This is a genomic window from Afipia massiliensis (genome assembly GCF_014203115.1).
Taxonomy (GTDB): Bacteria; Pseudomonadota; Alphaproteobacteria; order Rhizobiales; family Xanthobacteraceae; genus Afipia; species Afipia massiliensis.
On sequence record NZ_JACHIJ010000007.1, the window covers coordinates 224466 to 280636 of the forward strand.

The window sequence follows — 56171 nt, forward strand, 5'->3', positions numbered from 1 at the left end:
TTGCCAGTCAGTGGTCCGATTCTAACATTCGCACCCCGTTTCAGCAGGCATTCCTGCGAATGTTAGAATCAAAGGACCACTGGCAAATGTAAGTTTCTAGTGGAGTTTTGGATTTGACATTCGCTTGAGGACTCGCTGCCGGCGGGGCGCGAATGTCAAATCCACTCCACTAGGAAGCGGGACGTTTCCCGGCCGATCCGCGCCGCGATGCGGTGAAAATGCCCGCCAGCACCAGCACGTAGCCGACCAGATGAAACAGCTCCGGCTTTTCGCCGAGCAGCATGATTGCCATCACCGAGCCGAACACCGGCACCAGATGAAAGAACGGCGCGGCGCGGTTGGGGCCGATCAGTTCAATGCCGCGATTGAAGAAGATGTAGGCCAGCGTCGAGGGAAACAGCACGACAAAGACGACCGTCGATACCGTGAGCGTGTCGAAGATCAGCATCTCGCCGGTCGAGACTTCCCATCCCACCAGCGGCAACAGCATCACGGCGCCTGTGCCGGTTGTGAAGGCGATCAGCGAAAGCGGACTGATCCTCGGACGTTTCGGCATCAGGGCGGAGTACAATCCGAACACGAACAGCGCGGCGGCGAAACTGATGTCGCCAGCGTTGACCTGGATCGCTGCCAGCGCAGCAAGATCCCCCCGCAGCACGATGACGAGCACGCCGAGCAGCGAGACGACGATCCCGGCGGCCTGCATCCATGACAGCCTCACGCCGAACAGCATCAGCGACCAGAGCGCCACGAATAGCGGTCCCGACGACTGGATGAGCAGCGCGTTCAATGCCTGGGTGTGCTGCAGGCCCCAGTAGGACAGCGCATTGTTGAAGGCGAAGCCGGTAAAGGCGAGCAGCAGCAACAGCGGCAGATTCCTCCGGATCACCGGCCAGTCGCGCACAAGATACGGCCAGGCGAAGGGAAGGATGACGAGAGCCGTTCCGGCCCAGCGGCAGAATGTGAGGGCGAAAGGCGGCACGTGGCCCGCGACGAAACGGCCGAGCACGATGTTCATCGCCCAGAACAGCGACATCAGGCTGAGCATCAAATAGGGCTGATTGAAAAGCCAGCTGGCCGGCGAGGGCTTGCGCAAGGGCGGATCGGCGACGGTCATGGGGCTTTGGGAAAGAGGATGCGCAAATTGTGCCGATATTTCGCACCTTCACAACCGCCAATCCCGGATTGCTCCGTTGCGCTATGCGGGCAGCGCAACGGCCCGGTTGTCATGCTTCCTGGTTTGTTATGCCACCATCGTGCTGTAGGGCAGGCCGGCGATGGCGGGCACCGCATTGCTGCCGATCTGGCGAAGCAGCGAAGCGAGATCGTAATGGAAGCGCTCGCTGGTCATCAGTCCGTCGCGAAAGCCGACCACCACCACGAAGCGTTGCTGGATGTCTCGCCCGCTCGCCGGAATCCCGAGAAAATCCCCGACATGACGGCCGTTCCACGTGGCTTCCGCGATGAATGTGTTCTCGTCCGGCCAGCCCGCCGATTGATCCGCCAGCCGCTCGACCGTGACGTCGAAGGTCGTCCACCATTGCCGGTAATGATCCGCCGCGCCGCTGTGCCCGCGCCACAACTGCCCGGTCGCGTGATCCTGGAACACGCAATCCGGATGCAGCGTCGCGAGCGTGCCTTCGAGGTCCTGGGCGTTCTCGGCTTCGAGATGCCGGTGCAGAAGCCTGATATTCGGGTTATTCATGTTGCGCTCCCCTATGATATTCGAGTACTGATATATTGTAAGAGGTCTGATATTATGCGCAAGAGCCCGGCATCGAATTCCGCGCAGGTTCCGCAAATCGGAGAGGCGATGCGCGGCGAGGAGGGGCATTTGCCCTACCTGCTGTCGCAGGCGCAGGCGGCCATGCGGCTGGCGCTGGAACGGGCGCTGGCCGATCTCGGCGTGACGCCGCCGCAGTTTTCGATCCTGACCATGATCGATTCTTATCCGGGCCTGTCCGGAGCCGATCTCGCCCGGCTAACCATGCTGACGCCGCAGACCATCAACCTGATCGTCAAGAATCTCGAGCGCGATGGCTTGATCGCGAAATCGCCCGACGATGTGCACGGCCGGATTCTGCGGCTGCAGACCACGGCTGCGGGTCACGGACTGCGGATGAAATGCCGCGAACGCGCGGCCCGTGTCGACAGGCGCGTGACCGCGGGTCTCACCCCATCCGAGGAAAAGGCCGTCAGGCGTTGGCTTGTTCAGCTTGCGAAGGACATGCGCCCGAACGCATGAGCGAATTGGCCGGACGGTTTACGCGCTCGCGCTCCAGGCGCTTTTCCGCGCGGCGATCGCAACGCCGGTCAGCACCAGTGCGTAACCTGTTACATGGAATAGGTGTGGACGTTCGCCGAGGAAGGCGATGGCAAGCACCGATCCGAACACCGGGATCAGATGAAAAAACGGCGCGGCGCGGTTGGCGCCGATCAGTTCAACGCCGCGGTTGAAGAACAGATAGGCGAGGATCGATGGAAATATCGCGACATAGGCCAGCGTGAGTGCGTTGTTCATGGTGAGCGACGGCCTCAGTCCGCTTGCGGCTTCCACGATCACGGCGGGAATGAGCAGCACCGTTGCGTAGCCGGAGGTGAAGCCCATGAAGGCGAGCGGGTGTATCGCCGGACGTTTCACGGCCAGCACGGAATAGAGCCCGAAGATGACCAGCGCGAACGTGAAGATCACGTCGCCCTTGTTCAGATGAATCGAAGTGAGGGCGGCCGGATCGCCGCGCGTCAGAATGGTGAGGACGCCAAGCAACGAAATTCCGATGCCGATGGTTTGCGGCCAGGTCAGGCGAATGCCGAGCAGGACGAGCGACCAGAGCGCAACGATCAGCGGCCCCGATGACTGGATCAGCAGCGCATTCAGCGCCTCGGTGTATCGCAGTCCGAGATAGGCGATGGCGTTGTAGCCGGCGAGGCCGGTGAGGGTCAGCAGCGTCAGAATCGGCAGGTGCTTGCGGATCACCGGCCATTCGGCCTTGAGATGGGGCCATGCGAAGGGCAGGACGATCAGACAGGCGAAGCCCCAACGCAGGAAGGAGAGCGCCATTGGCGGAAAATCCGCTGCGATGAAGCGCCCCAGCACGACATTGCCCGCCCAGAGCAGGGATGACAGCGACAGCAGCAGATATGGCCTGTTCATGAGCCATGATGTCGCGGATCGCGGGGCGGGATCGTTCATGTCGATGGCGGATTATAGGCTTTGCAAGGAAGGCCGGGGCTGGCCGGAATTATTTGGGGATATCAATGATTTGCGCCCCATTCCGCATAGGCGTCAATACCCGTTGGCGCTTGCGTCCCATGCGCGCATCCGTTATCCGGTGACATGCCTCGCAAGCGCTACCCTGGCTGCAAGGCGCTGGAATTCCGGCGAATTTGCAGGTTGCGGGAGATTGTCTGGAAATGGCCAATGTTGTCGTCGTCGGCGCCCAGTGGGGCGACGAAGGGAAAGGCAAGATCGTCGACTGGTTGTCGGAGCAGGCCGACATCGTCGTTCGTTTTCAGGGCGGCCACAATGCCGGCCATACCCTCGTCATCAACGGCAAGACCTACAAGCTCGCGCTGCTGCCCTCGGGCGTGTTGCGGCCGTCGAAGCTGTCGGTGATCGGCAACGGCGTGGTGTTCGATCCGCAGGCGTTTCTCGCCGAGCTCGACAAGCTGCGGTCCCAGGACGTTTCGATCACCCCGGACAATCTGCGCGTCGCCGAGAACGTCACGCTGATCCTGCCGCTGCATCGCGAACTGGATGCGATCCGCGAGAACGCCAGCAAGGCCAACGCCATCGGCACCACCCAGCGCGGCATCGGACCGGCCTATGAAGACAAGGTCGGCCGCCGCGCGATCCGGCTGATGGATCTTGCCGATCCGCAGACGCTGCCGCACAAGATCGACCGCCTGCTGACGCACCACAACGCGCTGCGCCGCGGCCTCAACCTGCCGGAGATCGACGGCGCGGAAGTTTTGAAAGAACTGTCGGCGATTGCGCCACGCGTGCTGCCGTTCGCGGATTCGGTATGGAATCTGCTCGACCACAAGCGCCGCGAAGGCAAGCGCATCCTGTTCGAGGGCGCGCAGGGCGCGCTGCTCGATGTCGATCACGGCACCTATCCCTACGTCACCTCGTCCAACACGGTGGCAGCGCAGGCCGCGACCGGCACCGGCATGGGGCCGAGCGCGGTGGGTTATGTGCTCGGCATCTGCAAGGCCTACACCACCCGCGTCGGACAAGGCCCGTTCCCGACCGAACTGACCGACGAGATCGGCGAACTGATCGGCCAGCGTGGCAAGGAATTCGGCGTCAACACCGGACGCAAGCGCCGCTGCGGCTGGTTCGATGCCGTATTGGTGCGGCAGACAGCCCGGACCTGCGGCATTCATGGCCTGGCGCTGACCAAGCTCGACATTCTCGACGGCTTCGATGAGATCCAGGTCTGCGTCGGCTACACGCTCGACGGTAAGGAGATCGATCATCTCCCGGCGGGCGAGGGCGCCCAGGCGCGCGTCGTGCCGATCTATGAAACCATCGAAGGCTGGAAAGAGCCGACGGCCAACGCCCGGTCGTGGGCGGACCTGCCCGCGCAGGCGATCAAGTACGTTCGCCGGGTCGAGGAGCTGGTGGGCTGCCCGATTGCCCTGCTTTCCACCAGCCCGGAACGTGAGGATACTATCCTCGTGCAAAATCCGTTTGAGGCCTGAGCACGATCTGTGTTCAGTTGATTGACGATTTTTAAGTACAGGGTTCGTCGAGAATCCTGCAGACTGGACGAGGATGGCTGATTACTACCCGCTCATAGCCCGTGCCATCGCCGGACTGGACCCCAGTGCTCCCGGCGAGCAACGTCGTGCGCTCTATGAACGCGCGCGGACGGCCCTGATTTCCCAGTTGCGTGGCGTGCAGCCCGCATTGAGCGAAGCCGAAATCACCCGCGAGCGCCTGGCGCTCGAAGACGCGGTGCGCCGGGTCGAAGCCGATGCCGCTCGCCGCGCTGCGGCGCTTCAGGCCAATGAACCGCCGCGTGAGCGTCCCGCCGCTCCTCCGCCGCCGGACTCGTCCGTACCGCCGCCGTCGGCGCAGCCGCGCGCGCCGCTTCCGGGCCGCCGCGAAGGTCCGCGGCCGGGCGATGCCCTGCGGGAAAGCGCGCGCAGCGCGCGTGGCGGAACCGCGCCGCCCCCGCCAGGCCGGCCGGCTCCGCGACCTGATGCGAATGGAGCACCGGAGCAGCGTCCGCCGCGAAACCTGCGCGGCGATCAGCCGCCGCCGACCCGCGCCCAGCCGCCCGGTCCCCAGCAAGGTCTGCCAACGTCCATGCGTGACGTCCGCGCGCGCGATCAGCGCAGCGCCGACACCCGGATGCTCGATGAATTCACGGAAGATGCGCGCGTGCCGCGCCGCGCACCGCAGGGTTCGGGGATGCGCGACGTGGTCGCGGACGCCAACGACCTCGGCAGCGCCACCCGTTCAGCGCGGCGCAGCCAGGCGCAGGACTTTCCCGATCAGCGCGGCGGCCCGGCACCGTACAGCTACGACGAATCCGCCGAAGAGGCCGGGCGCTATCAGCCGAACGACCGGCCGCGCGCCCGCATTCAATCGCGCGACGAACCGGAAACCGCCAAGCGCGGCTTTCCGGTCAAGACCGCGATCGCAGTCTGCGTCGCGATCATTGCCATCGGCGGCGCGGTCTGGGGCGGGCCGAAGGCCTATTCGCTGATCAAGTCGCTGACCACGAAGCCTGCGCAGCAACAGGCCGATACCGCGAAGGATGCGTCGGGGACGCGGCCGAAGATCACCGATCGGGTGGGGCAGCCCGGCTCGGCGCAGATTGCGCCGGTGGCGCAGCGCGTGGTGCTCTATGACGAGGACCCGTCGGCGCCGCAGGGCAAGCAGTATGTCGGCTCGGTGATCTGGCGCACCGAAGCGGTCAAGGTGCCCGCCGGTCAGCCGCCGGATATCGGCGTGCGCGCCGACATCGATATTCCCGAGCGCAAGATCAAGATGTCGCTCTCGATCCGCCGCAACACCGATGCGTCGCTCCCTGCGAGCCATACCGCCGAGCTGACCTTCGTGCTGCCGCCGGACTTCGGCACCACCATCGCCAACGTGCCGGGCGTGCTGATGAAGTCCAACGAGCAGGCGCGCGGCACGCCGCTGGCCGGACTCGCGGTCAAGGTTACCGACGGCTTCTTCCTGGTCGGGCTGTCGAATGTCGAGGCCGACAAGTCGCGCAACCTGCAGCTTCTGAAGGAGCGGTCGTGGTTCGATATTCCGCTGGTCTACGCCAACCAGCGCCGTTCGATCATCGCCATCGAGAAGGGCGCGCCGGGCGAGCGCGCGTTCAATGAAGCGTTCACGGCCTGGGGGCAGTAACTTCATGAAAATAACGCTTGCCGGCTCACGCCACTTTGGCGTGGAGACGCTGAACATGATGCGCGGTCATGGCATCGAGGTGATCCGCGTCGTGGTCGCGGACGGCGAGGACCGTCTCGCCGGGGCTGCGCGCGCCGCCGGCATCGAGGTCGTGGTGCAGGCGAAGCCGAAGTTGATCGTGGCGGCGGAAATCGCCCCCGGCACCGATCTGATCGTCACCGCGCACAGCCACGCGCTCGTCAGCGACGGCGCACTGAAAGCCTCCAAACATGGCGGCATCGGCTATCACCCCTCGCTGCTGCCGCGTCATCGCGGCATCGCCGCGGTGGAGTGGACCATCAAGGAAGGCGACGCGATCGCCGGCGGCACGATCTATCATCTGTCGGAGCGGCTCGACGCCGGTGCCATCGCCGCGCAGGACTGGGTGTTTGTGAAGAAGAACGAGACCGCGCGCGAACTGTGGGAGCGGGCGCTGGCGCCGCTCGGACTCAGGCTGCTGGCGCAGGTGATCGATCAGGCCAAGACCAGCGGCAATCTGCCGTCGATGCCGCAGGACGAGCAGTTCGCGACCCATGCGCCGCGGCTCGACAAGGAAACGCCGCACGCCGCGCGAAAAAGCGCGGCGTCGTAACACGCGTTAAATTTCAGCAAAGTCCTCACGCCGCGCGGGTCTCGCCGACGCGCACCGCGCTCGAGACAAGATCGCTGGCGTCGGTCACGCCGTCGGCAGCGCGGCGCACGATGGTCTGCGCCATCTTCGCCTTTGTCGCGGGAGTACGGTTCTCCTGCGCAATCTGTTCGACGGCGATGTCGAGAATTTTCCTCAGCGTAGCGACATAATCGGGGTCGAATTGTTCCGGCGGGCGATTGACCATGCGCTTCTCCTCTTCGGGCATTTCAAGACGGGTTTGCAGACTGGTTTTCAAGGCTGCGATCGCGCCTGCGGTGAGCGGGCGGACCATGCTTGCGCAATGGGGCAGATGTGAGTCAGGACCGCGAATTGCAATGCGCATACACCGATGTGAATTTGGAAAAGCTCCAGTCACATTTCCTTCAAACAAGTTACGATACCGCAACGCACTTTGACGGTTGATGCGGAGAATCGCACCACATCTTGTGGTGCTGAATAGACTTTCGATGCGATGCAATGCATGCTTTCACAGGAACTTCAAAATCGTGAACGCGGAACGACAGGTTACGTTCGCGGAACACAATTCAAATTGAACACATCCAAGGAGAGATGATGGCCGACACTCCCGCAATACCTTCCGATCCGAACTTCATTCCGATCGAAGGCATCATGGAGGCACCGGTGATCTTCTTCGAAGTGTGCCCCACGTTCGGCAACAATGGCGGCCTGCTCAATCTGATGCTGGCGACCGGCCTGATCGATTCCGCGCCTCATGGCAAGGTCGTGAGCCGCGTGAAGGCGGTGGCGCATCTGCGCATGACGGCCGCCGCTGCGGTGAACCTGCGCGACACGCTCAACAACGCGCTCGCGATGGGCGCGCCGGTCCAGAAGCCGGAGGGGCGGGCGAACTGATTGCGTATATGACTCGCATGTGACTCTGTTTGGGCAAGGATGAGCGATGATGCTTTCGACCATGATGTTTCCGACCACGCAACGCGCGTTCGCGCTGCTGGCCGCGCTCGCGGTTGCATTGCTGGCGTGGCCGCTGGCGGCGCAGCATGCGACGCCGAGCAAGCCGTTCCTGGAGAAGAACGCGTTCTATCTGCGCTCGGCCGGGTTCCGGATTCAGTTCGCCAATGACGCGGCGGGGCAGCGCGCGCTGAAGGCACTGCCGCCGCACCGCTTCGTGGTTCACAAGGCCGGCGGCGCCCCGCGGTATGTCTATGCCGATCCCGGCGTCTGCAATTGCATCTTCAGCGGCACGCAGGACAACTACAAATCCTATCTGGACATCCTGCGCCAGCCGCTGCCCGGCGTCGATGACGTGTCGCCGGATTACAAGACGCAGGCGAGCGCGCTGCTGCTGGACCAGCCGGTCGACTTCGGCATGACCAACAACGACGACAGCCTGTCGGATTACTTCCGGGATTATCTGTGATCCATCTGTAATCCGGTACTCTCTTGTGCGCTGCCATAAGCGCGCCGCGCGCATGGCGCGCCTTGTTTGCCCTCGTTTGTTTGTTACGCTCCGGTGTTGTCCATCAACACATGCTGACCGCGCGCCAAGTCGCGGCAGCCGGGGAGAAACAAAATGGCTTCACGACGCGCCGCGATCGGTCTGATCGCGATGGGCTTTACTGCACTCGTTACAATGGGCGGCGCTGCGGCGCAGGATTACCCGACGCGTCCGGTACGCTGGGTTGTCGGCTATCCGCCGGGCGGCGCCACCGACATTCTCGCGCGCCTGGTCGGCCAGCGGCTTTCGGAGCGGCTGAACCAGCAGTTCGTCATCGAGAACAAGCCGGGCGCCGGCAACAATGTCGGCACCGAGTCCGTGGTGAATGCCGAGCCCGATGGCTACACGGTGCTGCTGGTCAATCCCGCCAACGGCATCAACGCCTCGCTCTACGCGAAGCTGAGCTTCAACTTCATCCGCGATATCGCGCCGGTGGCGGGTCTTGCGCGCGTGCCGAATGTCATGGTGGTGCCGAAGGATTTCCCGACGAAGTCCGTCGAGGAATTCATCGCCTACGCGAAGGCCAATCCGGGCAAGGTCAACATGGCCTCATCCGGCAACGGCACCTCGATTCACCTCTCGGGTGAATTGTTCAAGGCGATGACCGGCGTCGAGATGCTGCACGTTCCGTATCGCGGCTCCGCGCCCGCGATCACCGATCTGCTCTCGGGGCGGGTGCAGGTGATGTTCGACAACATGCCTTCCGCGATCCAGCACATCAGGGCGGGAACGCTGCGCGCGCTGGCGGTGACGACAGCATCGCGTTCGGCCGAGTTGCCCGACGTTCCGACCGTCGGCGATACGGTGAAGGGCTATGAAGCCAGCGCGTGGTTCGGCATGGGCGCGCCGAAGAATACGCCGAAGGAGATCATCGCCAAGCTCAACAAGGAGATCAACGCGATCCTGGCCGAGCCCGAGATGAAAAAGAAGATCGCGGACATGGGCGGCATCACGCTCATCGGTTCGCCGGAGGATTTCGGCAAGATCATCGTCTCCGAAACCGACAAGTGGGAGAAGGTCGTCAAGTTTGCGGGCGCGAGGGTGGAGTAATGCTCGTCATTCCGGGGCGCGAGCCGCTGGCGAGCGAGCCCGGAATCCCGGTTGCTGAACTCATCGAGATTCCGGATCAGTCCGCTGCGCGGCCTGTCCGGGATGATGGCGTGTGATGGAGTGCGTGTGGGGCGAGCACAGGCGTTACTTCATTCTCCGGTCATCCCCGCGAAAGCGGGGATCCACTCTTTGCTCTGAGCAGTGAAGTCGAGAGTTTTAAGACTGGGTCCCCGCTATCGCGGGGACGACATGCGCTTTGTGGCACGCGTCTCTATCAAGACCGGCGCACAACAAAAAAGCCGGCCCGAAGGCCGGCTTCCGCAACTCGTGATACGCAAGAAGTTAGTACGCCGCTTCCAGCGCCGCCTGCTCGGCGCGCGCGACAGTGGTCTTCACCGCCGCCTGCACCTTCTCGAACGCGCGGACCTCGATCTGCCGCACGCGCTCGCGCGACACGCCGAATTCGGCGGCGAGGTCTTCCAGCGTCATCGGCTCTTCAGCCAGACGCCGCGCCTCGAAGATCCGGCGCTCGCGGTCGTTGAGCACGCCCATCGCGCCGTTCAGAGCGCTGCGGCGATGATCGAACTCCTCGTGCTCCGCCATGATGGCTTCCTGGTTGGGCGAGGTATCGACCAGCCAGTCCTGCCATTCGCCGGGTTCGCCGTCGTCACGGATCGGTGCGTTGAGCGACGCATCGCCGCCAAGGCGGCGGTTCATGTCGATCACGTCCTGCTCGGTGACGCCGAGGGAGGTTGCGATCTGCTTCACCTGATCGGGGCGAAGATCGCCCTCTTCAAGCGCGGAGATCTTGCTCTTCGCCTTGCGCAAGTTGAAGAACAGCTTCTTCTGGTTCGCGGTGGTGCCCATTTTCACGAGCGACCACGAACGCAGGATGTATTCCTGGATCGACGCCTTGATCCACCACATCGCGTAGGTGGCCAGGCGGAAGCCCTTCTCGGGCTCGAAACGTTTCACCGCCTGCATCAGGCCGACGTTGCCTTCCGAGACGACCTCGGAAATCGGCAGGCCGTAGCCGCGATAGCCCATGGCAATCTTGGCCACGAGCCGCAGATGGCTGGTGACGAGCTGATGCGCCGCATCGCGGTCGTCATGTTCCCGCCAACGCTTGGCCAGCATGTATTCCTGCTGCGGCTCGAGCATCGGGAACTTGCGGATTTCAGTCAGGTAGTGAGCAAGACCGGATTCTCCGTTGAGAACCGGAAGAGTAGCTGCACGGGCCATGTCGCGCCCTCCAGAGTTCACGCCCCCGATAGCGGCGGGCGAGGCAGGCCATCTGCTGTGTCAAAGCCAGAAGCGCTGCAATGTTCCGCGCCGGGACGATCCCAGCGCAGGTGCAACATACTCCAAAACCCGAGGGGGAGGGAAGAACAAAACGAGGTCACGAACCCGTGACCCGGGTTAAATGTCTGTAACCATGCGTCTTTTTAGCGCATCCCTTTTAGTCTATTCTACGAAGGGCTGCCTCAAGCAGAACCAAATCCTCCGGCAGCGCCGATTCCCAGTGCAAAATCTCTCCGGACACCGGGTGTTCGATTACCAGCAAATATGCATGGAGGGCCTGTCTGCCAAGAGCGGTCAATGCGGCCTGGCTTTGCGGCCCGAGTTGGCGGGCCTTGGTCTTGAAGCCGGAGCCGTAGACCTCGTCGCCCAGCAGGGGATGGCCGAGATGGGCGAGGTGGACGCGGATCTGGTGGGTGCGGCCGGTCTCGAGCTGGCAGGCGAGCAGGGAGGCGACCGGCTTGGTATCGCGGCCGTTGAACGTTTCGATCGCTTCCCAATGGGTCACGGCTTCGCGGCCGCCCTGGCGCACCGCCATCTTGTCCCGCGAATAGGGGTGGCGGTCGATCGGCTGGTCGATGGTGCCGCGTTGCCGGCCGGGCGATCCCCAGGCGAACGCCATGTAGCCGCGGCGCATCTCGCCGGTGCGGCCATGGTCGGCGAACTGCGCCGACAGCGACTGGTGGGCGCGGTCGTTCTTGGCCACCACCATCAGGCCGGTGGTGTCCTTGTCGAGCCGGTGGACGATGCCGGGACGGCGGACCCCGCCAATGCCGGAAAGGCTTGCACCGCAATGGGCAATCAGCGCGTTGACCAGTGTTCCGGTCTCGTGCCCGGCGGCGGGATGCACCACGAGATTTTTCGGCTTGTTGATGACGATGATGTCGTCGTCCTCGAACACGATATCGAGCGGGATGTCCTCACCCTCGGGCTCGGCGGGGGCGGCCGGCGGAACGTCGATTGTGATCGTATCCCCCGCATTGACATGATAAGCGGGGTCGCGAACCGGGGCGCCGCCGATATTCACCTGGCCTGCGAGGATCAGTGCTTTCAGGCGCGAGCGCGACAGGTCGGGACTGCGGACGGCGAGCACGCGGTCCAGCCGCCGCGATCCCTCATCGCCTTCGACCGTGACCTCGTGACGGCTGTTTTCGTTTTCGGAAGAGTTAGAAGAGCTTTGCATGTCTGAAACTGTTGCGCCCGATCCGACCCCCGAGCAAGCCGCGCTGATCGCGCGGGTGCGCCGGATGATGTTGATCGCAGGCCTGACCACCGCCGTCGGTGTCGGGGCCTTGCTGGTCGCCATCGGCTACCGCCTTTTCCGCACCGATGGAAGCGTTCAGGTGACGGATGTGACCGCGACCCTGCCGAAGGGCGCGCGGATCGTCTCCACCGCCACCGCCGGTGACCGGCTGGCAGTGACCGTCGATATCGGCGGCGCGACCGAAATCCGTACCTATGACGCGAAGACGTTGAAAGCTGTCGGACGTCTCAAATTCGCCGTTGAGCCCTGATACGCCTCGCATGCGAGGCGGCGAAGGAAGGCCCCCTGGGGAGGAGCGCTTCCTGATGCAAGAGCTGTTAGGGGACTTTACGCTCCGGCTCATATGACCCAACACCAGCCACCTGTCGCCAGCTTCCAGTCTTGCAGTCGCGCGTTTTCGAGGCTATCCCTTCCCCGCGCTTGCTCCCTTCGTCTAGCGGTTAGGACGCGGCCCTCTCAAGGCTGAAACAGGGGTTCGATTCCCCTAGGGAGCGCCATTCCCTCTCAAGGGACGCGCGTGCGCTGCAATCGCCGTGGCGAGCGACCGCACAACCTTCCATCATATTGCGAGCAGGATACTGCGATCAGGACTTCGCCTTGCACCGCGCATTGCCCGCGTCGCGGGCAGATGATTACATCGGCGCGCTGGGGCTCGGCTTGCCAGCCCATTCGAGAAGGATAACCGACACGCAGACATTGATTTGAAAATATTGGCCGATCAACGGCCAATACATCAGGGAGGCGACGACTATGACCGAGTTCACACCGGATCGACGATCTCTGCTCAAAGGAAGCGCCGCCACGCTGGCCGCGGCGGCGACTATGTCAGCCGACCAGATGCTCGGCTACGCGAAAGCCTGGGCGCAGACCGCCCCCTGGAAGCCGGAAGCCGGCGCCAATATCAACATGCTGCGATGGAAACGGTTTGTGGAGGCGGAAGACGTCGCCTTCATTCAGCCCAAGGCTTCGGTCGCAGCCAACACCGGGCAAGGTCTCGACATGGTGTGGGGCCTGTATTCGCTGCCGCATCTGTTTCCCGAAAAGTGCGTCGATGTCACCGACGTGGCCGACTATCTCGGCAAGAAGTACGGCGGCTGGGCGCCGTCCGGCGTTGCCTACGGCAAGCGGGGCAACAAGTGGCTTGGCATTCCGGTCGCGGCGAGCGGCGGTCTCGTGAACTACCGTATCGCGGCCATGCAGAAAGCCGGCTTCAAGGAGTTTCCGAAGGACCTCGCCGGATTCCGGGAGTTGATCAAGGGCCTCAAGCAAAACGGGACGCCTGCCGGCATGGCGCTCGGCCACGCGACGGGTGATGCCAACGGATGGCTCGCGTGGGCGATGTGGGCGCACAACGCTTACACGGTCGACAAGGACAACAAGGTGACCATCAATTCGCCCGAGACGGCGAAGGCACTGGAATACGTCAAGTCGCTCTACGAGAATTTCATTCCCGGAACGGTCTCCTGGAACGACAGTTCTAACAACAAGGCCTTTCTGGCCGGCCAGCTTCACCTCACCACCAACGGCATTTCGATCTATGTCGCAGCGAAGAAGGAAAATCCCGCGATCGCGCAGGACATGGATCACGCCCATCTGCCGGTCGGGGTCAGCGGCCAGGTGCGGGAGCAGCATCTCGGCTTCCCGATCCTGATCTTCAACTTCAGCAAGTACCCGCAGGCCTGCAAGGCATTCACGGCGTTCCTGATGGAAGGACCCCAGTTCAATCCCTGGATCGAGGCGGCGCAGGGGTATCTGTCGCACTTCCTGCTCGCTTACGATGCGAATCCGATCTGGACGGTCGATCCCAAGAACACGCCGTATCGCGATGTCGCCAAGCTGGCATCGACCCCGGCTGGGCGCGGCACCTTGAACGAGAGTGCGGCGGCCGCGATCGCGGATTTCGTCGTCGTCGATATGTTCGCGAACTACTGCACCGGGCGTGAAGATATCAAAGGTGCGATGGCGTCCGCGGAGCGGCAGTTCAAGCGGATCTATCGGACCTGATGTCACAGCGACGGTTCCGGCGCGTGGCGATCAAATTGCCGCGCGCCGGGATGCTGCACGATTGAGCAGAGCGGCGCTCTCAGCGCCCGGCCATGCAGTCATAAAAAACAGCACTGCATATTATCATTTCGACTCATTCATCCGGCACACTACACTGACCACCCCAAGGCCAGCCGGTTGACGCCGGTCCCTCCGCCCCTGTCCGTGCCCGCAGTTTTTGCCGGGGGCAGTTTGCGGAGCACTTTTGCAATCGATGAGGTCATAATGCTCACGTCGCAGCAGTTGAAGGAATTGTTCCCCGAGGAAAGCCGGCTGAAGGATTGCGATGTTCCTCCGCCGGTTCATCAGCGTGAGACGCTGGTCAACGGGGAACTGAGACCGTGGACCGGACCGGTGGAGACGGTGCATTCGGCGATCTGTGTGCGCAAGCCCGACGGGTCCTTGGCGCAGGTTGAACTCGGCAGCCATCCTATCGGGGGCGTGCCGGAAGCGCAGATCGCGCTCGATGCGGCCGTTGCGGCTTACGACAACGGGCGCGGCGAATGGCCGACCATGACGGTGGCGCAGCGCATCGCCTGCATGCAGGATTTCACCAGACAGATGGTCGCCCGCCGCGAGCAGATCGTCGCCCTCATCATGTGGGAAATCGGCAAGACGCTGGCAGACTCGCAGAAGGAGTTCGATCGCACCGTCGAATACATGAAGGCAACCATCGAGGCGCTGAAGCATCTCGACAACGACAACTCGCGGTTCACCATTGTCGAAGGCACCATCGGCCAGATCCGCCGCACGCCGCTCGGCGTCGTGCTCTGCATGGGCCCTTACAATTATCCGCTCAACGAAACCTTCGCGACGCTGATCCCCGCGCTGATCATGGGCAACACGATGGTGTTCAAGCCGCCGAAGTTCGGCGTGCTGCTGTTCCAGCCGTTGCTCGAAGCGTTCCGCAGCGCGTTTCCGAAGGGCGTCATCAATACGGTCTATGGCAAAGGCTCGGAGGTGGTGCCGATGCTGCTCGAATCCGGCAAGGTCAACGTGCTGACCTTGATTGGTTCCAGCCGCGTCGCCGACCATCTCAAGAAGATGCATCCGAAGGTCAACCGGCTGCGCGCCATTCTCGGGCTCGATGCCAAGAACGCGGCCATCGTGCTGCCGGATGCGAATGTCGAACTCGCAGTGAAGGAATGTCTGCTCGGTTCGCTGTCCTTCAACGGTCAGCGCTGCACGGCGCTGAAGATGCTGATTGTCCATCGTTCAATCGTCGATAAATTTCTCGCACGGTTCACTGAGGAGCTGGCCAAGCTGAAGGTCGGCATGCCGTGGGACAAGGGCGTCACGCTGACGCCGTTGCCGGAATTCGGCAAGGTCGAGCACATGACGCGGCTGGTCGCGGACGCGACGGAGAAGGGCGCCAAGGTCATCAACGAAGGCGGTGGCGCGAGCTCTGGCACCCTGTTCTATCCCGCCGTGGTTTATCCCGTGAAGGAAGGCATGCTGCTGTATCGGGAAGAACAGTTCGGCCCGATCGTTCCGGTGATGGCGTTCGACGACATCGATACCGCGCTCGAATACGTCATCACCTCCGAACATGGCCAGCAGGTCTCGATCTTCAGTGAGGATGCGGAAACGATCGGGCGGCTGGTTGATCCGCTGGTCAATCAGGTCTGCCGGGTGAACATCAATTGCCAGTGCCAGCGCGGGCCGGACGTTTTCCCGTTCACCGGCCGCAAGGATTCGGCGGAAGGCACGCTTTCGGTCACCGATGCGCTGCGCTCGTTCTCGATCCGCTCGATGATCGCGGCGAAGCAGACCGAGGATTCAAAGCGGCTGCTCGATGACATCGTGCGCGACCACAAGTCGAACTTCATAAATACTGGGTTCATTTTGTAATTGATACAAAACTCGCGGACGGCGCGCGTTGCCGCCGTGAGTTCTCGATGCGATCTCGCGGTCGAATGAGGCGCTGTCTTCGTCCTTGGGCATGATCCGGTCCGAAAACCGTTCCCCACTTTTCGGGATCATGCCTGGGTAACGAATTCTCAACCAATTCGTGGTTACCAAATAGTAAACCATTTCGGAGTTAGCGCTCATGACCGACCATACTGCCGACGGCGATATCAAGCAGGCGGGCACTCACAGCGAAGCATCGCTGGTTCCGGAAACCGGCGATATGGTCCAGCATGAAGCGAAGGCTGCAGATGCGGCGAAGGACAGCGCGTCTACGCATGTCGCAAGACAGCCCTCCAAGGAAATCACGCTGCAGCGTCTGACCGCGCACAGCTCCTGGGAAGATATCGTTTCCAATGAGAGCGCCGCGCGCGAGCAGCAGTTCAATGACGCCGCCGCGCCGGAAGCCACCGGCCGTCGGCTTTCCATGGCTGCCATCGTCGCCATTGCCGCTGCTGTCGGCGCCATTGGAGGCGCGTTCGCGACGGCGGGTGTTGGGCACTATCTAAAAAGCGACCAGACCGCCACAGTTGCGGCTGATGCCGCTGCCGCGCAGGCGCGTTCGATGGAAAGCGCGATCGGGAAGATCAACGCCGACATCGCCGCCCTCAAGAGCAGCAGCGCAGCGCAATCAGCGAAGATTGTTGAGCGGATCGACCGCGTCGAGAAGGCGCAGGCCGAACCCGCCGCAAAACTGGCGAAGCTGAGCGACGCCGTTGAGAAGCTGCGGACGCCGGCACCCGCGCAGATAGCGAACGCCGCTCCGGAAACCACTGGTTCGATCAAGCCTGCCGCAACGCAGCCCAACCGTTTGCCTGTTGTTGAGGGTTGGACACTTCGTGAAGTGTTCGAGGGCACGGCAACGGTAGTGGGTCGCGCTGGAATCTTCGATGTCATCCCCGGCGACCCATTGCCTGGCGTCGGGCGGGTCGATGCAATCCGCCGTCAGGATGGCCGCTGGGTGGTGGTCACCAGCCGCGGTCTGATTGTCTCGCGATGAGCGGTTTTGCGGGGTGTCTGCACCCCGCAACAAATGCGACAGACAGCTAAAATTTGAGTGTTCGCCTGAACGGACCGGCATGATCTCGCTGGCATGATGCAGCCTCTGATGAAGAGGAATGAGCATGCCCGCATTTCGAGTGATTCCGCGCCTTCGTGTGGTTAATTTTTTCGCCCACGAAGTGATCGATGCATCTGGCGGCGTGCCGCCGGCAGCAAACGATAACAATTGTCCGTATTGCGGCGGTGTGCTCGAGCCGGGCGACAAGGCATCCGACTGTTCCGGGTCTGGTTCCGATACCGGCCCATGGCCGATGATCCCGTTCCCCAAGGGATGGGGCGCGTCCTGCTAAAGAACTAGCGCGCGGGAACCGCGCGCTGGCCTGCGAGATACAAAATCAATCCAAGCATGGTTAGCGCCGCCTGTACGATGCCGATGGCAAGCGTCGCGCTTGGTATCGATGCGGTCAGCACGACGCCGACCGCCGCACCTGCCATCTGCAGGAACCCAAGTAGCGCCGATGCAAGGCCGGCCCTGTCGCCGAAGGGCTGCAACGCTGTGGCCGTCGCCAGCGGGCTGACCATGCCGAACCCGGCCAGGAAGATCAGCACCGGGATAAGGTAACTCCAGATCGTCGGGGTCACCCAGTGTGCCAGTAGCAGCAGTGTGCCGCCTGTGGTCGCAATGATAAGGCCAGCTAGCGTGGCGCGGGCGTGCCCGATCTTGATTGCCAGCCGCGGCGCTGTCATGCCGGATCCGAACACGACGAACACGGTGCCAGCGAAGAACAGGCCGAGCTGGATCGGAGAGAAGCCTAGCCCGTCGATCAGGATGCGCGGAGACACCGAGAACATCGCGAAGATGGCACCCATAAACAGCCCGATGGTTCCGGCCGGTGCGACGAAACGCAGATCGGTGAGCAGGCCCCAGTATCCGCGCAGGATCGCGGTCAATTGTATTGAGACATTGCGATCGGGCCGATGAGTTTCGCCCACGAATCTGAAATAGGCGAGTGCAACGGTTGCCCCGAACAGGCCGACCACGAGAAATTCCGAACGCCATCCGGAGGTAGCATCGAGCAGGCCACCGATCAGCGGCGAGAAGCCGGGAGCAGCGGACATAGCGACCATGATGAAGGCCAATGCCTTTGTCAGATCTTCGCCGCTTAACAGATCGCGGGCGACGGCGCGCGACAGGACCGAAGCGGCACACGCGCCCAGCGCTTGAATGGTGCGGCCCACCAGCATCATTGGCAGGGTCGTGGAGAATTCGCACCAGATGCTGCCCAACACGAAGATGCCAAGTCCGAACATGACCGGCTTCCATCGGCCGTAACGGTCCGACAGCGGACCGACGACCAACTGACCGAGGGCAAAAACAGCAAGGTAGACGCTGATCGTCGACGAGACGGCGGCAGTCGAGACGTTCAGGTCCTTCGCCATCGAGGGCAGGGACGGCAGCAGGATGTTCGTCGCAAAGGATCCGACCGCGGCCAAGGCGGCGAGAACGCTGATGCGCGCGAATATCGATGACGGTGCGCGAGCCAATGTCAGCTTGTTGCCGTCGCCGATGTTCTGAATGGTCATCTGGAAGTTTCCTTTTTGGCTTTTTATATGATCATCATCATATATCAAAAGGGAATGTCGGCCTGAGCTCCTCGCTTTTCGCCGGGTGACGGTTGCGGCTGGGACATGGCGGTGCAGGCTTCGCGGCGAGGACGCGACGCGCCGCCGCAGGAACCGGGCTCTTGAATGAGGGCCCTGGTCCTCACCATTTATGAGGCTGGAATGGGACATCCCCGGCAAAACACCGGTCAGGAGGAGGCGAATGAGTTACTTTAAAACGGCGGTTTTGCTTGCCGGGTTGACGGCCCTGTTCATGGGAGTCGGCTACCTGATCGGCGGAGCGGGCGGCGCGGTGGTCGCGCTGGTGATTGCCGCTGCCACCAACATGTTCGCATACTGGAACTCTGACCGCATGGTGCTGTCGATGCACGGCGCTCATGAGGTCGACGAGCGCAGTGCGCCGGACCTCGTGCGGCTCGTGGCAGAACTTGCAGGGCGCGCGCAGTTGCCGATGCCGAAGGTCTATCTGATGGACAATCCGCAGCCGAATGCGTTTGCGACCGGCCGAGATCCGCAACATGCCGCGGTGGCGGTGACCACCGGCCTGATGCAGTCATTGAACCGGGAAGAACTGGCCGGTGTGATCGCGCATGAGCTGGCGCACATCAAGAATCACGACACGCTGATCATGACGATCACCGCAACCATCGCGGGCGCGATCTCCATGATTGCGCAGTTCGGCATGTTCTTCGGCGGCAATCGTGAAAATGGTCCGGGCATCATCGGCTCACTGGCGATGATGATCCTGGCGCCGTTGTCCGCGACCATCGTGCAGATGGCGATCAGCCGCACGCGCGAATATTCGGCCGACAACATGGGCGCGCGGATTTGTGGTCAGCCGATGTGGCTGGCGTCGGCGCTGGTCAAGATCGACAACGCGGCTCACCAGATTCCGAACATGGACGCTGAGCGCAGCCCTGCGACCGCGCACATGTTCATCATCAATCCGTTGTCGGGTCAGGGTATGGACAATCTGTTCTCGACCCATCCGTCGACCGAGAACCGGGTCCATGAGTTGCAGCGCCTTGCTGGCGAACTGGGGCCGCGCGGCGGCTTGGCAACCGCGCCGGCAAATGCGTCCAGCAACTCGCGTGAGCCCTGGGGCAGACAGCGTGGCCCTTGGGGTTGATCCCAGAACTGATCCTGGGGCTGATCACGCGTCGCAGAGTTAGCAAAGGTCCGATCCAGTTCTGCTGAATCGGACCTTCCTATCAGACCTTGAGATTTTCCGCCGACGTCTTGCCGCGGTTGGCGACTTCTTCGTACTCGACCGATTGTCCCTCGTTGAGGGTCGAAAGACCTGCCTTCTCAACTGCCGAGATATGCACGAACACGTCCTTGCCGCCATTGCTGGGCTGAATGAATCCGTAGCCCTTGGTCGGGTTGAACCACTTCACAGTACCTTTAGCCATTCCGTAGTCTCCAGAGGGTAAGACCGATAACAAAACGTCGAACCCCGCGGATGGGCGTGTCCAACGGCGCGCACGATACGCGGTAAGTTTGAGCCTTGATAGAGAAAATGGCGTTTGGGGCGGCCGCTTTCTCTCAAACTTTGCTCGAATTTGGCGATTTTACGCTGCTGCAACTGCGAAATCGGCGACCATATCCGACAGCATTCCGGCTTTTTTGACCGTGTAGACGATCAAGGGTTCGACCCGGCCGCGGATGGGGACCTCGATCTGAGGCAGGTCGCCGACAGAAACGTGGGCGGTTTTCAGGACGTCCCCGGACACCACCACTTCGCAGGACAGGGCCTTGGTCATGTCCTGCAGCCGCGCGGCGACGTTCACGGAATCGCCGAGCGCGGTGAAGACCGTGTGCTCCTCGGAGCCGATATCGCCGATGATCACCTCGCCGCCGTGAATGCCGATCCCAAAGCGCAGTGGTTCCGGCACGTCGTTGCCGAGAAATTCGTTCAGCGCATCGACATGGATTGCGATGCGCGACGCCGCTTCGATCGCCTGCCGGCAGGCGGTTTGCGGATTGGTCGAGAGTCCGAACAGTGCCAGTTGCCCGTCGCCAACAAACTGGTTCGGCTGCCCGCCGCATTCGACCACGGCCTGCGAAACCGCCGTCAGGAAGCGGTTGATGATGAAGACGGTATCGAACGGCAGCAGCTGTTCGGCGAGCTTGGTCGATCCCCGCATGTCGACAAACATGCTGACGAGGTACCGCTCACGCCCCGGAAGAGCGGGCTTGATGGTCGCGGCCGATGACGCGCTCGTGTGTGCGGGAAAGATCTGGAAGAACGACACGTCTGTGCGGGGACGCAGCTGGCAGGCCAGACGGATGGCGGGATCGTGGCCCGCGCCGACGCGCTCCAGCACAAAGGTTTCGCGGTTCGACGGCTCGGGCAGGGCGCTGCAGTCGCCGATGACGCGGATGCGGCAGGTGGAGCAGCGCGCTCGGCCGCCGCAGACGCTGGAATGGGGAATGTTAAAGCGGGTGCTCGCCTCCAGCACGCTCAGGCCGATCGGAATGCGAACCGTTTTGCCATTGCCGTAAGACAGCCGGACGAGGCCGCGGCGGCGTTCCACCAGCGCGCGGACGCCGCGTGCGGCCAGGGTCAGGCCGATCAGGCCGAAGTATCCATAGAGCATGGTGGAAATGATCCGTTCGAGGACAGCCTGATCGGCTGAGGTCCCGACCTTATCGCGCGACAGATTGTCCGCCCGCCATTCCGGAGCGGTGCTCGCGCGCTCGACCGTCCGGCCGGCCTGATAGAGGCCGAGCAACGACACCGTCGGCATGATCACGGCAAGGGCCAGCAGCAGGGATGATATTTTCCTGAAGTATGGTTTGGTCCGGGCCCAGAAGTAGATTCCGATGCAGCCGTGGACCCACGACACCAGCAGTACGGCGTACATCATCCATTTCAGATGCGGCCGGAACACCCAGTAGGCAAAGAAGACCTGCGGATAATCTTTCTCATGCCCGAACAGCGGCGCGGCGATGCGAACGCCGACCAGATGGCCGATGACAAAAGCCGGAATGCTGAGGCCGAAAACAAGCTGCGTTAGTTCGATGGCGGTCCAGCGAAATTGCCGTCGCGCGTAAAGCGCCCAGATGCCGAGGCCGAGATGCGTCAGCACGGCGCCATAGAACACGATCAGGACCGGCCAGCTTTGCCAGAACAGCATGTGATAGACGAGCGCGTCATCCATCGCGCTGAGCGAGATGTTACCGAGCGCATGGTTGGTGAAGTGGCTGATGAGGTAGGCAAACAGGATAAGGCCGGTGGCGAGCCGCACCTGACGAATTCCGATCCCGCGCAGAAATCGGGGGAGAGGTGAAGCGGCAGTTTCGGCCATGCTGTAATCGCTCGACTGAAAAACAAATGAAGCTCGATAGGCCCGGATCGCCCGGAGGCCCCGAATCCTAACGAAGATGTCGCCGCAGCGCTATGGGCCGGCGATTGCACTGTCGCCCTTTTGAGATGGCGCCGGGGAAGGGCTGGTTTGACTTCACCGGTGCAGTCGCGGAAAAGCTACCGCATGGAGAAGGCTGTCACGACCGGAATCACGAAAGAGCAACGCCTGCCCACACGCACCATGCTTGCTGCGGGCATCGCGATTGCCGTTCTTGTGACATTGCAGGTGGTCTACGCCGCGACGGCCGACCTGCGCACAGATGAAGCCTATTACTGGACGCTCTCAAAAGAAAACGTGTTGTCCTATCTCGATCATCCGCCGATGATCGCGTGGGTCGTGCGCTTGGGCACGGCAATCTTCGGGGACACCAACTTCGGCGCGCGGTTCGGCGGGTTGCTTGCGATGTGGATCGCGCTGGCACTTCTGGCGGACATCGTCTGGCGGCTGACGGGGGACCGCCGCTTCGTCCTTCTCGCCGTGCTGATGCCGCTCGCGGCTCCCGAATATGGACTGTTCGCGTCGCGGATTCTGCCCGATGTGGCGCTGATCCCGCTTTCGCTCGCGATGGTCTGGTCGCTGGTGCGATTGACTGAAAGCGACGACGGCCGCTGGTGGCTGGCCGCTGGATTGTTCGGCGGGCTGGCGTTGCTGTCGAAGTACACGGCGATCTTCTTTGCGCCGGCCATCCTGGCATTTTTGCTGGTACCGCCGTGGCGGACGCGCTGGCTGCGAAGTCTTTATCCGTGGATCGCGGTGGTCGTCGCACTGCTGGTGTTTTCGCCGGTGCTGATCTGGAACTGGCAGCATGACTGGGCGTCGTTCAAATTCCAGTTCATCCGCGCCGGTGCGGACCACGGCATCTCGGCGCGGACCGTCAGCGATTTTCTCGGGCTTCAGTTCGCGCTGGTCGGCCCGATCCTGTTTCCAGTGGCGCTGGCAGGTGCGACAATGCTGGCGTGGCGGGGCTATCGGCGGCGACATCCGGCCTTCATTCTGATCTCGACCTGTGCGCTGGTGCCGTTCGCCTATTTTCTGTGGAAGTCGCTCTCGCTCCGGATCGGCGACACCTGGCCGATGCTGATCTGGCCGTTCGCCTTTGCCGCTGCCGCGATCAACCTTGCCGAGATCGAAAAAGAGCGGCGCTCAGGCTGGATCTATCGCACCGCCGAGCCGTGGGCGAAGGCTGCGATCGCGCTCGGTATCGTGCTGAACGTCGCGATTTACTATTACTACGCCGTCAGCGATTTCGCATTCGCCGCGACCAAGGATCCGGTGGCGAAGGAAGCCGGTTACGGCGAGATTGCGCGCCGCGCCAAGGCCACGGCGGATCAGGTCGGCGCGAAATGGATTGCGACGCTCGATTACCGGATCTACGCGGAGCTGCGCTGGCATTTGAGGGACAGCATCCCGGTTGTTCAGGTCAACGAGAGAAGCCGTTTCATCGGCTTCAGGGATTCGTCAAGCGCAGCGATGAAATCCGGTATCGGGCTTTATGTCGACAGCATGCCCAACGACGGCAATGTGATCGAGACAAAGACGCTCGCTGTGTTGCGGCTCGTCGGACAAGCGGATCGAACGTGGCGGGGCGTGGTGATCGAACCGTTTGCATTCAAGACGGTCACCGGATGGACACCCGAGTTGTCGCCGCCTCCGGACTCGCCGTTTTATCGCTGGCGATTGTTGAACTGACAAACGCAGTGGCGCTCAGGACTTCTGATCGTCGCCCCCGGCGCGGCGCAGCAGATCCTTGGCGAGGTCTGACAGCGCGGGACGCGGCAGGGCTTCAAATGGCAAGGGGCGCGTCACGTCGATGGCGGCGAGGCCGAGCCGCGCGGTAAGCAAACCGTTGAGCAGGCCTTCACCGAGCTTGGCCGACAGCTTCGCGGTGATGCCGTGGCCCAGCATCTGCTGGATCAGGCTGTCGCTGGCGGCCATGCCGCCGGTCAGCGCCAGATGCGCCACCACATGACGCATCAGCCGGATCATGCCGAGCGTGCCCGGGCGTCCGCCGTAGAGCCGCGCCAGCTGCCGCACCAGACGCAGCGCCGCCGCGAAGACGAACAGCATGTCGATGACTGCGCCGGGACTGACCGCGGTGACCAGTGAGACGCGCTGTGCGGCGCTGGACACCAGCCGCCGCGCTTCCTGATCGAGCGGCGTCATCAGCTCGCGTTCGGCGAGCCGGACCATATCGGCGCCGTCGATGATGTCGCGTCCGTGTTCCTCCAGCGCGGCGCGGGCGCGGGCAAGCCTTGGATTGTCATGGGCGATCTTGAGCAGGTCGCGGACGATGGCGTCGCTTTCCTTGCGGTCATCGCTCAGGAGCACGGCGTTCGCGCGTGCGTGCAGCTTCTCGATGGTCTCCAGCCGCGCCAGACTCATGGCCTCGCGCGCGATGATGACCACCAGCGCCACGACGGCGAGGATGGCGAACACAAGTCCGATATAGCCGAGGCTGGTGCTACGATTGAACAGGTCCTCGACCAGATTGGAGATGCCAAGACCGAGGCCGAGCACGACCAGCCCGCCGAGCGCCGTCCAGAACACGCCTCCCCAGCCGAAGCCCTTGCGGACAGGGACAGCCGGCTCATCGATGACGACGGGAAGTTGCGCCGGGTCGGCTTCCGGCGTGATATGGACCCTGCCGCGCGCAGGACGCGAGGGATCGTCCTCGGCGTCCATCAGGATGACGCGGGGATCATCGAGCTTGAAGGCCGCCGGTTTGCGGTGGTGCGGCTTGTCGCTCATTGCAGCTTGTCTCCGATCAGGAACTGAAGCGCACGGTCGAGGCGGATATGGGGCAGGGCGGGCTCTTCGCCACCCTCACGCTGCAGCAATGGGGGGCGAAAGCGCAGAAACCGGAAGTCGGTCTGGTCGGATGCTGTGTTGGACAGGCCACGGAATGCGCCGTCCCCGCTAAACAGATCGTCGAGCTTGGCCGGAAGGTCGCCGGGAAAGGTCGCTACTTCCGTCTCGCCGTCAAAGATTTCGTCGCCGGACATCTCGCCCTCTTCAGGTGTGCCGAGGATCGAGGGCAGTTTTTCGCGGCTCTGCTGCACCATAGCTTCCCTTGTTGCGCGCACGGCGGCCAGCGCCACCACATCCACGCCGGCGCCCGCGAATTCCGCCCGCGAGGCGGCGCGCTCGACCATGCGCTTGAGGATTGCTTCCAGCCGGTCGTGGCTGGTGTGGTGAAGGTGATCGGCCTTGGTGGCGGCGAACAGGATCTTGTCGATGCGTGGGCGGAACAGCGTGTTGATGAACGTGCTGCGGCCGATGTTGAAGCAGTCGAGAATGCCAGACAGTGCGCCTTCGAGATCCTTCAGCGCCTCGGGCCCGGCGTTGAACGCAGCCAGCGCATCGACCAGCACGATCTGCCGGTCGAGCCGCGTAAAGTGATCGCGGAAGAACGGCCGCACCACCACGTCCTTGTAGGCCTCATAGCGCCGCCGCATCATTGCCCACAATGAGCCGTCCGGCGCAGTGCCGTCCTGCCGGACGTCGAGCGGCGCGAACGTCAGCGCAGGCGATCCCGCGAGATTGCCGGGCATCAGGAAGCGGCCGGGCGGCAGCAGGCTCATGGCGAAGCGCTCGTCGCGGCAGGCGCGCAGGTAGTCGGTGAACAGCTTCGCCGCGGTCAGCGTTGCCTGTTCGTCTTCGCGCCCGTTCGCATCAAGGGTCGCCAGATGGGCGTGCCACTGCGCCGCAAGTTTTGCGCGCGGCTCGCGGCGAGACAGCGCAAGGCTCTCCGCCGACCACAGTTCATAGCTCTTGTTCAGCAGTGGCAGGTCGAGCAGCCATTCGCCGGGGTAATCCACCAGATCGAGCGTCAGCGTGCGGGTCGCCGCGTTCTGCCGTTGGTACTCGATCACGAGGCGAAGTTCGCTGATGTCAGTGGTCGAGTGAGGCCAGCGCCGGTCCTCGATCAAGGTGCGGACGTGACCCTCATAGGCGAAGCGGGGGACGGCATCGTCGGGCTGCGGCTCAAGCCGCGCGCGGGCGATCCGCCCTGTCGCCAGCGACTCGAACACCGGAAACCGGCCGCCGCGCAGCAGGCCGTGAACCAGCGCGGTGATGAAGACGGTCTTGCCGGCGCGTGACAGGCCTGTGACCCCAAGCCGTACCGTGGGATTGAACAGGCTTTCGCCATACTCGATCAGAGAGCGGATGGAGAGGCGGGTGTCTTCGACAATGTCCGAAAAGCTGGGTGCCATAATTCCATCAAGACTTTATCGGACTGAGGGATCAACAGATTACAGACTAAAAAACGGGCCGTGCGACAGTTTTGTGAAGCTGGAGACTTATGGGCCGGAAATCAAGTTTCAAACCGACATGAATCTTGATCGGTTTCTTTCAGAATTGACCGTTGTCGGAAGATCCTTTCTGCTCGATGTAGAGGTATGAATTGACCCGGTTACGCGCATGACGATCTTCCGATTGAAGCAGATCAGCTCTCACGCCCGGGTCGCGGGCGGCGGCGTGGTTCGCTGGGACTATGATCGCGCGGAGCTGATCGCGGACGGCGTGGTCCATGTGCTCGGCATCGCCTTCGGACTGATCGCCGCTACGGCCCTCGTGGTCGTTGCCGCCATGTATGCCTCGACCAAGGAAATCGTTTCGGTATCGGTCTACGTCGTTGGCCTGCTCGCCATGCTCGGCCTGTCCGCGACCTATAACCTCTGGCCGGTCTCGCCCGTCAAATGGGTGCTGCGCCGCTTCGATCACTCGGCGATCTACATTCTGATCGCTGCCACCTACACGCCATTCCTGGCGCAGATGAACGACCGCTTCATGGCCGTTGTTCTGCTGGCCGGTGTCTGGTCGGTCGCGGCAGCCGGTATCGCGCTCAAGATTTTTCTCCCCGGGCGGTTCGACCGCCTGTCGGTTGGGCTCTATCTCGCGATGGGATGGAGCGGCGTCATTGCCTATGACAGCCTGGTGGCCTCGCTGCCGAACTCGACGCTCTGGTTCATCTCTGCGGGCGGGTTGATCTACTCACTCGGCGTGATCTTCCATGCCTGGGAGCGGCTGCGGTTTCAGAATGCGATCTGGCATTCCTTCGTGCTGCTCGCTGCCGCATTGCACTATACGGCGGTGCTTGACATGGTTCTGGTCGCGGCCTGAGTAGATTGATCTCAATCTGCTTCCCGCCTAAAACATCCGCATGAAAGTTGCTGGAAAAGTTGTTGTCGTCACCGGCGGCGCGAATGGCATCGGCCAGGCGCTGTGTGAAATCTTCCATCGCGAGGGCGCGGCCAAGGTCGTGGTTGCCGATCTCGAAGGCGCGCGAGCCAAGACCGTCGCCGACTCCATCGGCGGCGCATCGTTTGCCTGCGATGTCGGCAAGGAAAGCGATATTCTCCGCGTCATCGATGAGACCGAAAAGCAGTTCGGCCCCATCGATCTGTTCTGTTCGAATGCCGGCATCGGCGGTGGGTTCGATCCGCTGTCGGAGAACGCCGGCGGCACCTCGGACGAGCCCTGGGCGCGAAGCTGGGCGATCCACGTCATGGCGCATGTCTATGCGGCGCGCCATCTGATCCCGCGCATGAAGGCGCGCGGTGGCGGATATTTTCTCAATACGATTTCGGCGGCGGGACTGCTGTCGCAGGTCGGCAGCGCGGCCTATTCGACCACCAAGCACGCCGCGGTGGGCTTTGCGGAGAACCTCGCGATCTCGCACAAGGCGCATAACATCCGCGTCTCGATCCTCTGCCCGCAGGGCGTCGAAACCAACATGCTGAAGGGGCTGCCGAAGGGCCCGCAATCCAGTGACGGCAATCTCACGCCGGAAGAAGTCGCACAATGCGCGCTGGAAGGCATCGACCGCGAGACGTTCCTGATCCTGCCACATCCGCAGGTGATCGATTACATGCGCAAGAAGACCGACAACTACGATCGCTGGATCGGTGGCATGGCCAAGATTCAGGCGGGCCTGCGCGAGGCGTTCAAGAAGTAGGCAGTTCCGTCCAGTTACTTCACCTCTCCCGTGGGGAGAGGTCGATGCACGAAGTGCATCGGGTGAGGGCGTAGAATCTATCGATAGATTGAGAGCCCCTCACCCCAACCCCCTCCCCGCCGGGGAGAGGGAGCCGATCACGATCGTTTTCACCAGGTCGCGGTGCCCTTCATGGTCGGCGCGCCGGCGGCATTGGCGGTCCAGACTTCCAGCCCGCCATCCTTTTCGTTGCCGTTGACGCTGAATTCCGCGCCGTCGAACAGCGGATTCACGCCGCGATAGACAAACTTCGCGGGCGCTTTGCCGCCACGCTGGCGGGCGGCGAACTCGATCAGCAGCGATGCCTGTAACGGGCCATGCACAATCAGGCCGGGATAGAACTCGACCTTGGTGACGTAATCGCGGTCGTAGTGAATGCGATGGCCGTTGAAGGTCAGCGCCGAATAGCGAAACAGCAAAACCGGATCGGCCATGTGGGTTTCGCGTATCTTTCCCGCCGGGGCAGGTGCGGGCGATGCGGCCGGCGCTTGATCGGCTGCCGCAGGCATATCGCGATAGACGATATCGTGGCGCTCGCGGATGGCGATGCCGCGCGGTGTTGTGATGGCGTGCTCCACGGACACAAAACATAGCGCGCCGGTGCTGCCGGTCTTCATCGTCACGTCGGAGATGCGCGACGATCGTGTGACCGTATCGCCGACTCGCAGCGGATCGATGAATTCGATCTGGCCGCCGGCCCACATCCGGCGCGGCAGCGGCACCGGCGGCAGAAATCCGCCGCGGGCGGGATGGCCGTCCATTCCGATTTCGCTCATCGGCGCGACCGGCTGCGCGAGGCACCAGTGCGTCGTGAGCGGCGCGACATCGCCTTCAACCGGATTGCCGATGTCGAGAAACAGGGTCGCGCGCAGGCCCTTCACCAGTTGAACGGTGATGATGTCGGACGCTTCCTGGGTGCGACCGATCCACTGGCGCAAATGATCGATGTCGGGTTTCGCGGTCATGGTTTCTTGCCTCGCGGAATGTCGCTGGTGGATTCGCCGACCGCCGGCACCGCTCCATAGTGTCGTTGTTCGCCGATGACGATGGAGGCGGGCGCTGGATATGCGACGACGCCGTTCGGGGTCGCGACCTCGATCCGGCGCAGATGCGGATGCGCCGACAGGTCATCCATGGTGTTGACCTCGGCGAAGGCGATGTCGGCATCGGTCAGGCGCTTGAGCAATTCGTCGCGGGTCATGGTCCTGAACACGCCGCCCACGGTGTCGTCGGTCAGTTTGCGGTTGCGGACGCGCTCGACCATGTTGCTGAAACGCGGATCGCTCGGCAGGTCCGGCATCGCCATGACCTCGGCGCAGAGTTTCTTCCACTCGCGCTCGCTCTGGATCGAGATCAGGATGTCGCGGTCATCCTTCGACGTGAACACGCCGTAGGGCGCAATCGAGGTATGGGCGAGGCCGATGCGCTTCGGCGGCGTGCCGGCTTCGGCGTTCAGCAACGGCACGGCGAGCCAGTCGGCCATCACATCGAACATCGAAATGCGGATGTCTGCGCCTTGTCCGGTGCGCGAACGGCCAATCAGGGCTTCGAGGATCGCCGCATGCGCCGTCGCACCCGTGGCAATGTCGACGATGGACAGGCCAACGCGGGCGGGTGCATCCGGTCCGCCGGTGATCGAGGCAAGCCCGCTTTCGGCCTGAATCAGCAAGTCATAGGCTTTGCGGTCGGCATAGGGGCCGTCGTCGCCGTAACCGGAGATGGTGCAAATCACCAGTGCCGGATAATCCTCGCGCAGGCGTTCGCGCGCGAAACCGAGCTTGTCCATCGAGCCGGGCTTGAGATTCTGCACCAGCACGTCCGCGCCAGCGATCAGTTTCTCCAGCGTCTTGCGCCCATCATCGGTGGCTAGATCGATCACGACGGATTGCTTGCCGCGGTTGAGCCAGACGAAATAGCTGCTCTGGCCCTTGGCGGCGGCATCATAGCCGCGGGCGAAATCACCTTCCGGCCGCTCGACTTTAAAAACGGTCGCGCCGGCATCTGCGAGACGCGACGTACAGAACGGTGCTGCGACCGCCTGTTCGACGGCGATGACGGTTAGTCCTTCAAGCGGCAACATGGTCTCTCTCAGTAGGAACGCGGCATGCCGAGCACATGCTCGGAAAGATGCGACAGGATCAGGTTGGTGGAGATCGGCGCAACCGAATAAAGCCGCGTTTCGCGGAATTTGCGCTCGATGTCGTATTCCTCGGCGAAGCCGAAGCCGCCATGGGTCTGGATGCAGGCGTTGGCGGCTTCGAATGACACATCGGCGGCGAGCATCTTGGCCATGTTGGCCTCCGCGCCGCAATCCTTGCCGGCTTCGTAGAGACGTGTGGCTTCCCGCACCATCAACTCGGCCGCGCGCATGTTGGCGTAGGATTTCGCGATCGGAAACTGGATGCCTTGATTCTGGCCGATCGGGCGACCGAAGACCGAGCGCTCCTTGGCGTAGTCGCTGGCCTTTTTGATAAACCACTTGGCGTCGCCAACGCATTCCGACGCGATCAGGATGCGTTCCGCATTCATGCCCGACAGGATGTAGCGGAAGCCCCTGCCTTCCTCGCCGATCAGGTTTTCGGCAGGCACTTTCATGTTGTCGAAGAACACTTCCGTGGTCGCGTGGTTCATCATGGTGCGGATCGGCCGGATCGTCAGCCCGCCGGCCTTCTTCGCTTCCTGCATGTCGACGATGAACACCGAAAGACCATCCGTACGCTTGGCGGCCTGTTCCTTCGGCGTCGTGCGGGCCAGCAGGATCATCAGGTCGGAATATTCAGCGCGGCTGGTCCAGATCTTCTGGCCGTTGACCACGTAGTGGTCGCCCTCGCGCTTCGCGAATGTCTTGAGCGACGATGTATCCGTGCCACTGGTCGGCTCGGTGACGCCGAAAGCCTGCAGCCGCAGTTCGCCCGAAGCGATGCGCGGCAGCCACTTGGATTTCTGCTCATCGCTGCCGTGCCGCAGCAGTGTGCCCATGGTGTACATCTGGGCATGGGTGGCGCCGCCGTTGCAGCCGGCACGCTGGATTTCCTCGAGGATCGCCGCTGCCGCCGACAGCTTCAGTCCCGAGCCGCCGTATTCCTCGGGGATCAGCACCGACAGGTAGCCAGCGTCGATCAGAGCCTGCACGAACTCTTTCGGGTACGCCATTTCGCGATCCAGCTTGCGCCAGTATTCGCCGGGGAATTGGGCGCAGAGTTTCGCTACGGATTCGCGGATGTCGGAAAAGTCTTGCTCTTGATGTGTCATGCTCATGCTTTGGCAGATTGATGATGCGCGTTCCAGCCGCGCCGGACGCGCAGCCGTATTCCGATTTTGCAACAGTGGTAGTGGCAGCCGTCGCGGGGCCGCCGGGGGCCTCGGGGCCTACACGTTGATGCGAACCGGCAGTTCCTCGTAGCCCTTCACGAAGCTCGAGTACACGCGCTTGGGTTCACCGACAACCTCGATGTTGTCGAACCGCTTGAGGATTTCTTCCCAGATGATCTTGAGCTGCAGATCAGCCAGCCGCATGCCGACGCAGCGGTGAATGCCGAAGCCGAACGACATATGCGTTCGCGGCCGGGCACGGTCGATGATGAAGCTGTCCGGATTCTCGATCACCTCGCCGTCGCGATTTCCTGAGACGTACCACATCACGACGCGGTCGCCCTTCTTGATCAGCTTGCCGCCGAGTTCGGTATCCTGCAGCGCCGTGCGGCGCATATGGGCCAACGGGGTCTGCCAGCGGATCACTTCGGGGACGAAGCTGTCGATCAGCGCATGGTTGTCGCGCAGCTTGTCGTACTGGTCCGGGTTCTCGTTGAGCGCCAGTACCGAGCCGGTCATCGAGTTGCGGGTGGTGTCGTTGCCGCCGACGATCAGCAAAATGAGGTTGCCGAGCAGTTCGTCGCGGTTCATGTGACGCGTCGCGTCGCTGTGCGCCATCATCGAGATCAGGTCGTTGCCGGGATTCTTGACGCGCTCGTTCCAGAGCCGGATGAAATAGTCTGCGCATTCGCCAAGCTCCCGCAGCCGCTGTTCCTCGCTGTCGTAGATTCCGCTTTTTGGCAGGGCGGTCGCAAGGTCAGACCAGCGCGTCAGCATGCGGCGGTCTTCCCACGGGAAGTCGAACAGCGTGGCCAGCATCTGGGTGGTGAGTTCGATGGACACCCGATCGACCCAGTTGAAGGTCTCGTTGCGCGGCAGGTTATCGAGGATGTCGGAGGCTCGCTCGCGGATCAGGATCGCGAGCCGGTCGAGATGCACCGGCGTGAACATCGGCGACACCGTCTTGCGCTGCGGGCCGTGCTTCGGCTCGTCCATCGCGATGAAACTCGGCCAGTTGTAGTTCTCGCTCACGTCACGCAGGCTGATGCCGCCATATTTGACGTCCGACGAGAAGATCGCGGCGTTGGTATCGACATGCATGATGTCGTTGTACTTGGTCACCGACCAGTAATCGCCGACCGGGCAGGTCGTGCAGTAGTGCACCGGCTCTTCCTTGCGAAGCCGCTCGAAATAGGGCCACAGCGTGTCGCTGCGAAACAGTTCGGGCGCGCCGACGTGGAATTCCGAGAGCGGCATCGAATAGGCCTTCTCGCGCGCGGCCTTCTGGCGCTCGTCGCGGGCCATGCTGATCGTTCCGTGCATCGTTCGCTTCCCCATTCCAAGACGTAAATTTCATGGCGCGTATCACGCCGAATTCTTATTGCCGATGCCGGCTTTGCTATGACGCCAGCCGCACCGGGAGGGTCTCGTAGCCCTTGACGAAACTGGAATACACCCGATGTGGCGGCTCCACCACTTCGATATTGTCGTAGCGCTTGAGAATCTCCTCCCAAACGATCTTCAATTGTAGTTCCGCTAGGCGAATTCCAACGCAGCGGTGAATGCCGAAGCCGAACGACAGGTGCTGACGGGGGCGGGCGCGATCGATGATGAAGCTGTCGGGGTTCTCGATCACTTCGTCGTCGCGATTGCCCGAAACATACCACATCACAACCTTGTCGCCCTTTTTGATCGTTTTGCCGCGGAGTTCGGTATCCTGCAGCGCGGTGCGGCGCATATGCGCCAGCGGCGTCTGCCAGCGGATGACTTCCGGCACCATGCTGTCGACCAGGGCGTGGTTGTCGCGCAGTTTTTGATATTCGCGGGGATTCTGATTCAGCGCGAAAAGGCCGCCGGAGAGCGAGTTGCGGGTGGTGTCGTTGCCGCCGACGATCAGCAGGATGAGATTTCCCAGAAACGTCTTGGGGTCCATGTCGCGGGTTGCTTCCGCATGCGCCATCATCGAGATGAGGTCGCTTTTCGGCGCAGCATTGATCCGCTCGTTCCACAGCCTTGAGAAATAGGCCGCGCATTCCTGCAATTCGGCCTGCCGGGCATCCTCTGACGCGATGATCTCGGTGTTGCCAGGCAGGGCGGTGGCGACGTCGGACCAGCGGGTCAGCTTGCGGCGATCCTCCCACGGAAAATCAAACAAGGTCGCGAGCATCTGGGTGGTGAGCTCGATCGAGACCCGGTCGACCCAGTCGAAGGTGGCGTTACGCGGTAGTGAATCCAGGCACTGCGCGGCGCGCTGACGGATTGTGCCGGCAAGCTGGTCGAGGTGGGTGGGCGTGAACATTGGCGCGACGGTTTTGCGCTGCGCACTGTGTTTTGGCTGATCCATGGCGATGAACATCGGACGGCGGAATTCAGGCGGCGCATCGCGGATCGTGATTCCGCCGAGACTCGATTCCGACGAATAGATTTGATGATTGGTCTCGACATGCATGATGTCGTTGTACTTCATCACCGACCAGTAAGGACCGAACTGGCTGTCCTTGCAGTAGTGGACAGGGTCCTCCTTCCGCAGCCGCTCGAAATAGGGCCAGAACGTATCGTTGCGGAAAAGGTCGGGGTCGCCTGGATTGAAATCCGCGAGCGGAGTTGAATAGGCCTTGTCGCGCGCCGCCTTCTGCTCGGAGCTTTGCGCAAGATCCAGCGTGCCGTGCATCGCGCGTCTCCCTCAAACCGCTTCCGTGGTTGATCCCGGAGGCTTGTCGTTGGAGGAATTACACCCGCTCGCAGGCGATGAGGCAAGCACGACCGCTGTCGTCGGAGGCCAGGCCTGTTGGCTTGGAACCCTGCGATCGGCCGTTCCACTGCGCGCAGTGGTAAAAATATATGCAACCTGAAGGTGAAAATACGAGAACCCGCACGCGGATAAAGCTTGGTTAACGGATTCGGCTTATCCTTCGCTCGTCTCACCTAGAAACGGGAGCGTTCGAAATGCAATTGTTTAAGTCTTCTCAGGAGCTTACAGCAAAGCTAGACGCGCTTAGTAAATCTCAGGCGGTGATCGAGTTTAACCTCGATGGCACAATTGTGACAGCTAATCCGAATTTCCTGAATGCCATGGGATATCGGCTGGACGAGATTCAGGGGAAGCACCACAGCATTTTCGTCGATCCCGAACTTCGCGAGCGGGCGGAATACCGCGAGTTCTGGGATGCCCTGCGCCGGGGTGAGTACCAGTCGCGCGAATTCCCGCGCGTCGCCAAGGGCGGCCGGCCCGTCTGGATCCAAGCCTCGTACAACCCGCTGATGGATCGCGGCGGCAAGCCGTACAAGGTGGTCAAGTTCGCCACCGACATCACCGAGCAGAAGCTGAAGAGCGCTGATTATGAAGGCCAGATCGCGGCCATTCAGAAGTCGCAGGCGGTGATCGAATTCAACCTCGACGGCACGATCATCACAGCGAACGAGAATTTTCTGAGCACGCTCGGTTATCGGCTGGACGAAATCCAGGGCAAGCATCACGGCATGTTCGTCGAGCCTCAGTATCGCGACAGCGCCGCCTACCGCGACTTCTGGGATTCGCTGCGCCGTGGCGACTATCAGGCGGCCGAATACAAGCGCGTCGGCAAGGGCGGCAAGGCGATCTGGATTCAAGCCTCCTACAATCCGATCCGGGGCGCGGACGGCAAACTCGCCAAGGTGGTCAAGTTCGCCACCGACACCACCGCTCAGGTTGAGGACCGCCTTCGCCGTGGCGAAGTGCAGAAATCCATCGACATCGATCTGGGGCAGATTACGGAGGCTGTGGCTTCGACGTCCGAGCGGGTGACGTCGGCGGCGAGTGCATCGACGCAGACGTCGTCCAACATGCAGGCTGTCGCGTCCGGCGCGGAGGAGCTTGCAGCCTCCGTTGGAGAAATCAGCCGTCAGGCTGCGGACGCGCTCACCATCTCGCTGCAGGCGGTCCAGCAGGCTAACGAGACAAGCGCCATCGTGTCGGGCCTTGCAATAGCCGCCCAGAAGATCGGCGATGTGGTCAAGCTCATCAACAACATTGCCGAACAGACCAATCTGCTCGCGCTCAATGCCACCATCGAGGCGGCGCGAGCCGGCGACGCGGGCAGGGGCTTCGCTGTCGTGGCGTCGGAAGTCAAAAGCCTTGCGACCCAGACCGCCAAGGCGACCGACGAAATCAGCGCGCAAATCGCCGAGGTTCAGGGAACCACGACCAGCGCGGTGAATGTTATCGAGGCGATCACCCAGACGATCTCCCGCATCAATGAGATTTCATCGGCGATTGCGGCCTCCGTCGAAGAGCAAGCATCCGTTACGCAGAGCATTTCCGCCAACATGCAGGTTGCAGCGAAAGGCGTGACCGACATCAACTCCAACATGAACGACATCGCGGACGCCACGCGGTCCGTCGATGCGTCGACCCGCAAGGTGCGGGAGGCCTCACGCGCGCTGGCGTAACGCAACACCGCGCACCCAATTGCCGGCGAAATGTCAGATACAAGACATTTTGCCGTCTCACTTTATGGCCATCTCTCCCGTGTCCGGGGCAGGATTGCCGCACGGAAGGCGCCAGCATGTTCCGGCCCTTTCGCCTCTTCTCCCCGCAACCGGCCCGTGGCATTGTCCGCCAAACAAGGGCCGGCTTTCGTCAAAAAAGCCTGCCCCGGGAGAAAACTGATGATTCCGAACGCGCACAGTATGTTCAATTTCGATCTCGGCGAGACCGCGGATGCGATCCGCGAAACCGTTCGTGATTTCTCGGCGAACGAAATCGCGCCGCGCGCCGAAGAGATCGACAAGAGCAATCAATTTCCGCGCGACCTCTGGCCCAAGCTGGGCGCGCTCGGCCTGCACGGGATCACCGTCGAGGAAGAGTACGGCGGCTCGGGACTGGGCTATCTCGAACATTGTATCGCCGTGGAGGAAATATCGCGCGGTTCCGCGTCGGTGGGCCTGTCCTACGGCGCGCATTCCAACCTTTGCGTCAACCAGATTCGGCGCAATGGTAACGAAGCTCAAAAGCGAAAGTATCTCCCGAAGCTGATCTCCGGCGAGCACGTCGGTGCGCTGGCGATGTCGGAACCGGGTGCAGGGTCGGACGTCGTGTCGATGAAGACGCGCGCGGAGAAGAAGGGCGACCGGTACATCATCAACGGCAACAAGATGTGGATCACCAACGGGCCGATCGCGGAGACGCTGGTGGTTTACGCCAAGACCGATCCCGCGGCGGGATCGCGCGGCATGACCGCGTTCCTGATCGAAAAGGGCATGAAGGGATTTTCCACGGCGCAGAAGCTCGACAAACTCGGCATGCGCGGCTCTGATACGGCCGAACTGGTGTTCGAGGATTGCGAAGTCCCCGAAGAGAATGTGCTGGGCCACGTCGGTCGCGGCGTCAATGTACTGATGTCCGGCCTCGATTACGAGCGTGTGGTGCTGGCGGCAGGGCCGCTGGGCATCATGCAGGGCTGCCTCGATGTGGTGATGCCTTATATTCACGAGCGCAAGCAGTTCGGCGAGCCGATTGGCAGCTTCCAACTCGTGCAGGGAAAAGTTGCCGACATGTATGTGGCGATGAATGCCTCGCGCGCCTACGTCTATGCGGTGGCGAAGGCTTGCGATCGTGGCGAGACCACGCGCGAGGACGCCGCAGGCGCGATCCTCTACGCAGCAGAACGCGCGACCCAGTGTGCGCTGGATGCGATCCAGTTGCTTGGTGGCAACGGTTACATCAACGACTATCCGACCGGGCGGCTGCTGCGCGACGCGAAGCTCTACGAGATCGGCGCTGGCACCAGCGAAATCCGGCGCATGCTGATCGGACGCGAGCTGTTTGAAAAGACGGCGTGAGGGCGTCGACCATCCGTCGGCGTCATTGCGAGCGAAGCGAAGCAATCCAGACCGAAACGTCGTCAAACGAGAACTGGATTGCTTCGTCGCGAGTGCTCCTCGCAATGACGGAGCGGACGGCAGCGACCGAATAGAACTTACCTCGGTAAATTATTCACCTTCGCGACCCACGCGCGCACATCGGGTAGCACGTCGGGCAATACGCCGCGAACTTCCTCGACCGTCATGCCGGCCTTGATGCGCGGGTCGTAGAGAATGTTCATGATGTACTGGTCGTACACGCCGAAGAATCCCATCGAGACCTGATCGTTGAACATCGTCCACGGCACCGTGTCCGTGTCGTTGATCGGCCCAAGCGATTGCAGCAGCTCCTCGTAGGCGCAATCGAGAAATACGAAGTTGCCGTTGTCGACGGTAAGGATCACATCCGAACGCTGGATCTCGTAGTTCTCGTTCTTGCGGAATCCCGACAGACACTGCGGGTCCAGCGAGTCGTGGATTTCCTTGGCCTTCTCCGCGCCAAAGAACGCGGTGATCGTTTTTTGAAGGTCGCGGTCGCGGACCATGGTGATGATGCTATTGGCATCGTCGCGCTTGTCTGCCATCGCAATATCGAGGTGCTGTACCCGCATCGCAATGTCGCGGACAACCTTGCCGATCTGCTTGCGCCGGTCAGCGCGGGCTGAGCCATCGATAAAGATGCGCACCGGCATCTGGTATTTGCGGATGCGGTCAACGCGGCCAGCGAGATGATACTCCGCGCCGAATGCCGTCTTCATGAAGCCGTCGATGATCTGTCCGTCGGTGAAGACCTTTTTCTCGCTGCGCTGGCGCGCGCTGATGCTGGGTGTTTCCGCAAGGGCCGACGGCAACGATGCGGTGCCGAGCGCGAGGCAACCCACCATGGCGGCGATGCCCGATGTTAGCCGCCGTATTGTCGCGGATGTGTCCATCGCAATTGAGCTAGCCGTCACACCGGCGTCGTGCAAGGGAGTCGGTGGCCGGCTGGCGACAAAATAACAAAGCCGGCCATAGCGCGTGTTCCGCAAAAGTGGATACCGGTTTTGCGATCAGAACACGCGCTCTTTTTATTCAGAGCATTTTCTGACGGCTAACCGGATTCCACTTAGCCGGAAAATGCTCTAGGGCCGGCTTTGGAAGAGCTTTGCAGGGAGAACGTTAGTTCTTGACGACGACCGTCGCGCCGACGCGCACCCGGTTATAAAGGTCGATGACGTCGTCATTGACCATCCGGAAACAACCTGACGAGACGGCCTGTCCGATCGTCTCGGGCTCGTTGGAGCCGTGAATGCGATAGAGTGTCGATCCGAGATACAGGGCGCGCGCGCCGAGCGGATTGTCAGGTCCGCCGACCATGTGGCGCGGCAGATCCGGGCGGCGCCGCAGCATCTGCGCCGGCGGCGTCCAGCTCGGCCATTCCTTCTTCGCGGTGACGCGATGCGTTCCACCCCAGCGGAAGCCGTCGCGGCCGACGCCGATACCGTAACGCAGGGCACGGCCACCCTCCTGCACCAGATACAGGCGGCGCTCCCTGGTATCGATGATGATCGTTCCCGGCGCGTAATTACCCTGGAAGCCGACCGTGGTGCGCGGAATCGGGCCAGACCCGCCTCCCATTCCACCGCCGCCAAAAAGCTGAAGTAACGGATTGAACTCGGCATCCGCCATCGCGAAGCCGGTGCCGCCGAGCAAGGTCGCGGCGGTCAAAAATACGGTCAAAAGGCGCTTCATTAGAATCCTCGTAAGAGCTCGCCAGACAGTCGTGGAAATGTTCGCTTGGAGAGTATTGCGTAGGGGGCAGAGGTGCCACGAACTCGCGAGAAAGGCCACAAATTCCTTGCCTTCGCAACCCACGGACGCGTGATGGTCCACTGAACATGCATATTCAACGTCAGATGTGTTCCCGCAAGATATGCCTCACGCGCGCAGTCGTTCCGCTGATCGAACCTACCGCAGCCTTTGACGAACTGTCATAAGGATGGTTCATCTAGTGTGGCGGTTCGCAAGTCCGCATCATTCTGCAGCGTGTCCTTTGCGGACTTGCGAGCCAAAGCCACACTAGAATCATAATTTCTAGTGTCCTTTTGAATCCGAAGTTCGCTACGGAAAGTGCTGCAAAATGAAGCGAACTTCGGATTCAGGACACTAGCGGCATCACAACAAAAAATCTCGAACGGGAGTGAAATGATGAACGGTGCGGAAAGCCTGGTGCGAACATTGGTCGCGGGCGACGTGAATGTCTGCTTCACCAACCCAGGCACGTCGGAGATGCACTTTGTCGCCGCCTTGGACCGGGTCGATGGTATGCGATGCGTACTCGGGCTGTTTGAAGGCGTCGTGACCGGCGCAGCCGATGGGTATTACCGGATGGCCGGAAAGCCGGCATCGACACTGCTCCACCTGGGTCCCGGCCTCGCCAATGGCCTTGCCAACCTGCACAACGCGAAGAAGGCGCACTCCGGCATCGTCAACATCGTCGGACAGCATGCGACCTATCACATCGAATACAATGCGCCGCTGACGTCGGATATCGAAGGTCTCGCCCGGCCGATGTCGGCCTGGGTCCGCACCTCGCCGGATTCGAAATCCATCGCGCGCGATGGTGCCGCCGCGATTGCCGCGGCCAGAAGCCATCCCGGGCAGATCGCCACGCTTATTCTGCCCGCCGACACGGCCTGGAACGAAGCTGATGGCATTGCCCAGGTGCCTGAGGACTCGCAGCGCGCCAGCTACTCGCCAAAGGCCGTTGATGAGGCCGCCCGCGTTCTGCGCAGCGGCGAGCAGACGTTGCTGTTGCTGACCGGGAAAGCCCTCACGGAAGAAGGACTGGCGCTGGCGGCGCGCATCGCCGGCAAGACCGGATGCAAGGTGATGGGCCAGACCTATAATCCGCGCATGGCGCGTGGGCGTGGGCGTTTTTCCATCGATCGCATTCCCTATGTGATCGAGCAGGCGCTGCCGATCCTGAAGAATTTCCGGCACATCGTTCTGATCGAGACCAACGACCCGGTGGCGTTCTTCGCCTATCCGAACAAGCCGAGCCTGCTCAAGCCGGAAGGCTGTGAGGTTCATCGTATGTGTGAAGCCGGCGAGAATTCGGTCGCCGCGCTGCATGCGCTGGCCGATGCGCTCGGCGCCAAGGCAACTGATGCGAAGCCGCAGCAGCTTGTTGAACTGGCCAAGCCCACTGGCGCGCTGACGCATGCGTCCATCGCGCAAGTGATCGCGATGGCTATTCCGGAGAACGCCATCGTGGTGGATGAATCGATCACCACCGGCCGCGGCTTTTTTCCGCCGACGGCTGCTGCTGCTCCGCACGACTGGCTGCAGAACATGGGCGGATCGATCGGCTTTTCGACACCGGTCGCGACCGGAGCCGCGGTCGCGTGTCCGGACCGCAAAGTGATCTGCATGGTAGGCGACGGCAGCGCGATGTACACGCTTCAGTCACTGTGGACGCAGGCGCGCGAAGGACTCGACGTCACGACGATCGTTTTTGCCAACCGCACCTATCAGATCCTGAAGGGCGAGTTCGCGGGCGTCGATGCGGGTGAGCCGGGACGCAAGGCGCTCGATATGCTCAACCTCGACAATCCGGCGCTCGACTGGGTATCGTTGGCGAAGGGCATGGGCGTGCCGGCCCAGTCGGTCACGACTGCGGAGGACTTTTCAAACGCGCTGACCAACTCGGTGCGTGAGAAGGGCCCGCGGCTGATCGAAGTCGTGATGTAACGACGGATACGACGGCATGATCCCGCAGAGCGGGACGAGTCCGATCCTACCGGACATGACAAAGCGAAAGGTCTGATTCAGCGACGTTGAATCAGGCCGGAAATGGAACCTGGGGCGAGTCCTCTGCGTTGATGCAAAGCATTCTCGCCAGGTTTTCCGATATGAGCGTTTTCCATGGCTCGTCATTCAGCCCCGACACCATCGCGGTCATGACGCAGGCGTTTGAAGAGGCGGTCCAAACGCTGCCGTTTCCGGTTGGATCGGCGCGGGTTCAGACGCTGGCGAAAAATATCGTCGAGCTTGCGTCACAAGGCGAGCGCGATCCCGAGCGGATGAAGCTGCTAGCGCTGCTCGCTCTGAAGTCGGCCGAGATTTGATGCTTTAATCCACGCGATAGCGGCGTCTCGCGGAGATGTCTGCGGGTGCAGATGCGCTGCGGCGTGACGCGGGCCGGTATTATGGAAAGGTTTAGTTAAGTCTTCAGCAGCTTCTTGCGGCTAGGTTAGCCGTGGCCTGTCAAGACGGTCGCCCGGCGCGGCGATCACGTGCAAGAATTGCAACGAGGTTGAGCTCATGAAGATGGTGGTTGATTTTATTAGAGACGAAGCGGCTGCGACGTCGATCGAGTATGCGCTGCTAGCGGCGGGCATCGCGGTCGCGATTGTTGCGGCGGTGAATGGTCTTGGCACCACGCTCGGCGGCAAGTACGACACGGTCAAGACCGCCTTCGACTGACCACGGATTTCATCTCGCCGGATGTCCTTAGCGGTGGGCCGCGAGCAACGTCTCCCCACCGTGGTGTAATCAAGCGCCGTTCGCCTTTCACCTTTTTCTTCACCCAATCAGTTACGAAACTTCGACTTCAGTCGCGCAGGACGCGCCGAGCAAAAAAGCCAAAGACGTAATGAGTGTTTGATCAAGTCGGGAATCGGGACGAATGGTGGGCGCACAAGGGATCGAACCTTGGACCTCTCCCGTGTGAAGGGAACGCTCTCCCGCTGAGCTATGCGCCCGGGAACGACCGGCAACGATCATACAAGCCCGGATTTACGGAAGCGGGGGTAGGGGTGTCAAGCGCGGGCAGGCTGAACGCGCGAGAATTCGGCTTAACCCGGCTGGCGGGCCCGTGAGGCATGCGCCTGCAGCGCCCGAATCCGCTGAGCCAGCGTGCCGCGCGCCTCGGTGACAGCTCCATTCGGCGCCGCGCCGTTGGGGGGCGTGCCGTTCGCTGTCGTCGCTTTGACGATCGTGCTGATGGCCGGCTTCTGCTCTTCCGATGCCAGAATAGCTTCGATCGGCGAGTCCGGACCTTCGAGCGTGACGGCGAGTTTGGCGACCTCGGCCGCGATGTCGTTGATGCGCTCCCGCAGCAGCGCATTTTCCATACGCTCGGTGGACCAGGAACTTTCGGCCTGCTGCTGAATGAGATTGATCTCGCGTTGAACCTTGGCGCGTTCGTCGCGGGCGACGGTGAGCTGTTCTTCGAGTGAGGTCTTCTCCGCGCGAAGCTTGTCCATCGCGGAGGAGTTGCCGGTGCCGGCCGCCATGTCCTCGCGCAGTTTCTGCTCGGTCTGTTTCGCGGCCTCAGCCTGCTGGCGAAGCAGGTTGTTCTCATATTCGCGCTCGGCGAGTATCTTGCCCTGTAGCGCCAGGCGATTTTCGAGATCGGTGACGCGGCTGGAGAGCATTTCGGTTTCTTTGGTCTGCACAACCAGTTGGCGATCGAGGTCGCCGACCCGTCCGCTCAGATTCTCGACCTTGCCGCGGGCGTCGCTCAGTTCGCGTGTCGCGATCTCTGCTTCGTTGCGATGATCGGTCAGGCGCTGCTGGCTGCTGGCGACTTCCTTCTCGGCGTCGTTGACGCGGTTTTGCAGCGCTTCGATCTGGCTGCGAACCGCGAGCAGTTCGATCTGGCGGCTTTCCGCCGTCATCGAGCTCTGGGAGAGTTCGCTGTTGAGCTTTCCGAGGTCGGCCTGCTTGCCGGCCAGTTGCTGCTCGGCTGTGCGCAATGATTGCGTCTTGGCGGCAAATTCTTCTTCCGTCGCGCGCAGCTGATCCTTCAGCGCCTTCTCGCGCGCTTCGAGGGCGAAAATCGCGGCGTTCTTCTCGCCGAGTTCGATCTTCAGGCGATTGATTGCGTCGGATTTCTTGCCGAGTTCGGCGAGCTGGCTGGAGGTCTTGTTCTTGAGCTGCTCGACGCTCATTTCGAGCCTGCGGGCCGACATCGCAAATTCCGCGCGCAACTGGTCCTTGTCGGCCTGGATCTCGGCCATCGACAGCGGCGTCGCCGCCTCGAGGCGCTTGGTCGTCAGTCGTACCGCGCGGTTGTGCACCAGCGGCATGATCATCAGACCGAACAACATCGAGACCAGAAAACCGATCGCCAAATACATGATCGGTTCGACCATATGTGAGACCCCTACGTCAGATTTGACCCTTTTTACCATGCCCGGCGGGCGTGGAAAAAGCTAGCGGAACAGCGCGTTAACGTGAATCCGCTGGCGGCTCGATGGCCGCCGGTGATGGTCCGGTCAGGAGCGAGGAATCAGAAGGGATTCCAGGTCGCGCGGGGCGTGAACTTCAGGTAGCCGATATTGGCGCCCAGCCGCAGACCCACGCCGGAACGGATCGGAACCAGCACGATGCCGTTCGCCGTCAGCGCCGTCATGCCGAAGCCGCCGATGATGTAGGCCGAGCCGTCGATGCCGGCGAAGCGCTGATAGATAGCGTCGGTGGCGGGCAGGTTGTAGACCAGCACCATGGTGCGCGCGCCGTCGCCGCCCCAGTCGAAGCCGACCGACGGGCCCTGCCAGTAGACCCGCAGGTCGCCGGCGTTCTTGGTGTAGAGCGTGCCTTCGCCATAGCGCAGGCCGGCGACGAAAGCGCCGCTGCCTTCCTCGCCGAGCACGTAGCCGTTGGGCAGGCCCCATTGGCTGACCGCACGCTCGATGACCGATGCCAGTCCGCGGGACACGCCGCCGAAGAACCGGTGACCTGCGCCGACCAATTCGTCCGGGCCATAGCTATTGGGGGCGGCTCGCTGCTGGGCAGAGGCCGGCATTGCCAGGGAAATTGTCGCTGCAAACACCAGCGCCGCGATGCGCGAAGCGAAAGTCATGAAGGAACCCCTTGGACCACCAGATGGCCGAGTTTCATAGCCATCGCTTAACGCCTTGCTGAGAAGCAAGGGCTTAAGCTCCGGTCCCACGTCCCCGACTCGATTGTTTATCAGCATCAACTATGACGGCACGGCGGCAGGAAAATAAAGGGCGGCACCTTAGAATCGCCTGTGTTGCGGTATTGGCCGGGGCTGTGAGCCTCGCTGGACCGCATGCCGGGGCGTGGGCGGCGGTCACCGAACGGGTGGTCGTGAACCGCCATAGCGGTCTCGCCATCGATGGTTTCGATCCCGTAGCCTATTTTACCGATGCTGAGGCTATGAGGGGAGAGCCGGACATCGAAGCATCCAAGGCCGGGGCCATCTGGCGTTTTCGGAACGATGCCAATCGTGCCGTTTTCCTGGCCCATCCGGATATCTACGGACCTCGCTTCGGGGGGTATGACCCGGTCGATGTGGCACAGGGGAAGGCCGTCGCAGGGCGGGCGCAGTTGTGGCTGATTTCAGGTGAGCGGTTGTACCTCTTCAGCCGTGAAGACAACCGCAATGCCTTTGCAGCCGATCCGGAAGAGGTCCTCAAACGCGCCAGCGGTAAATGGCCGGCTCTGGTTGAGAGCCTTTCAAATTATTGACCCGCCACCGCCGGATCGCCCCAGGCGATGAACTCAGGAACCAGAAAGTCCTCACGGGCTTCCCCGAAGCAGAGGGCGGCTCCTTTGCTATCGGTGATTTTGCCCCCCGCCGCTGTCACAACCGCATGGCCGGCCGCGACGTCCCATTCAGACGTCGGGGACAGCCGGGGATAGATGTCGGCGCCGCCCTCGGCGATCCGGCCAAACTTGACCGCGGATCCGAGGGCTTGCCGGATCGCTCCGGGCCGGGCTGAGATGAACGCTTCGGTCCGCTTGTCGCCATGCGACCTGCTCACGGCCACGATCCAGGCCGTACGAGGACCAGGATGAGGGCGGGTGTGGATCGGCTGGGCAGAGCGAGCCTTGCCATCCTTGGTGATAAGCAGCCGCTCCGCGCCCCGGCCGACAACCCCACGCCAGAGCAGCCCCAGGGCGGGGGCGGCGATAATTCCAAGTACCGGCGTGCCGTGGGTAATGAGCGCGACGTTGACGGTAAACTCGTCACGCCCGGCAACGAACTCCTTGGTGCCGTCCAGCGGGTCGACCAGAAAAAAGCTGTTCTTGTAGGGGCGGGCGGCAAGGCTGGTGCGTTCCTCCGACAGTGCCGGAATATTCGGCGCGAGTGCCTTGAGGCCTTCCGCGATGATGCGGTCTGCGGCCATGTCTGCTTCCGTGACGGGAGAGCCGTCGGATTTTCCCTCGACCTGCATGGTGGAACGGCTGACCGCGAGAATTGCCGCGCCAGCCTGCACGACGATGTCCGTCAATGGCTCCATCAGGGCGGCTGCGGCATCGCGATCGATCGCGGGACTGGAGATTTCGGTCATAGATCAGCCTTCAATCCGCTGTGGTTGGTGTCCCGCGTCGGTGGCCGCGAGCCCAGCCGCAGTGTATCAAACCATAAAGCATGTGTGATTCGCCGCGTCAGCACGCTGCGGCTGATCGTCAGCGCGTGATCGCAGGAAATCGCCGAAAAATCTCTGGAAAATCCGAGGAAGTCTATGTCTGGCACGTCAACTCCCGGTCCTACACCCGATGCTCTCGAACTCGCCGCGTTGATGTGCTCGCGCGTCTGCCATGATCTCATCAACCCGGTGGGTGCGATCGTCAACGGGCTAGAAGTGTTCGACAGCAGCAACAAGGAAGATGACAAGGAATTCGCGCTCGATCTGATCCGTAAGAGCGCGAAATCGACCTCCGCGCGTCTGCAGTTCTGCCGCATTGCTTATGGAGCCGCGGGATCGGCAGGGTCGCAGATCGATCTCGGCGAGGCCCAGAAGATGACGCGCAATCATCTTGAGGACGCAAAGACCAAGATCACCTGGAATTTGCCGCATGTGCTGATGGCGAAGAATCGCGTCAAGCTGCTGCTGAACATGTTTGTGATCGCGCAGCAGGCCATTCCCCGCGGCGGTGAACTCACAGTCGACCCGATCGGCGAAGGGGATATGATGGGGTTTCGCGTCCGCGCCGCAGGCGCCAACGCGCGGGAGCCGCAGAACGTCGCGGCGCAATTGAATCTCGACAATGCCGGATCGGTGTCCGCGCACGCGGTCCAGCCCTATTACACGGCGCTGCTGGCGCAGGCATGCGGGCTAAAGGTGTCGCTTGCTGCTGAAACGGACGCTGTCGTCCTCACCGCGTCCTAGTTGTATCTTCATAAACTCTTAATGAACTGATCCCCGGCGGTGCCATCCTCCGGGGGAACGCCTTAGCGTCTTATTCAGCGCGTTCTTTTCCAAATGCTCAACCAATATTAAACGCTTTGCGTCGAGACTGTGGGCATTCCGGGAGGCGTGTGTTGCGTGCCCGTTTGCGCGAAGGCTTGATTTTATGGACGATCTGCTGCGTGAGTTTCTGACTGAAACCAATGAGAGTCTCGACACTGTCGACAATCAGTTGGTTCGCTTCGAACAGGATCCGAACAACGCGAAGATTCTCGACAATATCTTCCGGCTTGTTCATACGATCAAAGGGACCTGCGGCTTTCTCGGATTGCCGCGTCTGGAAGCCCTCGCTCACGCTGCCGAGACGCTGATGGGCAAATTCCGTGACGGAATGCCGGTGACCGGCGAGGCCGTCACGTTGATCCTGAGCACGATCGACCGCATCAAAGAAATTCTTGGGCAACTCGAGGCCACCGAAGCTGAGCCCGAAGGCGCCGACGTCGACTTGATCGACGCGCTTCACCACATGGTCGAGCAGGGCATGGCCGCTATGGCAGCGCCTGCACCTGAAGCCGCCGCTGCCAAACCCGCAGTGACGGTGGGCGCCGCGGTCCCGCAGACACTTGAGCGCGAATTGCGGCCTGGCGAGGTTTCACTGGACGAGCTCGAGCGCGCATTCCGCGAGACGGAGACGTAAATTTCCGCGCTGCCGCTTGCTCCGGTCGAGCAGCCGGCTCCGATAGTCGAGGCTCCCAAGCCTGTCGCCGCCAAGCCAGCCGCAGCGAAGCCGAGCCCGAAGAAGCCCGTTATCGAGAATGAGACGGCGGAAAGCGACAAGATCGCCAACCAGTCCATTCGCGTCAACGTCGACACGCTTGAACACCTGATGACAATGGTGTCCGAGCTGGTGCTGACCCGCAACCAGTTGCTCGAGATCAGCCGCCGCAACGAGGATTCCGAATTCAAGGTACCGCTGCAGCGGCTCTCCAACGTCACCGCCGAGTTGCAGGAAGGCGTCATGAAGACGCGAATGCAGCCGATCGGCAATGCGTGGCAAAAGCTGCCGCGCATCGTGCGCGATCTGTCGAGCGAACTCGGCAAGCAGATCGAACTCGAAATGCACGGCGCGGATACCGAGCTTGATCGCCAGGTGCTCGATCTGATCAAGGATCCGTTGACCCATATGGTCCGCAACTCGGCCGATCATGGCCTTGAGACGACGGCCGATCGCGTCGCCGCCGGCAAGCCGGAGCAGGGCACGATCCGCGTTTCCGCCTATCATGAAGGCGGTCACATCATCATCTGCATCGCCGACAACGGCCGCGGCCTGAACACCGAGCGCATCAAGGCGAAGGCGGTCTCCAACGGTCTGGTCACCGAAGCCGACGTCGAGAAGATGACCGAGGCACAGATTCACAAGTTCATTTTCGCGCCGGGCTTCTCCACGGCTGCGGCGGTGACGAGCGTGTCGGGCCGCGGCGTCGGCATGGACGTGGTGCGCACCAACATCGACCAGATAGGCGGCACCATTGACGTGAAGTCGGTGCCGGGCGAGGGCTCGAGCTTCACCATCAAGATTCCTCTGACGCTGGCGATCGTCTCCGCGCTGATCGTGGAAGCCGCCGGCGATCGCTTCGCGATTCCGCAATTGTCGGTGGTCGAACTGGTGCGCGCGCGCTCCAATTCCGATCATCGCATCGAGCGGATCAAGGACACGCCGGTGCTGCGGCTGCGCAACAAGCTGTTGCCGCTGATGCATCTGAAGAAGCTGCTCAAGATCGACGACGGTGCGTCGATCGATCCGGAGAACGGCTTCATCGTGGTCACGCAGGTCGGCAGCCAGACGTTCGGCATCGTGGTCGATGGCGTTTTCCATACCGAGGAAATCGTCGTCAAGCCGATGTCCACCAAGCTCCGCCATATCGGCATGTTCTCGGGCAACACGATTCTCGGCGACGGCGCCGTCATCATGATCATTGATCCGAACGGCATCGCCCAGTCGCTCGGAACAGCGGCAGCTTCGCACAGCGAGATCGCTGACGAGAACGCCGCTGCGCGCGCGAACTCCGATGTTCAGCTCACATCTCTCTTGGTGTTCCGGTCCGGCTCGTCGCAGCCGAAGGCAGTGCCGCTGGCGCTGGTCACGCGACTGGAAGAGATCGCCGTCGACAAGATCGAACTTTCGAACGGTCGACATATGGTTCAGTACCGCGAGCAACTGATGCCGCTGGTCGAGATGGAAGGTGTCACGATTCGTGAGAGCGGCGTTCAGCCGATTCTTGTGTTCGCCGACGACGGCCGTTCGATGGGCCTCGTGGTCGACGAGATCATCGACATCGTCGAGGAGCAGTTGAGCATTGAAGTCGCCAGTACGCGCGAAGGTGTGCTGGGGTCTGCTGTCGTGAAGGGTCAGGCGACCGAGGTGATCGACGTCGGACACTTCCTGCCGATGGCGTTCGCCGACTGGTTCAGCCGCAAGGAAATGCGTCTGTCCGCCACCGCTCAGACGGTTCTGCTGGTCGACGACTCCGCTTTCTTCCGCAACATGCTTGCGCCTGTTCTGAAGGCGGCTGGTTATCGCGTGACCGTGGCGCAGAACGGACAGGAAGGGCTCGCAGCACTGCGTTCGGGTAACTCGTTCGACGTCGTGCTGACGGACATCGAGATGCCAGAGATGAACGGTTTTGAGTTCGCCGAAGCAATCCGTGCGGATCGGCGAATGGAAGCAATGCCGATCATCGCGCTGTCGTCGGTCGTCTCCCCGGCGGCTATCGAACGCGGCCGCCAGGCAGGTTTCCACGACTATGTCGCGAAATTCGACCGGCCGGGATTGATCGCCGCTCTGAAAGAACAGACCGCTGACGTCAAGCAGGCGGCGTAAGGAACATGACAATGGATTCAAATGTTGAAGGCGCCGACCGCGGGATCACCGAATACGTCACCGCGATGATTGGCGGACAGCTGTTCGGTTTGCCGATTTCACGCGTTCAGGACGTCTTTATGCCTGAACGGTTGACACGGGTGCCGCTGGCTTCGGCAGATGTCGCTGGTGTTCTCAACCTTCGCGGCAGGATCGTCACGGCGATCGACATGCGCGCGCGTCTCGGTCTGGCGAAGATCGAGGATGGTCGTCCGCCGATGGCGGTGGGCGTCGATCTGCGCGGCGAATCCTACGGCCTGCTGATCGACAGCATCGGCGAGGTTCTCAAGCTCGCGGACGACAGCCGCGAGGTGAATCCGGTCAATCTCGATCCGCGCATGGCGAAAATGGCAGGCGGCGTCCATCGGCTCGACGGACAATTGATGGTGGTTCTCGACGTCGACCGCGTTCTGGAAATCAATCCGGACATGATGGCGGCCTGAAAACAATTCGGGAAGTAACGCATAAGGTCCCGTGATCGCCAGCCCGCACGGGTACCGAGGAAAAGAGGCTAAGATGAAAACATGTCTGATCGTTGACGATTCGAGCGTCATCCGGAAGGTCGCACGGCGTATTCTGGAGGGATTGGATTTCCAGATCGTCGAAGCAGAAGATGGCGAGAAAGCCATGGAAGTCTGCAAGCGCGGAATGCCGGATGCTGTCCTGCTCGACTGGAATATGCCGGTCATGGATGGCTATGAGTTCCTCCGTAACCTGCGCATGACGCCGGGTGGTGACAAGCCTAAGGTGGTGTTCTGCACCACCGAAAACGATGTCGCTCACATTGCCCGCGCGCTCCATGCCGGTGCCAACGAGTACATCATGAAGCCGTTCGACAAGGAAATCGTGACGGCGAAGTTTCATGAGGTCGGTCTGATCTAGTGTGGTGGTTCGCAAGTCCGCATCCTTTTGCTGCGCGTTCATTTGCGGACTTGCGAACCAAAACCACACTAGAAACTATAATTTCTAGCGTCCTTTCGAATCCGAAGTTCGCTCGGCACGTGCTGCGGAATAAGGCGAACTTCGGATTCGGGACGCTAGGCTCTGCCCTGGAACGGCCCCCTGTCGGCGCTGCATCCGGATTGAGTTGCGTAAGTTGTTGCCGTTCGGTTGCGTAGAGTTGGTTCTTTCATGAGCGTTGCAGTCTTGACTCCTCCCGGCTCGTCCGCACAGCGGCACGAGCCGCTGCGCGTCATGGTGGTAGATGATTCCGCCGTCATCCGCGGGCTGATTTCCCGCTGGATCGAGGCTGAGCCCGATCTGACGGTCGCGGCGTCGATCCGGACCGGGCTGGATGCGGTCAACCAACTCGTGCGTGTCGATCCCGATGTTGTCGTGCTCGATATTGAAATGCCGGACATGGATGGCATTTCGGCGCTGCCGCTGCTGCTCGAGAAGAAGCGGAATCTCATCATCATCATGGCATCGACGCTGACCCGCCGGAACGCGGAGATCAGCTTCAAGGCGCTGTCGCTGGGCGCCTCCGACTACATTCCAAAGCCTGAGAGTACGCGCGAGATGTCCGCCGCGGATATCTTCAAGCGGGACCTGATCGAAAAGATCCGCCATCTCGGCGCGCGGCTGCGCCGTCCGGCTGTGGTTGCGAGTCCGTCGTTGTCTCCGGCCGCGCAGCCCGTGCGCGCGCTGTTGCCGCGCACGTCGACCGGCACAACACCGGTGGTTGCCCAACCCAAGCTGATACTGCGGCCGTTCAGCGCGAGTGCTCCGCGCGTGCTTCTGATCGGATCATCCACTGGCGGCCCGCAGGCGCTGATGAATCTGGTGGCCGGCATCGGCCCCGTGATCGACCAGTATCCCGTCCTGATCACGCAACATATGCCGCCGACTTTCACGACCATTCTCGCTGAGCATCTGACGCGTGCGAGCGGACGTCCTGCGCACGAAGCGATTGACGGCGAGCTGGTCAAAGCCGGAAAAATCTATCTCGCCCCGGGTGGCCGTCACATGCGGGTTGCGCGTTCCGGTGGACATCCTGTCATCGCGCTCGATGACGGACCGCAGATCAATTTCTGCAAGCCGGCCGTCGATCCGCTGTTCTCGTCGGCCATCGAGGTCTGGCAGGCCGGAATCCTCGCCGTGGTGCTGACCGGTATGGGATCGGACGGCGCGCAGGGCGGCAAGGCTATCGTGGCTGCCGGCGGCAATGTCATCGCGCAGGACGAGGCGACCAGTGTCGTGTGGGGCATGCCGGGTGCCGTCGCCAATGCCGGGGTCTGTGCAGCGGTTCTGCCGCTCGACCAGATCGCTCCCAAGGTTGTTCGAGTGTTTTCAGGAGTTCGCGCGTGACGCCACTGGATTACGAGTTTCTGCGCAAACTTCTGAAGGATCGATCCGGATTGCTGCTGTCGTCCGACAAGCAGTATCTGATCGAAAGCCGGTTGCTTCCGCTTGCCCGCAAAGCCGGTCTTTCCGGTATCGGCGAACTGGTTCAGAAAATCAAAACCGGCGCGGAGCCGTTGATCGTCGATGTGGTCGAGGCGATGACCACCAACGAGACGTTTTTCTTCCGCGACAAGGTGCCGTTCGACCATGTCCGGGATACGGTTCTTCCCCAATTGCTGAAGGTGCGCGCCAACCGGCGCAGCCTCCGCATCTGGTGCGCGGCCTCGTCCACAGGCCAGGAGCCTTATTCGCTCGCGATGCTTTTGAAAGATGCGCTGCCCGCCGGCTGGCGCGCGGAAATCGTCGCGACCGATCTGTCGCTGGAAGTTCTCGAGAAGGCGAAAGCCGGAATTTACAGCCAGTTCGAGGTTCAGCGCGGACTCCCGATTCAATTGCTGGTGAAGCACTTCAAGCAAGTTGGCGACGTCTGGCAGCTCAACCCTGACATCCGCGCCATGGTCCGCTATCAGCAAGCCAACCTGCTGCAGGATTTTTCCTATCTCGGCGTTTTCGACATCATCTTCTGCCGCAACGTGCTGATCTATTTCGATCAGCCGACCAAGATCGATGTGTTCGGCCGCATGCAGAAAATGAACGAGCCGGATGGCTTCCTGTTCCTGGGCGCGGCGGAGACCGTGATCGGATTGACCGATGCGTATCGGGCGTGTCCCGACCTTCGTGGCGTGTATGCCCCGAATCCTTCGCGAACGTCATCGCCGTCTTTGGTGCCGGGGATGGCGGTCGGCGGACTGAAAGCTTTTGCTCCGGTTCGTTGAACTGGCACAAAGCCGGTTTCGGAAGCGATTGCGCCACGTCGGACTACGCCCACGCTGAAGCGCGGACTCGGGTCATACCGATCTAAGGCGCGCTATGGGTCGCGCCAAGTGTGTTGCTCGTCATATGCGGCGGCACCAGCGTCTATCCCGGTTTCGCGGCTGGCTCTGTGCAGCCGATGCTTGCGATCCGCAGGCCTCGGGATTGATTCTGCCTTATCCGCCTCGACTTCGCCTTATCGGGCCAGGTTCGCCTCCAGTCCGCCTTATGCTTTTGCGTGCCGCGTAATGTCGGAAAGCCGGCTGAGAAGTGTCGGATTCATGTCACCGGACAAACAAAAACCCCGCCATTTGCGGCGGGGGTTCAGTCTGGGAGGTGGGGCCATACAGGCCCCCGGTACAACCCGTATCAAGCAGGAATGCGAACTTCCTCTTCGTGCGGCTCGCGCAGCACGTAACCGCGGCCCCACACGGTTTCGATGAAGTTGCGGCCTTCCGATGCGTTCGCAAGCTTCTTGCGCAACTTGCAGATGAACACGTCGATGATCTTCAGTTCAGGCTCGTCCATGCCGCCGTAGAGATGGTTGAGGAACATCTCCTTGGTCAGGGTGGTGCCCTTGCGGAGCGAAAGCAGCTCCAGCATCTGATATTCCTTGCCCGTCAGGTGGACGCGCTGGCCACCGACTTCGACGGTCTTGGTGTCGAGATTGACCACCAGATCGCCGGTCTGGATGACCGACTGGGCGTGACCCTTGGAACGGCGGACGATCGCGTGGATGCGGGCGACCAGTTCGTCCTTGTGGAAAGGCTTGGTCATGTAGTCGTCGGCGCCGACGCCGAGACCTTTGACCTTGTCCTCGATACCGGCGAGGCCGGAGAGGATCAGGATCGGTGTCTTGATCTTCGACACACGCAACTGCTTGAGAACATCATAACCGGACATGTCCGGGAGGTTCAGGTCGAGCAGAATGATGTCGTAATCATAAAGCTTTCCGAGATCGATGCCCTCTTCTCCGAGATCCGTCGTGTAGACGTTGAAGCTCTCGGATTTGAGCATCAGCTCGATCGACTGCGCTGTTGCACTGTCATCTTCTATCAGCAATACGCGCATGCCAGTCCCCTATAGTCGCCGCTCCGGGCGTCAGGCCGGCCGCAACTCGCGGCACTGGAAAAACGCCTTTGAACAACTGATTCGGATCCTGACGACATATGGTTAACAAATGCTGATTCGTGTCTGCAAGCTCTATCGTGCAATTTTTGTCGAATCGCACTAAGATATTGCCGGTAAGCAGCTTTTCGTAGCCTAGTCGTTCAAGTTCCACATTAAGAGCCGGGCCTAACCGACTCCTGCGACTCGCACCTTCGTTCTGAAGGTCAAGCGCTCTCAGTCATCAAAGACAGTGACGCAATGATTAACGATGCGGGTAAACACAGGGTTAAGGGGACGCCGCGAAATCGCGGAAACTTAAGGTTTTCGCAATGAAGGCACTCGCCGAACAGATATCCGACATCGACGGCGTCAATATTTATGGCCGAGTCGTCGGCGTGCGCGGTCTCATGGTCGAGATCGCCGGACCGATCCATGCGATGTCGGTCGGGGCGCGTATCGTGGTGGAGACCGGCACTAACCGTTTCATCCCGTGCGAAGTGATCGGCTTCACCGGCAATAACGCGGTGGTCATGCCGTTCGCCGGACTCGAGGGCGTCAGGCGCGGTTGCCGTGCGGTGATCGCCAATGCCGCGAGCCAGGTGCGGCCGTCGGCCTCGTGGCTCGGGCGCGTCATCAACGCGATGGGCGAGCCGATCGATGGCAAAGGGCCTTTGGTTCAAGGTCCGTCACCGATGACCTACCGGAACGCTCCGCCGCCGGCGCATTCCCGCAAGCGTGTTGGGGCGCCGCTTGATCTGGGCGTGCGGTCGCTCAACACCTTCCTGACCTGCTGCCGCGGCCAGCGCATGGGCATCTTCGCCGGCTCCGGCGTCGGCAAGTCCGTGCTGCTGTCGATGCTGGCGCGCAACGTGGATGCGGATGTCTCGGTGATCGGCCTGATCGGCGAACGCGGCCGCGAGGTGCAGGAGTTCCTGCAGGACGATCTCGGCGAGGAGGGACTGGCTCGTTCGGTGGTGGTGGTGGCGACCTCGGATGAGCCTGCATTGATGCGGCGGCAGGCGGCTTATTTGACCTTGGCGATCGCGGAGTATTTCCGCGACGAGGACAAGGACGTCATGTGCATGATGGATTCGGTGACGCGCTTCGCTATGGCGCAGCGTGAAATCGGTCTCTCTGCAGGCGAGCCGCCGACAGCCAAGGGATATACGCCAACGGTGTTCACCGAACTGCCGAAGCTGCTGGAGCGGGCGGGACCCGGACTGGGCGAGGGCACCATCACCGGCATCTTTACGGTGCTGGTGGACGGCGACGATCACAACGAGCCCGTGGCCGACGCGGTGCGCGGTATCCTTGATGGCCATATCGTCATGCAGCGCTCGATTGCCGAGCGCGGACGCTATCCGGCGATCAACATCCTGAAGTCGGTGTCCCGAACCATGCCGCGATCCGCTGATCCGGCCTTTCTTCCGAGTGTGACCCGGGCCCGGCAGGTCATGGCGACATATGCTGACATGGAGGAATTGATCCGGCTCGGGGCGTATCGGGCCGGGTCGAGCCCCGAAGTCGATGAGGCCATCCGGCTGCACGAGCCGCTGGAGGCCTTCCTGCGCCAGGCCAAGGATGAGGCCACCGGGATCGGGGAGGGATACCAGCAATTGGAGCAAATCCTGCAAGCCTTGGAAACGGAACGCTAACTTTGTCGCGCCATGATCCCGCCATCTGTGTTTGACCGGAGGGGCCCTTGGGGGGGTGCCGGTTCTGTCCCGGTTTCTGATTGGGACTTCTGGGGAGTACGAGTCGATGAAGTCACGTGAAACGCTGATCCGCCTGAAAAAATTTCAGGTCGACGAGAAGCGCCGAAGGGTTGCGCAGATCGAAGGCATGATCGCTGACTTCCAGCGTATGTCGGTCGACCTCGAGCGCGAGATCCAGCATGAGCAGGAGCGCGCTGGCATCAACGATCCCACGCACTTCGCCTATCCCACCTATGCCAAGGCTGCCATTCAGCGCCGTGAAAACCTGACGCGTTCGGCGGACGAATTGCGCGTTCAGCTTGAGGACGCCAAGGCGGTGCTCGGCGAGGCGTTCGAGGAACTCAAGAAGGTCGAGCTTCTCGACGAGCGCGATCAGGCGCGTGAACGCGCCGAGGAAAGCGCACGCGAACAGGCCGATCTCGACAGCATCGGTTTGATGCGTTCGCGGATCGGAGCGATGGCCTGAGGGCCGTTGTGTCCGGCATTTGCAGCGCTGGAACCGTGCGCCGCCCGATGAACTCGTTGGTACGTCATTGCCGCAGGTCGCCTGTTTGACATCAAAGGCACTGGTTTTCGCGATATGTTTCGGTGATATGAAGCCCGGGCCGCAATGCCCGGGTTTTGCTTTTTCGTGCCTCTGGTGGTTGCTGCGGTTCTGAGATGGAAGCTGGACCGGATACGGGCAAGATGTGATACGAAATGGCAAAATCGCGGCTTCGATTTTCGAGCCTGCCGGGTACGATCGAGCGACGTATTTTTTGAGGGAATTTAATGCTGACGCCGGCTGAGTTGATCTGGCTGCTCGCATCGGTTGCGAAAGGGGACGA

The 56171-nt window shown here is 61.8% G+C and carries 52 protein-coding genes, 2 tRNA genes and 1 pseudogene (1 of these 55 only partly in view); 32 read left to right on the forward strand and 23 right to left on the reverse strand.

Annotated features, from left to right (window positions below):
• Positions 1–169: 169 nt before the first annotated feature.
• Both HNQ36_RS22240 and HNQ36_RS22245 read right to left on the reverse strand, forming a co-directional pair.
• A complete protein-coding gene (locus tag HNQ36_RS22240; RefSeq protein ID WP_184088970.1) occupies positions 170–1117 on the reverse strand; it encodes a DMT family transporter in 948 nt (315 codons plus the stop codon).
• 126 nt (positions 1118–1243) lie between these two features.
• Positions 1244–1705 carry an ester cyclase gene (locus HNQ36_RS22245; protein WP_184088973.1) on the reverse strand — a complete coding sequence of 154 codons (462 nt, stop codon included), beginning with the start codon at positions 1703–1705 and terminating at the stop codon, positions 1244–1246.
• A 54-nt stretch (positions 1706–1759) separates the two neighbouring features.
• On the opposite strand from HNQ36_RS22245, the gene HNQ36_RS22250 reads away from it, so the two are divergent.
• Positions 1760–2245 carry a MarR family winged helix-turn-helix transcriptional regulator gene (locus HNQ36_RS22250; RefSeq protein ID WP_184088976.1) on the forward strand — a complete coding sequence of 162 codons (486 nt, stop codon included), beginning with the start codon at positions 1760–1762 and terminating at the stop codon, positions 2243–2245.
• 18 nt (positions 2246–2263) lie between these two features.
• Here HNQ36_RS22250 and HNQ36_RS22255 read toward each other — a convergent pair whose 3' ends face one another.
• Positions 2264–3193 carry a DMT family transporter gene (locus HNQ36_RS22255; RefSeq protein ID WP_246395491.1) on the reverse strand — a complete coding sequence of 310 codons (930 nt, stop codon included), beginning with the start codon at positions 3191–3193 and terminating at the stop codon, positions 2264–2266.
• A 221-nt stretch (positions 3194–3414) separates the two neighbouring features.
• Here HNQ36_RS22255 and HNQ36_RS22260 point away from each other — a divergent pair, with 221 nt between their 5' ends.
• From HNQ36_RS22260 to HNQ36_RS22270, 3 genes are all read left to right on the forward strand, one after another.
• Complete coding sequence (locus tag HNQ36_RS22260) at positions 3415–4707, forward strand: adenylosuccinate synthase (RefSeq protein ID WP_184088979.1); 1293 nt, start codon at positions 3415–3417, stop codon at positions 4705–4707.
• 73 nt (positions 4708–4780) lie between these two features.
• Positions 4781–6376 (forward strand): hypothetical protein, encoded by a 1596-nt coding sequence (locus HNQ36_RS22265; protein ID WP_184088982.1) that lies wholly within the window; start codon positions 4781–4783, stop codon positions 6374–6376.
• A gap of 4 nt (positions 6377–6380) precedes the next feature.
• Complete coding sequence (locus tag HNQ36_RS22270) at positions 6381–7007, forward strand: formyltransferase family protein (RefSeq protein WP_184088985.1); 627 nt, start codon at positions 6381–6383, stop codon at positions 7005–7007.
• Between the two features lie 25 nt (positions 7008–7032).
• Here HNQ36_RS22270 and HNQ36_RS22275 read toward each other — a convergent pair whose 3' ends face one another.
• A complete protein-coding gene (locus HNQ36_RS22275) occupies positions 7033–7251 on the reverse strand; it encodes a hypothetical protein (protein ID WP_184088988.1) in 219 nt (72 codons plus the stop codon).
• A 368-nt stretch (positions 7252–7619) separates the two neighbouring features.
• On the opposite strand from HNQ36_RS22275, the gene HNQ36_RS22280 reads away from it, so the two are divergent.
• The 3 genes from HNQ36_RS22280 (at position 7620) to HNQ36_RS22290 (ending at position 9573) form a co-directional block, all read left to right on the forward strand.
• Positions 7620–7919, forward strand: coding sequence for a hypothetical protein (locus HNQ36_RS22280; protein WP_184088991.1), 300 nt, complete (start codon positions 7620–7622; stop codon positions 7917–7919).
• A gap of 46 nt (positions 7920–7965) precedes the next feature.
• Complete coding sequence (locus tag HNQ36_RS22285; protein WP_246395492.1) at positions 7966–8445, forward strand: hypothetical protein; 480 nt, start codon at positions 7966–7968, stop codon at positions 8443–8445.
• Positions 8446–8598: 153 nt separating this feature from the next.
• Entirely contained in the window at positions 8599–9573 is a 975-nt protein-coding gene (locus tag HNQ36_RS22290) for a Bug family tripartite tricarboxylate transporter substrate binding protein (RefSeq protein WP_184088994.1), read from the forward strand.
• Positions 9574–9915: 342 nt separating this feature from the next.
• Here HNQ36_RS22290 and rpoH read toward each other — a convergent pair whose 3' ends face one another.
• A complete protein-coding gene (rpoH, locus tag HNQ36_RS22295) occupies positions 9916–10815 on the reverse strand; it encodes an RNA polymerase sigma factor RpoH (protein WP_184088997.1) in 900 nt (299 codons plus the stop codon).
• Positions 10816–11032: 217 nt separating this feature from the next.
• Positions 11033–12055 (reverse strand): RluA family pseudouridine synthase, encoded by a 1023-nt coding sequence (locus tag HNQ36_RS22300; protein ID WP_184089000.1) that lies wholly within the window; start codon positions 12053–12055, stop codon positions 11033–11035.
• Between HNQ36_RS22300 and HNQ36_RS22305 the strand changes: the two genes are divergently transcribed.
• From HNQ36_RS22305 to HNQ36_RS22330, 6 genes are all read left to right on the forward strand, one after another.
• Complete coding sequence (locus HNQ36_RS22305) at positions 12054–12386, forward strand: hypothetical protein (protein WP_184089003.1); 333 nt, start codon at positions 12054–12056, stop codon at positions 12384–12386. The two genes, HNQ36_RS22300 and HNQ36_RS22305, sit on opposite strands and share 2 nt — an antisense overlap.
• 172 nt (positions 12387–12558) lie before the next feature.
• Positions 12559–12633, forward strand: a tRNA-Glu gene (locus tag HNQ36_RS22310).
• A gap of 253 nt (positions 12634–12886) precedes the next feature.
• Positions 12887–14140: an ABC transporter substrate-binding protein gene (locus tag HNQ36_RS22315; protein WP_184089006.1), complete on the forward strand. Its 1254-nt coding sequence runs from the start codon at positions 12887–12889 to the stop codon at positions 14138–14140.
• 264 nt (positions 14141–14404) lie between these two features.
• Positions 14405–16030 carry an NADP-dependent glyceraldehyde-3-phosphate dehydrogenase gene (locus HNQ36_RS22320; protein WP_184089010.1) on the forward strand — a complete coding sequence of 542 codons (1626 nt, stop codon included), beginning with the start codon at positions 14405–14407 and terminating at the stop codon, positions 16028–16030.
• 199 nt (positions 16031–16229) lie between these two features.
• The gene (locus tag HNQ36_RS22325) at positions 16230–17087 is read left to right on the forward strand and encodes a hypothetical protein (protein ID WP_184089014.1); all 858 of its coding nucleotides are present in this window, start codon (positions 16230–16232) and stop codon (positions 17085–17087) included.
• A 118-nt stretch (positions 17088–17205) separates the two neighbouring features.
• Positions 17206–17439, forward strand: a complete 234-nt coding sequence (locus HNQ36_RS22330) for a hypothetical protein (protein WP_184089017.1) — start codon at positions 17206–17208, stop codon at positions 17437–17439.
• 4 nt (positions 17440–17443) lie between these two features.
• On the opposite strand, the gene HNQ36_RS22335 is transcribed toward HNQ36_RS22330, so the two are convergent.
• Positions 17444–18673 carry a multidrug effflux MFS transporter gene (locus HNQ36_RS22335; RefSeq protein WP_184089020.1) on the reverse strand — a complete coding sequence of 410 codons (1230 nt, stop codon included), beginning with the start codon at positions 18671–18673 and terminating at the stop codon, positions 17444–17446.
• Between the two features lie 241 nt (positions 18674–18914).
• Between HNQ36_RS22335 and htpX the strand changes: the two genes are divergently transcribed.
• Positions 18915–19841 carry a zinc metalloprotease HtpX gene (htpX, locus tag HNQ36_RS22340; protein WP_184089023.1) on the forward strand — a complete coding sequence of 309 codons (927 nt, stop codon included), beginning with the start codon at positions 18915–18917 and terminating at the stop codon, positions 19839–19841.
• Positions 19842–19923: 82 nt separating this feature from the next.
• Here the strand turns inward: htpX and HNQ36_RS22345 are convergent, their stop codons facing one another.
• Both HNQ36_RS22345 and HNQ36_RS22350 read right to left on the reverse strand, forming a co-directional pair.
• Positions 19924–20124 carry a cold-shock protein gene (locus HNQ36_RS22345; RefSeq protein ID WP_006021915.1) on the reverse strand — a complete coding sequence of 67 codons (201 nt, stop codon included), beginning with the start codon at positions 20122–20124 and terminating at the stop codon, positions 19924–19926.
• A gap of 159 nt (positions 20125–20283) precedes the next feature.
• Positions 20284–22023, reverse strand: coding sequence for an adenylate/guanylate cyclase domain-containing protein (locus HNQ36_RS22350; protein WP_184089026.1), 1740 nt, complete (start codon positions 22021–22023; stop codon positions 20284–20286).
• 183 nt (positions 22024–22206) lie between these two features.
• Between HNQ36_RS22350 and HNQ36_RS22355 the strand changes: the two genes are divergently transcribed.
• The gene (locus tag HNQ36_RS22355) at positions 22207–23772 is read left to right on the forward strand and encodes a glycosyltransferase family 39 protein (RefSeq protein WP_184089029.1); all 1566 of its coding nucleotides are present in this window, start codon (positions 22207–22209) and stop codon (positions 23770–23772) included.
• A 15-nt stretch (positions 23773–23787) separates the two neighbouring features.
• On the opposite strand, the gene HNQ36_RS22360 is transcribed toward HNQ36_RS22355, so the two are convergent.
• Together HNQ36_RS22360 and HNQ36_RS22365 are read right to left on the reverse strand one after the other, a co-directional pair.
• Positions 23788–24831: a YcjF family protein gene (locus tag HNQ36_RS22360; RefSeq protein ID WP_184089031.1), complete on the reverse strand. Its 1044-nt coding sequence runs from the start codon at positions 24829–24831 to the stop codon at positions 23788–23790.
• The gene (locus HNQ36_RS22365) at positions 24828–26297 is read right to left on the reverse strand and encodes a YcjX family GTP-binding protein (protein WP_184089034.1); all 1470 of its coding nucleotides are present in this window, start codon (positions 26295–26297) and stop codon (positions 24828–24830) included. The genes HNQ36_RS22360 and HNQ36_RS22365 overlap by 4 nt, the downstream gene beginning before the upstream one ends.
• 208 nt (positions 26298–26505) lie before the next feature.
• Between HNQ36_RS22365 and trhA the strand changes: the two genes are divergently transcribed.
• Together trhA and HNQ36_RS22375 are read left to right on the forward strand one after the other, a co-directional pair.
• The gene (trhA, locus tag HNQ36_RS22370) at positions 26506–27207 is read left to right on the forward strand and encodes a PAQR family membrane homeostasis protein TrhA (RefSeq protein WP_184089037.1); all 702 of its coding nucleotides are present in this window, start codon (positions 26506–26508) and stop codon (positions 27205–27207) included.
• A gap of 40 nt (positions 27208–27247) precedes the next feature.
• Positions 27248–28042: an SDR family oxidoreductase gene (locus HNQ36_RS22375; RefSeq protein WP_184089040.1), complete on the forward strand. Its 795-nt coding sequence runs from the start codon at positions 27248–27250 to the stop codon at positions 28040–28042.
• Between the two features lie 149 nt (positions 28043–28191).
• Here the strand turns inward: HNQ36_RS22375 and HNQ36_RS22380 are convergent, their stop codons facing one another.
• The 5 genes from HNQ36_RS22380 to HNQ36_RS22400 all read right to left on the reverse strand — a co-directional run bounded on the left by HNQ36_RS22380 (position 28192) and on the right by HNQ36_RS22400 (position 34064).
• The gene (locus tag HNQ36_RS22380) at positions 28192–29046 is read right to left on the reverse strand and encodes an HTD2 family dehydratase (protein WP_184089043.1); all 855 of its coding nucleotides are present in this window, start codon (positions 29044–29046) and stop codon (positions 28192–28194) included.
• Complete coding sequence (locus HNQ36_RS22385) at positions 29043–30161, reverse strand: CaiB/BaiF CoA transferase family protein (RefSeq protein WP_184089046.1); 1119 nt, start codon at positions 30159–30161, stop codon at positions 29043–29045. Before HNQ36_RS22385 ends, HNQ36_RS22380 begins: the two co-directional genes overlap by 4 nt.
• Before the next feature lie 8 nt (positions 30162–30169).
• Complete coding sequence (locus HNQ36_RS22390; RefSeq protein WP_430641396.1) at positions 30170–31333, reverse strand: acyl-CoA dehydrogenase family protein; 1164 nt, start codon at positions 31331–31333, stop codon at positions 30170–30172.
• 117 nt (positions 31334–31450) lie between these two features.
• On the reverse strand, positions 31451–32716 hold the full coding sequence (locus tag HNQ36_RS22395) for a cytochrome P450 (RefSeq protein WP_184089053.1): 1266 nt from the start codon (positions 32714–32716) through the stop codon (positions 31451–31453).
• Positions 32717–32792: 76 nt separating this feature from the next.
• Positions 32793–34064, reverse strand: coding sequence for a cytochrome P450 (locus tag HNQ36_RS22400; protein WP_184089056.1), 1272 nt, complete (start codon positions 34062–34064; stop codon positions 32793–32795).
• A gap of 275 nt (positions 34065–34339) precedes the next feature.
• Here HNQ36_RS22400 and HNQ36_RS22405 point away from each other — a divergent pair, with 275 nt between their 5' ends.
• Positions 34340–35821: a methyl-accepting chemotaxis protein gene (locus tag HNQ36_RS22405; protein WP_184089059.1), complete on the forward strand. Its 1482-nt coding sequence runs from the start codon at positions 34340–34342 to the stop codon at positions 35819–35821.
• A 219-nt stretch (positions 35822–36040) separates the two neighbouring features.
• A complete protein-coding gene (locus HNQ36_RS22410; RefSeq protein WP_184089061.1) occupies positions 36041–37213 on the forward strand; it encodes an isovaleryl-CoA dehydrogenase in 1173 nt (390 codons plus the stop codon).
• A 137-nt stretch (positions 37214–37350) separates the two neighbouring features.
• On the opposite strand, the gene HNQ36_RS22415 is transcribed toward HNQ36_RS22410, so the two are convergent.
• The gene (locus HNQ36_RS22415) at positions 37351–38166 is read right to left on the reverse strand and encodes a DUF2927 domain-containing protein (RefSeq protein WP_184089064.1); all 816 of its coding nucleotides are present in this window, start codon (positions 38164–38166) and stop codon (positions 37351–37353) included.
• Positions 38167–38392: 226 nt separating this feature from the next.
• Positions 38393–38965, reverse strand: coding sequence for a L,D-transpeptidase (locus tag HNQ36_RS22420; protein WP_184089067.1), 573 nt, complete (start codon positions 38963–38965; stop codon positions 38393–38395).
• Positions 38966–39421: 456 nt separating this feature from the next.
• Between HNQ36_RS22420 and HNQ36_RS22425 the strand changes: the two genes are divergently transcribed.
• The 3 genes from HNQ36_RS22425 to HNQ36_RS22435 all read left to right on the forward strand — a co-directional run bounded on the left by HNQ36_RS22425 (position 39422) and on the right by HNQ36_RS22435 (position 41701).
• A complete protein-coding gene (locus HNQ36_RS22425) occupies positions 39422–40966 on the forward strand; it encodes an acetolactate synthase large subunit (RefSeq protein ID WP_184089069.1) in 1545 nt (514 codons plus the stop codon).
• A gap of 161 nt (positions 40967–41127) precedes the next feature.
• Positions 41128–41343: a hypothetical protein gene (locus tag HNQ36_RS22430; RefSeq protein ID WP_046827448.1), complete on the forward strand. Its 216-nt coding sequence runs from the start codon at positions 41128–41130 to the stop codon at positions 41341–41343.
• A gap of 196 nt (positions 41344–41539) precedes the next feature.
• Positions 41540–41701, forward strand: a complete 162-nt coding sequence (locus HNQ36_RS22435) for a Flp family type IVb pilin (protein ID WP_184089072.1) — start codon at positions 41540–41542, stop codon at positions 41699–41701.
• Positions 41702–41904: 203 nt separating this feature from the next.
• Here HNQ36_RS22435 and HNQ36_RS22440 read toward each other — a convergent pair.
• The 3 genes from HNQ36_RS22440 to HNQ36_RS22450 form a co-directional block, all read right to left on the reverse strand.
• Positions 41905–41979 (reverse strand) — tRNA-Val (locus tag HNQ36_RS22440).
• A 93-nt stretch (positions 41980–42072) separates the two neighbouring features.
• On the reverse strand, positions 42073–43374 hold the full coding sequence (locus tag HNQ36_RS22445; protein WP_184089075.1) for a coiled-coil domain-containing protein: 1302 nt from the start codon (positions 43372–43374) through the stop codon (positions 42073–42075).
• 137 nt (positions 43375–43511) lie between these two features.
• The gene (locus tag HNQ36_RS22450; RefSeq protein WP_046827445.1) at positions 43512–44084 is read right to left on the reverse strand and encodes a DUF1134 domain-containing protein; all 573 of its coding nucleotides are present in this window, start codon (positions 44082–44084) and stop codon (positions 43512–43514) included.
• A 122-nt stretch (positions 44085–44206) separates the two neighbouring features.
• Here HNQ36_RS22450 and HNQ36_RS22455 point away from each other — a divergent pair, with 122 nt between their 5' ends.
• On the forward strand, positions 44207–44716 hold the full coding sequence (locus HNQ36_RS22455; RefSeq protein WP_184089078.1) for a YHS domain-containing (seleno)protein: 510 nt from the start codon (positions 44207–44209) through the stop codon (positions 44714–44716).
• Here the strand turns inward: HNQ36_RS22455 and cysQ are convergent.
• Positions 44710–45543: a 3'(2'),5'-bisphosphate nucleotidase CysQ gene (cysQ, locus tag HNQ36_RS22460; RefSeq protein ID WP_184089081.1), complete on the reverse strand. Its 834-nt coding sequence runs from the start codon at positions 45541–45543 to the stop codon at positions 44710–44712. The two genes, HNQ36_RS22455 and cysQ, sit on opposite strands and share 7 nt — an antisense overlap.
• Positions 45544–45717: 174 nt before the next feature.
• On the opposite strand from cysQ, the gene chpT reads away from it, so the two are divergent.
• The 6 genes and pseudogenes from chpT (at position 45718) to HNQ36_RS22490 (ending at position 52482) form a co-directional block, all read left to right on the forward strand.
• Positions 45718–46365 carry a histidine phosphotransferase ChpT gene (chpT, locus tag HNQ36_RS22465; protein WP_184089084.1) on the forward strand — a complete coding sequence of 216 codons (648 nt, stop codon included), beginning with the start codon at positions 45718–45720 and terminating at the stop codon, positions 46363–46365.
• 184 nt (positions 46366–46549) lie between these two features.
• Positions 46550–49264: pseudogene (locus HNQ36_RS22470) on the forward strand (hybrid sensor histidine kinase/response regulator).
• A gap of 11 nt (positions 49265–49275) precedes the next feature.
• Positions 49276–49746, forward strand: a complete 471-nt coding sequence (locus tag HNQ36_RS22475) for a chemotaxis protein CheW (RefSeq protein ID WP_184089087.1) — start codon at positions 49276–49278, stop codon at positions 49744–49746.
• A 73-nt stretch (positions 49747–49819) separates the two neighbouring features.
• Positions 49820–50185, forward strand: coding sequence for a response regulator (locus HNQ36_RS22480; RefSeq protein WP_046827440.1), 366 nt, complete (start codon positions 49820–49822; stop codon positions 50183–50185).
• 249 nt (positions 50186–50434) lie between these two features.
• Positions 50435–51610: a protein-glutamate methylesterase/protein-glutamine glutaminase gene (locus HNQ36_RS22485; RefSeq protein WP_184089090.1), complete on the forward strand. Its 1176-nt coding sequence runs from the start codon at positions 50435–50437 to the stop codon at positions 51608–51610.
• A complete protein-coding gene (locus HNQ36_RS22490; RefSeq protein ID WP_184089093.1) occupies positions 51607–52482 on the forward strand; it encodes a CheR family methyltransferase in 876 nt (291 codons plus the stop codon). The genes HNQ36_RS22485 and HNQ36_RS22490 overlap by 4 nt, the downstream gene beginning before the upstream one ends.
• A 406-nt stretch (positions 52483–52888) precedes the next feature.
• Here HNQ36_RS22490 and ctrA read toward each other — a convergent pair whose 3' ends face one another.
• On the reverse strand, positions 52889–53590 hold the full coding sequence (gene ctrA, locus HNQ36_RS22495) for a response regulator transcription factor CtrA (RefSeq protein ID WP_046827437.1): 702 nt from the start codon (positions 53588–53590) through the stop codon (positions 52889–52891).
• Positions 53591–53958: 368 nt separating this feature from the next.
• On the opposite strand from ctrA, the gene fliI reads away from it, so the two are divergent.
• The 3 genes from fliI to HNQ36_RS22510 form a co-directional block, all read left to right on the forward strand.
• Positions 53959–55284, forward strand: a complete 1326-nt coding sequence (fliI, locus tag HNQ36_RS22500; protein ID WP_184089097.1) for a flagellar protein export ATPase FliI — start codon at positions 53959–53961, stop codon at positions 55282–55284.
• A gap of 106 nt (positions 55285–55390) precedes the next feature.
• Entirely contained in the window at positions 55391–55810 is a 420-nt protein-coding gene (gene fliJ, locus HNQ36_RS22505) for a flagellar export protein FliJ (RefSeq protein WP_002713080.1), read from the forward strand.
• A 305-nt stretch (positions 55811–56115) separates the two neighbouring features.
• Positions 56116–56171: the 5' end (the start) of a sigma-70 family RNA polymerase sigma factor gene (locus HNQ36_RS22510; protein ID WP_184089100.1), read on the forward strand. 493 nt of this gene lie beyond the right edge of the window; only the first 56 of its 549 coding nucleotides appear in the window; it begins with the start codon at positions 56116–56118; its stop codon lies beyond the right edge, outside the window.

Coding starts and splice junctions, on each gene's coding strand:
- HNQ36_RS22305 (WP_184089003.1), top strand. CDS start 12,054: ATGTCTGAAACTGTTGCGCCCGATCCGACCCCCGAGCAAGCCGCGCTG.
- HNQ36_RS22385 (WP_184089046.1), bottom strand. CDS start 30,161: ATGTTGCCGCTTGAAGGACTAACCGTCATCGCCGTCGAACAGGCGGTC.
- HNQ36_RS22420 (WP_184089067.1), bottom strand. CDS start 38,965: ATGAAGCGCCTTTTGACCGTATTTTTGACCGCCGCGACCTTGCTCGGC.
- HNQ36_RS22280 (WP_184088991.1), top strand. CDS start 7,620: ATGGCCGACACTCCCGCAATACCTTCCGATCCGAACTTCATTCCGATC.
- HNQ36_RS22350 (WP_184089026.1), bottom strand. CDS start 22,023: ATGGCCGAAACTGCCGCTTCACCTCTCCCCCGATTTCTGCGCGGGATC.
- HNQ36_RS22410 (WP_184089061.1), top strand. CDS start 36,041: ATGATTCCGAACGCGCACAGTATGTTCAATTTCGATCTCGGCGAGACC.
- HNQ36_RS22240 (WP_184088970.1), bottom strand. CDS start 1,117: ATGACCGTCGCCGATCCGCCCTTGCGCAAGCCCTCGCCGGCCAGCTGG.
- HNQ36_RS22415 (WP_184089064.1), bottom strand. CDS start 38,166: ATGGACACATCCGCGACAATACGGCGGCTAACATCGGGCATCGCCGCC.
- HNQ36_RS22265 (WP_184088982.1), top strand. CDS start 4,781: ATGGCTGATTACTACCCGCTCATAGCCCGTGCCATCGCCGGACTGGAC.
- HNQ36_RS22450 (WP_046827445.1), bottom strand. CDS start 44,084: ATGACTTTCGCTTCGCGCATCGCGGCGCTGGTGTTTGCAGCGACAATT.
- HNQ36_RS22245 (WP_184088973.1), bottom strand. CDS start 1,705: ATGAATAACCCGAATATCAGGCTTCTGCACCGGCATCTCGAAGCCGAG.
- htpX (WP_184089023.1), top strand. CDS start 18,915: ATGAGTTACTTTAAAACGGCGGTTTTGCTTGCCGGGTTGACGGCCCTG.
- HNQ36_RS22475 (WP_184089087.1), top strand. CDS start 49,276: ATGGATTCAAATGTTGAAGGCGCCGACCGCGGGATCACCGAATACGTC.
- HNQ36_RS22260 (WP_184088979.1), top strand. CDS start 3,415: ATGGCCAATGTTGTCGTCGTCGGCGCCCAGTGGGGCGACGAAGGGAAA.
- HNQ36_RS22335 (WP_184089020.1), bottom strand. CDS start 18,673: ATGACCATTCAGAACATCGGCGACGGCAACAAGCTGACATTGGCTCGC.
- HNQ36_RS22395 (WP_184089053.1), bottom strand. CDS start 32,716: ATGCACGGAACGATCAGCATGGCCCGCGACGAGCGCCAGAAGGCCGCG.
- HNQ36_RS22285 (WP_246395492.1), top strand. CDS start 7,966: ATGATGCTTTCGACCATGATGTTTCCGACCACGCAACGCGCGTTCGCG.
- HNQ36_RS22270 (WP_184088985.1), top strand. CDS start 6,381: ATGAAAATAACGCTTGCCGGCTCACGCCACTTTGGCGTGGAGACGCTG.
- HNQ36_RS22455 (WP_184089078.1), top strand. CDS start 44,207: ATGACGGCACGGCGGCAGGAAAATAAAGGGCGGCACCTTAGAATCGCC.
- HNQ36_RS22430 (WP_046827448.1), top strand. CDS start 41,128: ATGAGCGTTTTCCATGGCTCGTCATTCAGCCCCGACACCATCGCGGTC.
- HNQ36_RS22250 (WP_184088976.1), top strand. CDS start 1,760: ATGCGCAAGAGCCCGGCATCGAATTCCGCGCAGGTTCCGCAAATCGGA.
- HNQ36_RS22425 (WP_184089069.1), top strand. CDS start 39,422: ATGAACGGTGCGGAAAGCCTGGTGCGAACATTGGTCGCGGGCGACGTG.
- HNQ36_RS22485 (WP_184089090.1), top strand. CDS start 50,435: ATGAGCGTTGCAGTCTTGACTCCTCCCGGCTCGTCCGCACAGCGGCAC.
- HNQ36_RS22360 (WP_184089031.1), bottom strand. CDS start 24,831: ATGAGCGACAAGCCGCACCACCGCAAACCGGCGGCCTTCAAGCTCGAT.
- HNQ36_RS22390 (WP_430641396.1), bottom strand. CDS start 31,333: ATGACACATCAAGAGCAAGACTTTTCCGACATCCGCGAATCCGTAGCG.
- HNQ36_RS22405 (WP_184089059.1), top strand. CDS start 34,340: ATGCAATTGTTTAAGTCTTCTCAGGAGCTTACAGCAAAGCTAGACGCG.
- HNQ36_RS22480 (WP_046827440.1), top strand. CDS start 49,820: ATGAAAACATGTCTGATCGTTGACGATTCGAGCGTCATCCGGAAGGTC.
- HNQ36_RS22400 (WP_184089056.1), bottom strand. CDS start 34,064: ATGCACGGCACGCTGGATCTTGCGCAAAGCTCCGAGCAGAAGGCGGCG.
- rpoH (WP_184088997.1), bottom strand. CDS start 10,815: ATGGCCCGTGCAGCTACTCTTCCGGTTCTCAACGGAGAATCCGGTCTT.
- HNQ36_RS22445 (WP_184089075.1), bottom strand. CDS start 43,374: ATGGTCGAACCGATCATGTATTTGGCGATCGGTTTTCTGGTCTCGATG.
- HNQ36_RS22315 (WP_184089006.1), top strand. CDS start 12,887: ATGACCGAGTTCACACCGGATCGACGATCTCTGCTCAAAGGAAGCGCC.
- chpT (WP_184089084.1), top strand. CDS start 45,718: ATGTCTGGCACGTCAACTCCCGGTCCTACACCCGATGCTCTCGAACTC.
- HNQ36_RS22320 (WP_184089010.1), top strand. CDS start 14,405: ATGCTCACGTCGCAGCAGTTGAAGGAATTGTTCCCCGAGGAAAGCCGG.
- HNQ36_RS22300 (WP_184089000.1), bottom strand. CDS start 12,055: ATGCAAAGCTCTTCTAACTCTTCCGAAAACGAAAACAGCCGTCACGAG.
- HNQ36_RS22375 (WP_184089040.1), top strand. CDS start 27,248: ATGAAAGTTGCTGGAAAAGTTGTTGTCGTCACCGGCGGCGCGAATGGC.
- HNQ36_RS22255 (WP_246395491.1), bottom strand. CDS start 3,193: ATGAACGATCCCGCCCCGCGATCCGCGACATCATGGCTCATGAACAGG.
- HNQ36_RS22325 (WP_184089014.1), top strand. CDS start 16,230: ATGACCGACCATACTGCCGACGGCGATATCAAGCAGGCGGGCACTCAC.
- HNQ36_RS22330 (WP_184089017.1), top strand. CDS start 17,206: ATGAGCATGCCCGCATTTCGAGTGATTCCGCGCCTTCGTGTGGTTAAT.
- trhA (WP_184089037.1), top strand. CDS start 26,506: ATGACGATCTTCCGATTGAAGCAGATCAGCTCTCACGCCCGGGTCGCG.
- HNQ36_RS22435 (WP_184089072.1), top strand. CDS start 41,540: ATGAAGATGGTGGTTGATTTTATTAGAGACGAAGCGGCTGCGACGTCG.
- HNQ36_RS22275 (WP_184088988.1), bottom strand. CDS start 7,251: ATGGTCAATCGCCCGCCGGAACAATTCGACCCCGATTATGTCGCTACG.
- HNQ36_RS22355 (WP_184089029.1), top strand. CDS start 22,207: ATGGAGAAGGCTGTCACGACCGGAATCACGAAAGAGCAACGCCTGCCC.
- ctrA (WP_046827437.1), bottom strand. CDS start 53,590: ATGCGCGTATTGCTGATAGAAGATGACAGTGCAACAGCGCAGTCGATC.
- HNQ36_RS22380 (WP_184089043.1), bottom strand. CDS start 29,046: ATGACCGCGAAACCCGACATCGATCATTTGCGCCAGTGGATCGGTCGC.
- fliJ (WP_002713080.1), top strand. CDS start 55,391: ATGAAGTCACGTGAAACGCTGATCCGCCTGAAAAAATTTCAGGTCGAC.
- cysQ (WP_184089081.1), bottom strand. CDS start 45,543: ATGACCGAAATCTCCAGTCCCGCGATCGATCGCGATGCCGCAGCCGCC.
- HNQ36_RS22290 (WP_184088994.1), top strand. CDS start 8,599: ATGGCTTCACGACGCGCCGCGATCGGTCTGATCGCGATGGGCTTTACT.
- HNQ36_RS22345 (WP_006021915.1), bottom strand. CDS start 20,124: ATGGCTAAAGGTACTGTGAAGTGGTTCAACCCGACCAAGGGCTACGGA.
- fliI (WP_184089097.1), top strand. CDS start 53,959: ATGAAGGCACTCGCCGAACAGATATCCGACATCGACGGCGTCAATATT.
- HNQ36_RS22365 (WP_184089034.1), bottom strand. CDS start 26,297: ATGGCACCCAGCTTTTCGGACATTGTCGAAGACACCCGCCTCTCCATC.